This is a genomic window from Caulobacter sp. GW821-FHT12D05, assembly GCF_058807295.1.
Genome location: NZ_JBXAQO010000001.1, coordinates 1005441 through 1061482 on the forward strand (window position 1 = coordinate 1005441; position 56042 = coordinate 1061482).

53 protein-coding genes and 2 pseudogenes (2 of these 55 cut by a window edge) are annotated in these 56042 nt (G+C 67.9%); 17 read left to right on the top strand and 38 right to left on the bottom strand.

Features of this window, described 5'->3' with window-relative positions; genetic code table 11:
* Together AC1RRR_RS04335 and AC1RRR_RS04340 are read right to left on the bottom strand one after the other, a co-directional pair.
* On the bottom strand, window position 1 holds a 1-nt sliver of the coding sequence (locus AC1RRR_RS04335) for a DUF2155 domain-containing protein (protein WP_492810838.1). The gene continues 659 nt to the left of window position 1, outside the view; only 1 of the gene's 660 nt is visible here; its start codon straddles the left edge of the window (only 1 of its three bases is visible, at window position 1); its stop codon lies off the left edge, out of view.
* Between the two features lie 5 nt (window positions 2–6).
* The gene (locus tag AC1RRR_RS04340) at window positions 7–402 is read right to left on the bottom strand and encodes an NADH:ubiquinone oxidoreductase subunit NDUFA12 (RefSeq protein WP_492810840.1); all 396 of its coding nucleotides are present in this window, start codon (window positions 400–402) and stop codon (window positions 7–9) included.
* A 278-nt stretch (window positions 403–680) separates the two neighbouring features.
* Here AC1RRR_RS04340 and AC1RRR_RS04345 point away from each other — a divergent pair, with 278 nt between their 5' ends.
* From AC1RRR_RS04345 to AC1RRR_RS04355, 3 genes are all read left to right on the top strand, one after another.
* Entirely contained in the window at window positions 681–3407 is a 2727-nt protein-coding gene (locus AC1RRR_RS04345; protein ID WP_492810842.1) for a TSCPD domain-containing protein, read from the top strand.
* A gap of 70 nt (window positions 3408–3477) precedes the next feature.
* Entirely contained in the window at window positions 3478–3969 is a 492-nt protein-coding gene (locus AC1RRR_RS04350; RefSeq protein WP_492810844.1) for a pentapeptide repeat-containing protein, read from the top strand.
* A 99-nt stretch (window positions 3970–4068) separates the two neighbouring features.
* On the top strand, window positions 4069–4938 hold the full coding sequence (locus AC1RRR_RS04355; RefSeq protein ID WP_492810845.1) for a pentapeptide repeat-containing protein: 870 nt from the start codon (window positions 4069–4071) through the stop codon (window positions 4936–4938).
* Window positions 4939–5018: 80 nt separating this feature from the next.
* On the opposite strand, the gene aspS is transcribed toward AC1RRR_RS04355, so the two are convergent.
* Window positions 5019–6857 (bottom strand): aspartate--tRNA ligase, encoded by a 1839-nt coding sequence (gene aspS, locus AC1RRR_RS04360; RefSeq protein ID WP_492810847.1) that lies wholly within the window; start codon window positions 6855–6857, stop codon window positions 5019–5021.
* An 89-nt stretch (window positions 6858–6946) separates the two neighbouring features.
* Window positions 6947–7708 carry a triose-phosphate isomerase gene (gene tpiA, locus AC1RRR_RS04365; protein WP_492810849.1) on the bottom strand — a complete coding sequence of 254 codons (762 nt, stop codon included), beginning with the start codon at window positions 7706–7708 and terminating at the stop codon, window positions 6947–6949.
* A 139-nt stretch (window positions 7709–7847) separates the two neighbouring features.
* Here tpiA and AC1RRR_RS04370 point away from each other — a divergent pair, with 139 nt between their 5' ends.
* Both AC1RRR_RS04370 and trpE read left to right on the top strand, forming a co-directional pair.
* Window positions 7848–9809 carry a peptidyl-prolyl cis-trans isomerase gene (locus AC1RRR_RS04370; protein WP_492810850.1) on the top strand — a complete coding sequence of 654 codons (1962 nt, stop codon included), beginning with the start codon at window positions 7848–7850 and terminating at the stop codon, window positions 9807–9809.
* Entirely contained in the window at window positions 9809–11344 is a 1536-nt protein-coding gene (gene trpE / locus AC1RRR_RS04375; RefSeq protein WP_492810852.1) for an anthranilate synthase component I, read from the top strand. Before AC1RRR_RS04370 ends, trpE begins: the two co-directional genes overlap by 1 nt.
* A 28-nt stretch (window positions 11345–11372) precedes the next feature.
* On the opposite strand, the gene AC1RRR_RS04380 is transcribed toward trpE, so the two are convergent.
* On the bottom strand, window positions 11373–11579 hold the full coding sequence (locus AC1RRR_RS04380) for a hypothetical protein (RefSeq protein WP_492810854.1): 207 nt from the start codon (window positions 11577–11579) through the stop codon (window positions 11373–11375).
* 115 nt (window positions 11580–11694) lie between these two features.
* Here AC1RRR_RS04380 and AC1RRR_RS04385 point away from each other — a divergent pair, with 115 nt between their 5' ends.
* The 7 genes from AC1RRR_RS04385 (at window position 11695) to lexA (ending at window position 17326) form a co-directional block, all read left to right on the top strand.
* Window positions 11695–12291, top strand: a complete 597-nt coding sequence (locus AC1RRR_RS04385; RefSeq protein WP_454760095.1) for an anthranilate synthase component II — start codon at window positions 11695–11697, stop codon at window positions 12289–12291.
* Between the two features lie 2 nt (window positions 12292–12293).
* The gene (gene trpD / locus AC1RRR_RS04390) at window positions 12294–13319 is read left to right on the top strand and encodes an anthranilate phosphoribosyltransferase (RefSeq protein WP_492810856.1); all 1026 of its coding nucleotides are present in this window, start codon (window positions 12294–12296) and stop codon (window positions 13317–13319) included.
* Window positions 13316–14104 carry an indole-3-glycerol phosphate synthase TrpC gene (trpC, locus tag AC1RRR_RS04395; protein WP_492810858.1) on the top strand — a complete coding sequence of 263 codons (789 nt, stop codon included), beginning with the start codon at window positions 13316–13318 and terminating at the stop codon, window positions 14102–14104. The genes trpD and trpC overlap by 4 nt, the downstream gene beginning before the upstream one ends.
* Before the next feature lie 86 nt (window positions 14105–14190).
* Entirely contained in the window at window positions 14191–14757 is a 567-nt protein-coding gene (locus AC1RRR_RS04400; protein ID WP_492810860.1) for a lysophospholipid acyltransferase family protein, read from the top strand.
* 62 nt (window positions 14758–14819) lie between these two features.
* The gene (gene lepB / locus AC1RRR_RS04405) at window positions 14820–15611 is read left to right on the top strand and encodes a signal peptidase I (protein ID WP_492810861.1); all 792 of its coding nucleotides are present in this window, start codon (window positions 14820–14822) and stop codon (window positions 15609–15611) included.
* Between the two features lie 50 nt (window positions 15612–15661).
* Window positions 15662–16447: a class I SAM-dependent methyltransferase gene (locus AC1RRR_RS04410; protein ID WP_492810863.1), complete on the top strand. Its 786-nt coding sequence runs from the start codon at window positions 15662–15664 to the stop codon at window positions 16445–16447.
* A gap of 171 nt (window positions 16448–16618) precedes the next feature.
* Entirely contained in the window at window positions 16619–17326 is a 708-nt protein-coding gene (gene lexA / locus AC1RRR_RS04415) for a transcriptional repressor LexA (RefSeq protein ID WP_492810865.1), read from the top strand.
* Window positions 17327–17395: 69 nt separating this feature from the next.
* Here lexA and AC1RRR_RS04420 read toward each other — a convergent pair whose 3' ends face one another.
* Complete coding sequence (locus tag AC1RRR_RS04420; RefSeq protein WP_492810867.1) at window positions 17396–18151, bottom strand: isocitrate lyase/PEP mutase family protein; 756 nt, start codon at window positions 18149–18151, stop codon at window positions 17396–17398.
* Window positions 18152–18181: 30 nt separating this feature from the next.
* On the bottom strand, window positions 18182–20317 hold the full coding sequence (locus tag AC1RRR_RS04425; protein ID WP_492810869.1) for a ComEC/Rec2 family competence protein: 2136 nt from the start codon (window positions 20315–20317) through the stop codon (window positions 18182–18184).
* 207 nt (window positions 20318–20524) lie between these two features.
* Between AC1RRR_RS04425 and gltX the strand changes: the two genes are divergently transcribed.
* Both gltX and gltA read left to right on the top strand, forming a co-directional pair.
* The gene (gene gltX / locus AC1RRR_RS04430) at window positions 20525–21928 is read left to right on the top strand and encodes a glutamate--tRNA ligase (protein WP_492810871.1); all 1404 of its coding nucleotides are present in this window, start codon (window positions 20525–20527) and stop codon (window positions 21926–21928) included.
* A 76-nt stretch (window positions 21929–22004) separates the two neighbouring features.
* The gene (gene gltA, locus AC1RRR_RS04435; protein ID WP_492811763.1) at window positions 22005–23285 is read left to right on the top strand and encodes a citrate synthase; all 1281 of its coding nucleotides are present in this window, start codon (window positions 22005–22007) and stop codon (window positions 23283–23285) included.
* Between the two features lie 54 nt (window positions 23286–23339).
* Here the strand turns inward: gltA and AC1RRR_RS04440 are convergent, their stop codons facing one another.
* The 17 genes from AC1RRR_RS04440 to rpsB all read right to left on the bottom strand — a co-directional run bounded on the left by AC1RRR_RS04440 (window position 23340) and on the right by rpsB (window position 40342).
* A complete protein-coding gene (locus AC1RRR_RS04440; RefSeq protein ID WP_492810873.1) occupies window positions 23340–23603 on the bottom strand; it encodes an EscU/YscU/HrcU family type III secretion system export apparatus switch protein in 264 nt (87 codons plus the stop codon).
* Complete coding sequence (fliK, locus tag AC1RRR_RS04445; RefSeq protein WP_492810875.1) at window positions 23600–25378, bottom strand: flagellar hook-length control protein FliK; 1779 nt, start codon at window positions 25376–25378, stop codon at window positions 23600–23602. Before fliK ends, AC1RRR_RS04440 begins: the two co-directional genes overlap by 4 nt.
* Before the next feature lie 57 nt (window positions 25379–25435).
* Window positions 25436–26605: a lipid-A-disaccharide synthase gene (gene lpxB / locus AC1RRR_RS04450; RefSeq protein WP_492810877.1), complete on the bottom strand. Its 1170-nt coding sequence runs from the start codon at window positions 26603–26605 to the stop codon at window positions 25436–25438.
* Complete coding sequence (gene lpxI, locus AC1RRR_RS04455) at window positions 26605–27447, bottom strand: UDP-2,3-diacylglucosamine diphosphatase (RefSeq protein WP_492811765.1); 843 nt, start codon at window positions 27445–27447, stop codon at window positions 26605–26607. Before lpxI ends, lpxB begins: the two co-directional genes overlap by 1 nt.
* Window positions 27448–27456: 9 nt before the next feature.
* The gene (gene lpxA / locus AC1RRR_RS04460; RefSeq protein WP_492810879.1) at window positions 27457–28248 is read right to left on the bottom strand and encodes an acyl-ACP--UDP-N-acetylglucosamine O-acyltransferase; all 792 of its coding nucleotides are present in this window, start codon (window positions 28246–28248) and stop codon (window positions 27457–27459) included.
* On the bottom strand, window positions 28245–28724 hold the full coding sequence (gene fabZ, locus AC1RRR_RS04465; protein ID WP_291878197.1) for a 3-hydroxyacyl-ACP dehydratase FabZ: 480 nt from the start codon (window positions 28722–28724) through the stop codon (window positions 28245–28247). The genes lpxA and fabZ overlap by 4 nt, the downstream gene beginning before the upstream one ends.
* A gap of 2 nt (window positions 28725–28726) precedes the next feature.
* Window positions 28727–29746 carry a UDP-3-O-(3-hydroxymyristoyl)glucosamine N-acyltransferase gene (gene lpxD, locus AC1RRR_RS04470; RefSeq protein ID WP_492810882.1) on the bottom strand — a complete coding sequence of 340 codons (1020 nt, stop codon included), beginning with the start codon at window positions 29744–29746 and terminating at the stop codon, window positions 28727–28729.
* A 53-nt stretch (window positions 29747–29799) separates the two neighbouring features.
* On the bottom strand, window positions 29800–30438 hold the full coding sequence (locus AC1RRR_RS04475; RefSeq protein WP_492810884.1) for an OmpH family outer membrane protein: 639 nt from the start codon (window positions 30436–30438) through the stop codon (window positions 29800–29802).
* 2 nt (window positions 30439–30440) lie between these two features.
* On the bottom strand, window positions 30441–32804 hold the full coding sequence (bamA, locus tag AC1RRR_RS04480; protein ID WP_492810886.1) for an outer membrane protein assembly factor BamA: 2364 nt from the start codon (window positions 32802–32804) through the stop codon (window positions 30441–30443).
* A 20-nt stretch (window positions 32805–32824) separates the two neighbouring features.
* Window positions 32825–34021, bottom strand: a complete 1197-nt coding sequence (locus AC1RRR_RS04485; protein ID WP_492810888.1) for a M50 family metallopeptidase — start codon at window positions 34019–34021, stop codon at window positions 32825–32827.
* Window positions 34022–34042: 21 nt separating this feature from the next.
* A complete protein-coding gene (dxr, locus tag AC1RRR_RS04490) occupies window positions 34043–35245 on the bottom strand; it encodes a 1-deoxy-D-xylulose-5-phosphate reductoisomerase (RefSeq protein WP_492810889.1) in 1203 nt (400 codons plus the stop codon).
* A complete protein-coding gene (locus AC1RRR_RS04495) occupies window positions 35233–36060 on the bottom strand; it encodes a phosphatidate cytidylyltransferase (protein WP_492810891.1) in 828 nt (275 codons plus the stop codon). Before AC1RRR_RS04495 ends, dxr begins: the two co-directional genes overlap by 13 nt.
* Entirely contained in the window at window positions 36038–36814 is a 777-nt protein-coding gene (gene uppS, locus AC1RRR_RS04500) for a polyprenyl diphosphate synthase (RefSeq protein ID WP_492810892.1), read from the bottom strand. Before uppS ends, AC1RRR_RS04495 begins: the two co-directional genes overlap by 23 nt.
* A gap of 50 nt (window positions 36815–36864) precedes the next feature.
* Window positions 36865–37431: a ribosome recycling factor gene (frr, locus tag AC1RRR_RS04505; protein ID WP_492810893.1), complete on the bottom strand. Its 567-nt coding sequence runs from the start codon at window positions 37429–37431 to the stop codon at window positions 36865–36867.
* Between the two features lie 28 nt (window positions 37432–37459).
* A complete protein-coding gene (gene pyrH / locus AC1RRR_RS04510) occupies window positions 37460–38197 on the bottom strand; it encodes a UMP kinase (protein WP_492810895.1) in 738 nt (245 codons plus the stop codon).
* 179 nt (window positions 38198–38376) lie between these two features.
* Window positions 38377–39315, bottom strand: coding sequence for a translation elongation factor Ts (gene tsf / locus AC1RRR_RS04515; RefSeq protein ID WP_492810896.1), 939 nt, complete (start codon window positions 39313–39315; stop codon window positions 38377–38379).
* Window positions 39316–39469: 154 nt separating this feature from the next.
* Window positions 39470–40342: a 30S ribosomal protein S2 gene (gene rpsB / locus AC1RRR_RS04520; protein WP_492810898.1), complete on the bottom strand. Its 873-nt coding sequence runs from the start codon at window positions 40340–40342 to the stop codon at window positions 39470–39472.
* A gap of 366 nt (window positions 40343–40708) precedes the next feature.
* Between rpsB and AC1RRR_RS04525 the strand changes: the two genes are divergently transcribed.
* On the top strand, window positions 40709–41359 hold the full coding sequence (locus AC1RRR_RS04525) for a haloacid dehalogenase-like hydrolase (protein WP_492810900.1): 651 nt from the start codon (window positions 40709–40711) through the stop codon (window positions 41357–41359).
* A 15-nt stretch (window positions 41360–41374) separates the two neighbouring features.
* On the opposite strand, the gene AC1RRR_RS04530 is transcribed toward AC1RRR_RS04525, so the two are convergent.
* From AC1RRR_RS04530 to sidA, 4 genes are all read right to left on the bottom strand, one after another.
* The gene (locus AC1RRR_RS04530) at window positions 41375–42007 is read right to left on the bottom strand and encodes a class I SAM-dependent methyltransferase (RefSeq protein ID WP_492810902.1); all 633 of its coding nucleotides are present in this window, start codon (window positions 42005–42007) and stop codon (window positions 41375–41377) included.
* Window positions 42008–42104: 97 nt separating this feature from the next.
* Entirely contained in the window at window positions 42105–42455 is a 351-nt protein-coding gene (locus AC1RRR_RS04535) for a GFA family protein (protein ID WP_492810904.1), read from the bottom strand.
* A 118-nt stretch (window positions 42456–42573) separates the two neighbouring features.
* Entirely contained in the window at window positions 42574–46005 is a 3432-nt protein-coding gene (gene dnaE, locus AC1RRR_RS04540) for a DNA polymerase III subunit alpha (protein ID WP_492810906.1), read from the bottom strand.
* A 47-nt stretch (window positions 46006–46052) separates the two neighbouring features.
* Window positions 46053–46142 carry a cell division inhibitor SidA gene (gene sidA, locus AC1RRR_RS04545; RefSeq protein ID WP_156136740.1) on the bottom strand — a complete coding sequence of 30 codons (90 nt, stop codon included), beginning with the start codon at window positions 46140–46142 and terminating at the stop codon, window positions 46053–46055.
* Window positions 46143–46309: 167 nt separating this feature from the next.
* Here sidA and AC1RRR_RS04550 point away from each other — a divergent pair, with 167 nt between their 5' ends.
* Together AC1RRR_RS04550 and AC1RRR_RS04555 are read left to right on the top strand one after the other, a co-directional pair.
* Window positions 46310–47266 (top strand): nucleoside hydrolase, encoded by a 957-nt coding sequence (locus tag AC1RRR_RS04550; protein WP_492810908.1) that lies wholly within the window; start codon window positions 46310–46312, stop codon window positions 47264–47266.
* 44 nt (window positions 47267–47310) lie between these two features.
* On the top strand, window positions 47311–48540 hold the full coding sequence (locus AC1RRR_RS04555; protein WP_492810910.1) for a hypothetical protein: 1230 nt from the start codon (window positions 47311–47313) through the stop codon (window positions 48538–48540).
* On the opposite strand, the gene AC1RRR_RS04560 is transcribed toward AC1RRR_RS04555, so the two are convergent.
* The 10 genes and pseudogenes from AC1RRR_RS04560 to AC1RRR_RS04605 form a co-directional block, all read right to left on the bottom strand.
* On the bottom strand, window positions 48537–49226 hold the full coding sequence (locus AC1RRR_RS04560; RefSeq protein WP_492810912.1) for an ABC transporter ATP-binding protein: 690 nt from the start codon (window positions 49224–49226) through the stop codon (window positions 48537–48539). The two genes, AC1RRR_RS04555 and AC1RRR_RS04560, sit on opposite strands and share 4 nt — an antisense overlap.
* Complete coding sequence (locus tag AC1RRR_RS04565; protein ID WP_492810913.1) at window positions 49219–50499, bottom strand: lipoprotein-releasing ABC transporter permease subunit; 1281 nt, start codon at window positions 50497–50499, stop codon at window positions 49219–49221. Before AC1RRR_RS04565 ends, AC1RRR_RS04560 begins: the two co-directional genes overlap by 8 nt.
* Window positions 50499–51830 (bottom strand): proline--tRNA ligase, encoded by a 1332-nt coding sequence (proS, locus tag AC1RRR_RS04570; RefSeq protein ID WP_492810915.1) that lies wholly within the window; start codon window positions 51828–51830, stop codon window positions 50499–50501. Before proS ends, AC1RRR_RS04565 begins: the two co-directional genes overlap by 1 nt.
* Window positions 51797–51898, bottom strand: a pseudogene (locus tag AC1RRR_RS04575) (hypothetical protein); the annotation flags it as partial. The pseudogene AC1RRR_RS04575 and the gene proS, both read right to left, overlap by 34 nt.
* A gap of 29 nt (window positions 51899–51927) precedes the next feature.
* Window positions 51928–52135, bottom strand: a pseudogene (locus AC1RRR_RS04580) (hypothetical protein); the annotation flags it as partial.
* An 18-nt stretch (window positions 52136–52153) separates the two neighbouring features.
* The gene (locus tag AC1RRR_RS04585; RefSeq protein WP_492810917.1) at window positions 52154–52414 is read right to left on the bottom strand and encodes a DUF1467 family protein; all 261 of its coding nucleotides are present in this window, start codon (window positions 52412–52414) and stop codon (window positions 52154–52156) included.
* Window positions 52414–52830, bottom strand: a complete 417-nt coding sequence (mce, locus tag AC1RRR_RS04590; RefSeq protein WP_492810919.1) for a methylmalonyl-CoA epimerase — start codon at window positions 52828–52830, stop codon at window positions 52414–52416. Before mce ends, AC1RRR_RS04585 begins: the two co-directional genes overlap by 1 nt.
* A gap of 111 nt (window positions 52831–52941) precedes the next feature.
* Window positions 52942–54621, bottom strand: a complete 1680-nt coding sequence (locus tag AC1RRR_RS04595) for a ribonuclease J (protein WP_492810921.1) — start codon at window positions 54619–54621, stop codon at window positions 52942–52944.
* Window positions 54621–55406, bottom strand: a complete 786-nt coding sequence (locus AC1RRR_RS04600; protein WP_454718671.1) for a type III pantothenate kinase — start codon at window positions 55404–55406, stop codon at window positions 54621–54623. Before AC1RRR_RS04600 ends, AC1RRR_RS04595 begins: the two co-directional genes overlap by 1 nt.
* Window positions 55403–56042: the 3' portion of a biotin--[acetyl-CoA-carboxylase] ligase gene (locus AC1RRR_RS04605; protein WP_492810923.1), read on the bottom strand. The gene runs 116 nt beyond the window's last position; the window shows 640 of its 756 coding nt (coding positions 117–756); its start codon lies beyond the right edge, outside the window — the gene reads right to left on this strand; its stop codon occupies window positions 55403–55405. Before AC1RRR_RS04605 ends, AC1RRR_RS04600 begins: the two co-directional genes overlap by 4 nt.

Consider the following 56042-nt stretch of genomic DNA (forward strand, 5'->3'; position numbering starts at 1 on the left):
TGCGGCTTATTCCGGCTTCCAGGCTTCGTAGTCGCTGGTGGCGACCGCGCGTTCGCCGCCACGGGTCAGCGAGCCCTTCGGACGCCAGGCGTGCACGGTGCCGGTCAGGTTGGGCAGGTGATCCTTTTCCCACGCGCGGCGCGGCAGCGGTACCTGGGTCGGCGGCTCGTCAAAGGTGTAGTGCAGCCAGCCGCTCCAGTCCGGCGGCACCTTCGAGGCTTCGGCATAGCCGTTGTAGATCACCCAGCGGCGCTTGCGCTGATCGTAGCTGTCGCTGTTGTCGCGGGCTTCGAAGTAGCGGTTGCCCTGCTCGTCCTGACCGATGAACACGCCACGGCGGCCGATATGGAAGCGCTGACCCAGGGTCGCGCCATTCCACCACGTGAAGATCGCTTTCAGCACTACGTTCGCACCTGAAATTGCAAGGCTTTGGCTCACCACGAGACGCGTGGCGAAGCGGCCGGAACATAGCGCCCCGGGCTCGCAGCGTCCAGCGCCGCTAGGTCAGGGCCAACTTCAACATCTTGTGGATTAGAGGCCCGCGACCCACGACATCTATTGAGGGTCGGCGATCGAGGTTCTAGCTTGGGGTGCGACCTTACGCGCATCCCGACGGCACGGAATCAGTCGTTAGGGATTTGGTAAGATATCACGACCGCCGCCCGGACCGGAACTCGCCCATGCGCACGCCCGCCAAAGCCGCCGGACTTGTCCCCGCCATGGAATGGCGCGACCTCGAACGCGCCGACGAGATCGTGGTGGTCTCCGCCCCGCCTACCTGGAGCGACGCCCGTGTCGAGGCCTGGCTGGACTGGGCCGGCGAGATTGAGCCCAAGGCGCCGCTGGGCGGCGGACCGGCTCGTTACGCAGAGCGCATCGCCCAGGCGGGTCTCTCGCGCGGCCTGTTCGGCGACAAGGCCGACGCCAACGCTTTCCGTGAAGCTCTGCTGGCCACCATGCTGGCGGGCGTCGCCACGCCGGCCATCGGCCAGGCCGGCCTGGAGCTGCTGCCCGACATCGGCGAGTTCGAATTCCAGAGCGCGGTGAAGACCACCTTGGCTCAGCGCCGCGGTCGCCTGCTGGCCGCCCAGGCCGCCGCGCGCCTGGACGCCGCCCTGGCCCAGGTCGCCGACGCCGTCCGCCGCTGCTCGGGCGACGCCCGCGCCTGCAGCGACGTGCGCAAGAACCCCGCCCTGGCCCGCGCCGCCCGCAAGGCCCGCGAGCTGGGCGCCGACGACCGCACCATTCTCGACGCTATCGCCACCGCCGACATCCCGCGCCCGGCGCTGGGCGAGCAAGCCCCCGAGCGTGAGCTCTCGATGGTCGCCTCGGCCTCGCGCCAGGCCGTCGCCGCCGGCGACGAGGCCTCGGCCCTGGCCGCGCAGGTCGGCTGGGAGACCAGCGCCCTGACCCTGGCCCTGTCGCCGACCGACGCCGAGCTGGTCTCGCGCGGCGCGGGCGTCAGCGCCGCCATCGACGCCAGCGCCTTCCTCGATGACGACGGTTTCGACGTCGAGCGCTTCACCTATGTCTGCCACCTGTGGGGCACGGCCCTGGAGCTGGCGCGCGGCGACCGCCCTGCCCGCCTAGGCCTGGCCGGCGTCGGCGACTGCCTGCTGACGCAAGGGTGGGCCCAGACCAGCATCGAGGGCCGCGACGGCGCCGCCGCGCTGTGGGCCCTGGCCGTCGGCGCGGCCCTGTCGGCCAGCGCCGAGGCCGCCGCCGTCCTCGGCCCGGACGAAGCCTTCGCCCAGGACAAGCAGAGCATCCTCAAGGGCGTCGCCGAACGTCGTGTCCGCGCCGCCGCCCTGCGCTCGGCCCTGGCCACCGAGGCCGCCGCGTCGCTGGCCACGGCCCACGCCCTGGCCCGCAAGCACGGCCTGCGCTCGGCCGCCCTGGTCGGTCCGTTCGAGGACGCCGAGGCCTCCCTGCGCCTGGGCGGCGCCCCGGTCGGCCCGGCTGGCGCGGTGTCGCCGGTGTCGGTCACCCAGACCGCTGACGGCTGGCTGCTGCCCGCCTTCAGCCCCGCCGCCTTCGAGGCCCTGTCGACCGAAGGCGTCGACCTGGACGCCGCTCGCCGCCACGCCCTGGGCCACGGCTCACTGCTGGACAGCCCCGCCATCGACCACGTGATGCTGCAAGCGCGCGGCTTCACCGCCCACGAGATCGAGAAGGCCGAGAACGCCCTTCGCGAGCATCACGGCATCCGCGCGGCCTTTGCCCCGGCCGTGGTCGGCGCGGGCTTCCTGCGCGACGTGCTGGGGGCCTCGGCCGAGGACGTGGCGCGCCGCGACTTCGACACCCTGGCCTTCGCCGACTTCTCGGCCACCGAGATCGCCACCGCCGAACGCCACGCCCTGGGCGCGGGCACGCTGGGCGACTGCGAGGCGCTGAACCCGGACCTGCGCGAGGCCTTCCGCTCGATCGAGACCCCGGCCTTCGCCGAGCGCCTGGCCATGCTGGCCGCCGTCGAGAGCTTCGCCTGCCTGCCCTCGCCCGTCACCGTGCCGGTGGCCTTCGACAGCCGCCCGGCCGACGCCGTCCGCGCCCAGGCCGCCGCCGCTCGCGCCGGGATCCGCGCGCTACGCCTGCAACGCGCCACCGCGCCGGTCGACTTCAAGCTAGACCTGCCGGAGGAAGCCGCCCCTGAGCCGGCCCGCGCCGCTGCACCCGTCCGTGAGCCGGTCGTCACCGAACGCGTGGTCGAAAAGATCGTCGAGCGCGACCGCGCCCGTCGCCGCCTGCCCGACCGCCGCAAGGGCTATATCCAGAAGGCGGCCGTCGGCGGCCACAAGGTCTATCTGCACACCGGCGAGTACGAGGACGGCGAGCTGGGCGAGCTGTTCATCGACATGCACAAGGAAGGCGCGGCGTTCCGCAGCCTGATGAACAACTTCGCCATCGCCGTGTCGCTGGGCCTGCAGCACGGCGTGCCGCTGGAAGAGTTCGTCGACGCCTTCGTCTACACCAAGTTCGAGCCAGCGGGTCCGGTGTCGGGCAACGACTCGATCAAGTCGGCCACCTCGATCCTGGACTACATCTTCCGCGAGCTGGGCGTGTCGTATCTGGGTCGCGACGACCTGGCCAATGGCGACAGCGGCCAGTTCAACGCCGACGGCCTGGGCTGGGGCAAGCCGCTGGAGGACGACGAGATCGACGATGTCGGCCTGGACCCCGTCCTGGCCAGCAAGTTCATCTCCAAGGGCTTCTCGCGCGGCGCCACGCCCGACAACCTGGTCTTCGCCTCGTTCGGCCGCAAAAGGCTCGAGGGCGCGGATCGCCCCGGCGCCGAGGGCGAGATGTGCCCGGCCTGCGGCGACCTCTCGCTGATCCGTCGTGGCGGCCTGACCGTCTGTGACACCTGCGGGGCGCAGTCGGATCGCCCAGGTCCTGTCGCCTCGTCGTAGGCCGTTCGGCTGGCATTAAGGTTGCTGCGTCAGGGTGAATGCGATCCTTTCGCGTAGGACCTGCGCCAGAATGAAACCGTTTGCCCTTATCGCCGTGCTCGCGGCGCTGACCGCCGCGACGACCGCCAGCGCCCAGAACGCCGGCCAGATTTCGGCCGTGCGCAACGGCGCCAACTGCCCGCGCTGCAACCTGTTCCAGGCCGACCTGTCGAACCTGGAGCTGAAGAACAAGAACCTGGCGGGCGCCCGCCTGCGCCAGGCCGACTTCTCGACGGCAGTCATGAACCGCACCAGCTTCGCCGGCGGCGACCTGCGCGACGTCAACGCCTATGGCGCGGTGCTGACCGGCGCCAGCTTCGCCCGCGCCGACCTGACCAACGCCAGCTTCGTCGGCGCCTATCTGCAGGGCGCGAACTTCTCGGGCGCGCGACTGTCGGGCGTAAATTTCTCGGGCGCCGAGATGAACCGCGCCGTGGGTCTCAGCCAAGGCCAGTTGAACGGCGCCTGCGGCGACGACTCCACGTTGCTGCCACGTGGTCTTTCCATTCCGCGCTGCCGTTAAATCCCCGTCATTACCGCAATTTAAGTGGTGTCTGGCCCTCCGACGGTTCAAACCGTAACTCACACAGTCGCGTATCGTTGGACTGGCACGGAGAAGTCGATGTCCCGCTTGGGCGTTTCAATCGCCGCCTTGACGCTGAGCCTGCTGGCCCTGACCGGCCAGGCTCACGCCTCGATCGAAGACAAGGACGTCGCCAAGCTGACCTCCTTCGGCGGGATGTGCGCCAACTGTGACCTCGCCGGCCGCAAGCTGATGAACGCCAAGTTCGCCGGCGCCAACTTCGCCAAGGCCGTCCTGATCGGCGCCGACCTGCGCGGCGCCATGTTCTACGGCAGCAACTTCGCCGCCGCCGACCTGACCCGCGCCGACCTGCGCGGCGCCGAGATGCGGGGCGCCAATTTCGTGGCCGCCAACTTCACCGACGCCAAGATGTCGGGCGTCGAGAGCAGCGGCGTGAACCTGCAATCGGCCACCATGGTCCGCGTCGACCTGTCGTCGTCCGAGCTGCACGGCTCGCAGCTGGTCGGCGCCAACCTGCAGCGCGCCCGCCTGTCGAACGCCGAGCTGACCGGCTCCAGCCTGCAGGGCGTCAACGCCCGCGACGCCGACTTCTCGAACGCCGACCTGACCCATGCCAACCTGACCGGCGGCAAGTTCGACGGCGCCAACTTCCGTAACGCCGACCTCACCGCCGCCAACCTGCGCGGCGCGGTCTTCACCGGCGTCGACTTCCGCAACGCCGACTTCAGCGCCGCCGTGCTGACCGGTGCGGATTTCTCGGGCGCCAGAGGCCTGGACCAGGACCAGTTGGACGAGGCTTGCGCCGACGGCATGCGCCTGCCCTCGGGCTTCACCATCCGCCCCTGCAACGGCGTGAGGAACGCGCGCTTCATGCTGCTGCGCGAGATGCCCAAGGCGCCGACCCCGCCTCCGGCCCCGCCAAAACCGCCCAAGCCTCCGAAGTACTGATTTCGGACAGCGGCCAAGAAAAAGCCCTCCGATCGGTGAGATCGGAGGGCTTCTTTGTTTCTGGGCTCTCGCCCCGCGCCTTAGACCTTGATCGGGGGCGCGGTGCGGATGTGCAGCTCCTTGAGCTGCTTGTCGAGCACGTTGGCCGGCGCGTTCATCAGCAGGTCCTGGCCCTGCTGGTTCAGCGGGAAGGCGATGACTTCACGGATGGCGACCTGGTCGGCCAGCAGCATGACGATGCGGTCGATGCCGGGGGCCAGACCGCCGTGCGGCGGCGCGCCATAGCGGAAGGCGTTCAGCATGCCGCCGAACTGCTCCTCAACCACTTCCGGGCCGTAGCCGGCGGTGGCGAAGGCCTTGAGCATGATCTCGGGCTTGTGGTTCCGGATCGCGCCCGAGCACAGCTCATAGCCGTTGCAGACGATGTCGTACTGATAGGCGCGGATGGTCAGCGGGTCCTGGGTCTCCAGGGCCTCCAGACCGCCTTGCGGCATCGAGAACGGGTTGTGCGAGAAATCGACCTTCTTCTCGTCCTCGTTCCACTCGAACATCGGGAAGTCGACGATCCAGCAGAACTTGAACTGGTTCTCTTCGACCAACTTCAGCTCGGTGCCGACGCGCGTGCGAGCCAGGCCGGCGAACTTGGCGAACACGGCGGGGTCGCCGGCCACGAAGAAGGCGGCGTCGCCCGAGCCGAGGCCCAGCGATTCCATCAGCGCCTGGGTGGGTTCGCCCAAGTTCTTGGCGATCGGGCCGCCCCAGCCGCCCTGGTCTTCCGACCAGAAGACGTAGCCCAAGCCGGGCTGGCCTTCGCCTTGCGCCCAGCTGTTCATGCGGTCGCAGAAGGCGCGCGAGCCGCCGGTCGGGGCCGGGATCGCCCAGATCTGGTTCTTGGCGTCGGCGCCCAGGATCTTGGCGAAGAGGCCAAAGCCCCCGTCACGGAAGTGCTCCGAGACGTTCTGCATCTTGATCGGGTTGCGCAGGTCCGGCTTGTCGCTGCCGTACCAGGCCATCGACTGCATGTAGGTCAGGCGCTCGAAGCCCTGGTGCTCGAACGAGTCACCCAGGTCATTCGTGAAGGTGTGCGTGCCCGAGATCGGCGAGACCGGCTTGCCGCTCGAGAACTCTTCGAAGACGCCGTGCATCACCGGCTCGATGGCCGCGAACACGTCTTCCTGGGTGACGAAGCTCATCTCGACGTCCAGCTGGTAGAATTCCAGCGAACGATCGGCGCGCAGGTCTTCGTCGCGGAAGCACGGGGCGATCTGGAAGTAGCGGTCGAAGCCCGAGACCATCAGCAGCTGCTTGAACTGCTGGGGCGCCTGCGGCAGCGCGTAGAACTTCTCGGGGTGCAGACGCGACGGCACCAGGAAGTCGCGCGCGCCTTCCGGCGAGCTGGCCGTCAGGATCGGCGTCTGGAACTCGTTGAAGCCCTGGGCGAACATGCGGTTGCGGATCGACTGGATCACGCGCGAGCGCAGGACGATGTTCTTGTGCAGGGTCTCGCGACGCAGGTCGAGATAGCGGTGCTTGAGGCGGATCTCTTCCGGATAGTCCGGCTCGCCGAAGACCGGCAGCGGCAGCTCGGCGGCTTCCGACAGCACCTCGACGGCCGAGACGCGGATCTCGATCTCGCCGGTGGGCAGGTTGGCGTTCACCACGCTGGCGTCACGGGCGACGACTTCACCGTCGATCTTGATCACGCTTTCGGCGCGCAGGCGCTCGACGATCGCGAAGCCCGGAGTCTCCGGGTGCAGGACCAGCTGCGTCAGGCCGTGGTGGTCGCGCAGGTCGATGAAGACCAGACCGCCGTGGTCGCGCTTGCGGTGGATCCAGCCCGACAGGCGCACCGAAGAACCGGTGTCGGAAGCGCGCAGGGCGCCGCAGTTGTGGGTGCGATAGGCGTGCATGGAGGTCATGAAAGTCTTGAATACGCGGTGATTTGCAAGGCGCGGTAAGGCGCACGTGGGCGCCCCGATGTCAAGGATTCTGGCCCACTTCCGACGGTTCAGGCAGCTTCGATGATGGCCAGGAAATCCTTGGCCTTCAACGAGGCGCCGCCGACCAGAGCCCCGCCGACATTCGGCGCGGCCAGGATCTCGCGGGCGTTCTCGGGCTTCACCGAGCCGCCGTACAGGATCTGGATGGTCTCGCCCTGCTCGCCGAACAGGCTGATCAGCTCGGCGCGGATGGCCGCGTGCATCTCGACGATGTTGTCCACCGAGGCCACGTGGCCGGTGCCGATGGCCCACAACGGCTCATAGGCGACGTTGAACGCCTGGCCCTTCAGGCTGAGCGGCAGCGAGTTGTGCAGCTGGTTGATCACGAAGCTGACCGCCTCGCCCGCCTCGCGCTGCGCCAGGCTCTCGCCGACGCAGACGATCGGCTCCAGCCCCGCGGCGATCGCCGCTTCGGCTTTCCCGGCCACCAGCTGGCAGGTCTCGCCATGATCGGTGCGGCGTTCGGAGTGGCCGACGATCACCAGCGTCCCGCCGGCGTCGGCGATCATTTCGGCCGAGGTGTCGCCCGTGTGGGCGCCGCTGGCCTTGCCGTGGCAGTCCTGGCCGCCGGTCAGGACAAACGAGCCCTCCACCACCTGGGCCAGGCGATGCAGCAGGGTGGCGGGTGGGAAGATGGCGACGCGGGCGCCGGCCGGACGGCCGTCCAGGCCCGCCGCGACGGCGCGGGCCTCGTCGAGAGCGGCCGACAGGCCGTTCATCTTCCAGTTTCCGGCGATCAGCGGCCGGGGAGTCGTGCTCGAAAGGGTCATGGACGCCTTCTTGGCGTCACCCTCGCTTGGGAAGTCAAGCCCAGGCCGCTTGCCCGGTCCCCTGCGGCTCTACTATACCCGCTGCTCTCGACCTCCTTGCCTATTCGCTTGGCGGTCCGCCTAGAAGGTTTTCGATCGCATGCTCGCCGGTTTCCGCTCCTTCGCCAAATCGCCGTTCGCGGTGCTGCTGTTTGGCCTGCTGATCGTCAGCTTCGCCATCTTCGGCATCAGCGACGTGTTCAAGGGCCCGCAAGGCTCGGGCGTCATCAGCGCCGGTTCGCGCACGATGTCCGCCCAGGACTTCAAGGCGCGCTTCGACAACTATCGCAAGGCGATGGAACAGCGCGGCGGTGAAGCCATCACCCCGGACATCGCCGTTGAGCGCGGCATCGACCGCCAGATCGTCCAGGAGCTGACGCTGCAGGAATCGATCGCCGCCGCGATCCAGAAGATGGGCGTCAAACCGTCGGACAAGCTGGTCGGCGACATCGTCCACCAGCAGATGAGCGCCCTGCCGCCCGGCCAGCGTCCGTTCAGCCCGATCACCGGCAAGTTCGACCAGCAGGCCTATGCCGCGCTGCTGGCCCAGAACGGCCTGACGCCGCCGGTCTACGAGGCCTCGCTGCGCGACGAGATCGCCAACGCCCACTTCTTCTCGGCCGTGGCCGACGGCCTGAAGGCTCCGCGCATCTATGCCGCCCTGCAAGGCGCCTATCTGCTGGAAGCCCGCGACGTCGCCGCCTTCGCCGTGAACCCGGCCTCGGTGGAGCGCCCCGCCCCGCCGACCGACGCCCAGCTGACCGCCTTCATGAAAGAAAACGCCGAGCGCCTGACGCGTCCGGAAACCCGCGTGCTGTCGATCATGCGCGTCAGCGCCAAGGCCCTGGAGCCGACCGTCACCGTCGATCAGGCCGCCGTGCAGAAGGCCTTCGACTTCCGCAAGGACAGCCTGGCCAAGCCGGAAACCCGCTCGCTGATCCAGATCGCCGCTCCGGACGCCAAGGCGGCCGCCACGATCTCCGACCGCCTGAAGAAGGGCGAGGATCCGGTCGCCGTGGCCAAGGCCTACGGCAAGACCCCGCTGGTCCTGGTCGACAAGCCCAAGACCGCCGTGCCCGACCGCAAGGTCGCCGACGCCGCCTTCACCCTGGCCGCCGGCCAGGTCAGCGCGCCGATCGCCGGTGAGCTGGGCGTCTCGGTGATCAAGATCACCAAGGTCACCCCGGGCGTCGTGGCCACGCTGGAAAGCGTCCGCCCGCAGATCGAGGCCGAGGTTCGCGCCCAGGCCGCCCAGAGCAAGGCCTATGACCAGACCCAGGCCTACCAGGACGCCCACGACGCCGGCGCTGATCTGATCGCCGCCGCCACCAAGGCCGGCGCCATGGTCGCCACGACCGCGCCGCTGACCGCCCAGGGTACGGACCCTGTCGGCCAACCGGCCCCCGGCCTGACCCCGGACATCATCAAGACCGCCTTCGGCCTGTCGCAAGGCGGCGAGAGCGAACTGGTCGAGCTGGGCAAGGGCGAATACTACGCCGTGAAGGTCGAGAAGATTAATCCGGCCGCCATGCCGCCGCTGGCCGAGGTCAAGCCGCAGCTGACCGCCATCTGGCTGAACCAGGAGATGGGCAAGCGTCTGAAGGTCAAGGCCGACGCCCTGGCCGCCCGCGTCAAGAAGGGCGAGAGCCTGGACGCCGTCGCCGCCTCGGCCCAGTCGAACGTCCAGAAGGTCGCCGGCCTGTCGCGCCAGAACGCTCGCCAGCACATGGGCCTGGGCCAGGAATTCCTGGGCGCGGCCTTCTCGGCCAAGTCGGGCGAAACCTTCGTGGCCCGCGCCGGCCAGCAGGGCGAGGCCTATGTCGTCGCCAAGCTGGAAGGCGTGAAGGCCGCCCCGTCGGCTCAAGTGGCGCAGATCGCGGCCATGACCCAGCAGCAGACGGCCGGCGGCCTGATGCGCGACCTGGGCGAGGCTTCGCGCAACGCCGCCAAGGTCCAACTGAAGACCAAGAGCAACCTGACCCTGGCGCGCCAGGCCATCGGCGTCGACACCGACGCCCTGGCCAAGGCCGACGCCGCCAAGGCCGGAAAGAAAGCCGAGTAATGAGTCTGGAACCCGCGTTCGACGCCTTTTCGGAAGCCTATGATTCCGGACGGCAGCAGGTCGTCTGGACCCGTCTGATCGACGATCTCGAGACCCCGGTCTCGGCCTATCTGAAGATCGCCCAGACGCGTCCCTACAGCTTCCTGTTCGAGAGCGTCGAAGGCGGGACCTGGCGCGGTCGCTACTCGATCGTGACCATGAACCCGGACCTGGTGTGGCGCTGCCGCGGCGACCAGGCCGAGATCGCGGAAGGCGACGACATCGCCGCTGGCCGCTACACGCCCCAGCCGGGCGGCGCGCTGGACAGCCTTCGTGACCTGGTCGCGCGTTCGCGCATGGACCTGCCCAAGGGCCTGCCGCCCATGGCCGCCGGCGTGTTCGGCGCCCTGGGCTATGACCTAGTGCGCCTGGTCGAGCGCCTGCCCGACATCAACGAGGACACGCTGGGCCTGCCGGACGGGATCATGACCCGCCCGCAGATCGTGGCCATCTTCGACGCCATCGCCCAGGAAATCATCCTGACGACGGCCGTGCGGCCCCAGGCCGGCGTCTCGGCGCAAGACGCTTACGCCGCCGCCCGGACGCGGATCGAGACCGTCATGGCCGACCTGCATCGTCCGCTCGGTCACGACGCGCCGCGTCCCGCCCGCGATCCGATGGAGTTCACGACCCCGGTCAGCCGCGCCGACTACGCCGACGTGGTCGCCAAGGCCAAGGACTACATCGCCGCCGGCGACATCTTCCAGGTCGTGGCCAGTCACCGCTTCCGTGCGCCCTTCGACCTGCCGCCGTTCGCCCTGTACCGCTCGCTGCGCCGGACCAACCCGTCGCCGTTCCTGTTCTTCCTGAACCTGGACGGCTTCAACCTGGTGGGCTCCAGCCCTGAGATCTTGGTCCGCCTGCGCGACAACAAGATCACCATCCGGCCGATCGCCGGCACCCGTCCGCGCGGCGCCACGCCCGAGCAGGACGCGGCGCTGGAAGCCGAGCTGCTGGCCGATCCCAAGGAACGCGCCGAGCACCTGATGCTACTGGATCTGGGCCGCAACGACGTCGGCCGCGTGGCCATGCTCAACCACCAGGGCCGCAACGCGCCTGCTGAGCGCCCGAAAGGCCCGAACGTCCGCGTGACTGAGAGCTTCAAGATCGAGCGCTACAGCCACGTCATGCACATCGTCTCGAACGTCGAGGGCACGGCGCCCGACGGCGTCGATCCGGTCGACGTGCTGATGGCCGCCCTGCCCGCAGGTACCCTCTCGGGCGCGCCCAAGGTGCGGGCCATGGAGATCATCGACGAGCTGGAAGTCGAAAAGCGCGGCATCGGCTATGCCGGCGCGGTCGGCTACTTCGGCGCCGACGGCTCGGTCGACACCTGCATCGTGCTGCGCACGGCGCTGGTCAAGGACGGCATGATGTACGTCCAGGCCGGCGGCGGCATCGTCGCCGACAGCGATCCGGACGCCGAGTACGACGAGACCCTGCACAAGTCCCGCGCCCTCAAGCGCGCGGCCGAGGAAGCCTGGCGATTCAGCTGAGCCTTAGGGCTGCTCTACCGCTTAAGGACTAGTCGCCCAGGCGATCGTCCGGGAGGTGCTGAGTGACCGCCGGCGGCGCCAGCACCATCACCGTGGCGAAGGCCAGCGCACAGATCGCGGCGAAGGCCGCGGCGGCCAGCACCGGCGCCATCTTCTGGATGCGCGTCTTCGGCCGCAGCAGAGCGCGGACATAGGCGACGGCGACAGGGTCCAGGGCGGAATCACGCGGGTCCATGCCCATATGATGCTTGAGACCGCGTCCGCTGTAACCGTAACTGAAAGCCGCGCGCGAAAATGCCGCTACACAAAGGGCTCGCGCAGGCTAGAACCGACCTCCGAAAGGCGGCGTCATGATCCTCGTCATCGATAACTACGACAGCTTCACCTACAACCTCGTGCACTATCTGAACGAGCTGGGGGCCGAGACGGTCGTCTACCGCAACGACGCGCTGACCGTGCAGGAGGCCCTGGGCCTGGCGCCGGCCGCCGTCCTGCTGTCGCCTGGCCCCAAGGCCCCGGACCAGGCCGGCATCTGCCTGCCGCTGCTGCAGGCCGCGCCCGAGGGCCTGCCGATCCTGGGCGTCTGCCTGGGCCACCAGGCCATTGGACAGGCCTATGGCGGCGAGGTGATCCGCGCCAAGGCCGTGATGCACGGCAAGGTCAGCAAGGTCCGCCACGACGACAAGGGCATCTTCAAGGGCCTGCCCAACCCGTTCACCGCCACGCGCTACCACTCGCTGGCCGTCCGCCGCGAAGACTTGCCGCCCGAGCTGGAGGTCACCGCCTGGACCGACGACGGCGAGATCATGGGCGTGCAGCACAAGACCCGTCCGGTGTTCGGCGTCCAGTTCCACCCGGAATCGATCGCCACCGAGGGCGGCCACCAGATGCTGGCCAACTTCATGGACCTGGCGAACGTCAAGCGCGACGCGCAGATCTGGGTCTAGCCATGTCCGACGCTTTCAAGCCGCTGCTGGCCAAGCTGGCCGACGGCCAGACCCTGGGCGACGATGACGCCGAGGTGTTCTTCGCCGCCTGCCTGCGCGGCGAGCCCACCCCGGCCCAAGTGGCCGCCGCCGTCACCGCCATGCGCCTGCGTGGCGAGACGGTGGGCGAGATCGCCGCCTGCGCCCGCGCCATGCGCCGCGCCGCCGTGCAGCTGGAGCATCCGTACGACGTCATCGACGTCTGCGGCACCGGCGGTGATGGCCTGCACACGCTGAACATCTCCACGGCCGTCGGTTTCGTGGCCGCCGGCGGGGGCCTGAAGGTCGCCAAGCACGGCAACCGCGCCATCACGTCCAAGTCCGGCACCGCCGACGTCCTGACCGCCCTGGGCGTCAATATCGACGCCACGCGCGAGCAGCAGCGCCAAGCGCTGGACGAAGCCGGCATCTGCTTCCTGTTCGCCCAGGCTCATCACGGGGCGATGAAACACGTGTCGCCGATCCGCCAGCAGCTGGGCTTCCGCACCATCTTCAACCTGCTGGGCCCGCTGACCAATCCGGCTGGCGCCAAGCGGCAGGTGGTCGGGGTCTCGGCCCCGCGCTTCGTCGAGCCGATCGCCAAGGCCCTGGGCGCGCTGGGCGCCGAGCGCGCCTGGTCGGTGCACGGCTCGGGCATGGACGAGCTGACCACCACCGGCGAGACCGAGGTCGCCGAGTGGCGCGACGGCCGCATCCACCTGTTCACGATCACGCCCGAGGCCGTCGGTCTGCCGCGCGCTTCGCTGGCCGACATCACCGGCGGTGATCCCGACTTCAACGCCGCTGCCCTCACCCGTCTGTTCGACGGTGAAAAGGGCGCCTATCGCGACATCGTGCTGCTGAACGCCGCCGCCGCCTTCCTGGTCGCCGACAAGGTCGAGACCCTGGTCGAAGGCATCGAACTGGCCGCCGACGTCATCGACGAAGGCCGCGCCAAGGCCGCCCTCGCCGGCCTGGTGGCCGCCACCAATTCGGAAGTACCCGCGTGACCGACATCCTCGCCAAGATCGCCGCCTACAAGCTTGAGGAGGTCGTCGACCGCAAGCGTCGCCGCACCCTGGGCGCGCTCGAGAACGCCGCCCGCAACGCCTCGTCGCCGCGCGGCTTCAAGCAGGCCCTGATCGCCGGCCACGCGCCCGGCAAGCTGTCCCTGATCGCCGAGATCAAAAAGGCCTCGCCGTCCAAGGGCCTGATTCGCGCCGACTTCGACCCGCCGGCCCTGGCCCGCAACTACGAGGCCGGCGGCGCGTCGTGTCTCTCCGTGCTCACGGATGGCCCCAGCTTCCAGGGCGCCGACGCCTATCTGATCGACGCCCGCGCGGCCGTCAGCCTGCCCTGCATCCGCAAGGACTTTCTGGTGGATCCCTGGCAGGTGGCCGAGAGCCGCGCCCTGGGCGCTGACGCTATCCTGGTCATCCTGGCCATGATCGACGACGTCCTGGCCGCCGAGCTGATGAGCGAAGCCAAGCGCCTGGGTATGGACGCCCTGGTGGAAGTCCACGATGAGGCCGAGATGGAGCGCGCCGGCGCCCTGGGCTCTGACCTGGTGGGCATCAACAACCGCGACCTGAAGAGCTTCGTCGTCGACCTGGCCGTCACCGAACGCCTCCAGGCCCTCGCACCGAAGGACGCCCTGCTGGTCACCGAAAGCGGCATCTTCACCCACGACGACGTCGTGCGGATGGAAGCTACCGGCGCCAAGGCCATGCTCGTGGGCGAAAGCCTGATGCGCCAAGCCGACGTCACGGCGGCCACGCGCGCTCTGCTCGGCTGACGGATCGGGTACGCGCCGTCTGGCGTTTTCTGCCTCGCCCGCCCACAGTCACCTCAACAAGAACACTGCCGCGCGAGGAAACGCGAATGCATTGGCTCGCCCGCGTGGTGAATTGGTCCCTCGTCGCCTTTTTCAAGCGGGAGGGCTGGACGATCGAGGGCTCGGCCCCGACGACCACCCGCAAGTTCGTGATCATCGCCGCGCCGCACACCAGCAACTGGGACTTCGTCTATTTCCTGGGCGCGGCCGACGCGCTGAACCTGAAGCTCAGCTTCATGGGCAAGGCCTCGCTGTTCCGCTGGCCGTTCGAGCGGCTGATGAAGGACCTGGGCGGCGTGCCGATCGACCGCTCCCAGTCGCGCGACACGGTCCAGGCCATGGCCGACGAGTTCGCCCGCCGCGACGAGTTCATGCTGACGATCGCGCCCGAGGGCACGCGCGGCAAGGCCAGCGGCTGGAAGACCGGCTTCTACAACATCGCCCTGAAGGCCGGCGTGCCGATGGTGCCCGGCTTCATGGACTACAAGCGCAAGGTGGTGGGCCTGGGCCCGGCGATGATGCCCAGCGGCGACTACGAGACGGACTTGGCGGCGCTGGCGGCGTTCTATGCGCCGGTCACGCCCAGGCATCCGGAGCTGAAGACCGTTCTCTAGGGCGCCACGATTTAGCCAAGCTCGCCGCCCTAACCTTAGCTTGAGCAAGCAAAGGAACGGCGATGCGCAAGTGGACTGAAGGCCTGATCGAAGCCGCCAAGACGGCCGCCATCGTGCTGGTGGTGTTCCTGATCCCGCGCACGGTCTTCTGCCAGCCGTTCACGATCCCGTCGGAGTCGATGCAGCCGACGCTGATGGTCGGCGACTACATCCTGGTCTCCAAATATCCGTACGGGGTCAGCCGCCACTCGATCCCGCTGAGCCCGCCCGTGGGCCACGGACGCCTGCTGGGCCAGGCGCCCGAGCGCGGCGACATCGTGGTGTTCAAGAAGCCCAGCGACGGCCGCACCGACGTGATCAAGCGTGTCATCGGCTTGCCCGGCGACCGCATCCAGATGAGCGGCGGCGTGGTGCGCATCAACGGCGCACCGGTGACCCAGACCCTGACCGGAATTGACGCCGACGGCTCGCCCGGCGCCTGGCCGATCCCGGTACGTCACCTGCGCGAGACCCTGCCCAACGGCCGCACCTACGCCACCAACAGCTTCGGGGCCGAGACCCAGGCCGCCAACACCGGCGTCTACACCGTCCCGGCTGGCTGTTACTTCGTGATGGGCGACAATCGCGACAACTCGCTGGACAGCCGCTTCAACCCCGGTTCGACGCCCAAGGGCTATGCCTCGTGCGCCTGGGACGTGGCCCGCGACGCCGACCTGCCGCCGGAGCTGGGCATGGGCTTCATCCCCGCCGAGAACCTGGTCGGCCGCGCCGAGCGGATCCTGTTCTCGTGGACCGGCCACGGCCTGCGCCTGGACCGCACCTTCAAGGCTCTGCCCGCCCCCAAGGTTGGCTGAGCCCGCAACCGTCGTTAGGGTCCGCGCCAGTTCGAGTTTGAGGGAATCGGATGCGGGCCTTTCTGTCCAAGCTGCGTCGCGTCTTTTCGCCCGCCCTGCCCGCTGCCGACGCCGTGGCCGCCCCGCAAGAGCTCTGGCATCTGGTCGGCGCCGCTGACGCCGACTACGTGCGTGTCGGCCAACAGTTCAAGCAGCTGTTCATCGACGCGGGCCTGCAGCCGCACCACGCCATCCTCGACGTCGGCTGCGGCATCGGCCGCGCGGCGGCGCCGCTGGTCGACTATCTGGACGAGACCGGTCGTTATGCCGGCTTCGACGTCATGGCCCAGGCCATCGACTGGTGCCGGGCCAATATCGCCGTCGGCGACCCGCGCTTCCAATTCACCCACGCCGACATGCACAGCGACCGGTACAATCCGGAAGGCTCGCAGCCGGCCAGCCGTTTCGTCTTCCCCTATCCGGACGCCAGTTTCGACTTCGTCTGGTTGGGCTCGGTGTTCACCCACCTGCTGGCCGCCGACCAGGCCCAGTTCGCCCGCGAGATCGCCCGGGTCCTGAAGCCCGGCGGGACCAGCGTCATCTCCTGGTACCTGATCGACGACGAGGCCCGCGCCAACACCGGCGATGGCCAGATCGCCTTCGACTTCGTCCACGCCCTGGACGGCTGCTGGACGGCCAACCCGGACATGCCCGAGGACACGATCGCCTACGACCTGGCCTCCATCCTGGCGCAATACGAGGCCTTGGGCCTGGACGTGCTCAACGTCGCCCTCGGCGAATGGCGTCGCCAGCCGATGCAGGACCAGGACATCATCGTAGCCCGCAAGCGCGCCTGAAAGCTTTCGTTAAGCTTTTGATTCTGGTCGACATTTACCCTATCGGCCAAGCTAGCCCTTGATTTTCCTCGCCTTTCTCCGGCGAACGACGCTCGACTTGACTTTAACGCGGAACGCCTAGAGAACATTCGAAAGGTTTGCGGTTTGTTCCGCGCTCCAATCGAGGTCGTCATGCTCACCCGCAAGCAGCACGAACTGCTGATGTTCATCCACGAACGGATCAAGGAGACCGGCGTCTCCCCGTCCTTCGACGAGATGAAGGAGGCCCTCGATCTGGCGTCCAAGTCGGGCATCCACCGGCTGATCACGGCCCTGGAAGAGCGCGGCTTCATCCGTCGCCTGGCCCACCGGGCCCGGGCGCTGGAGGTGGTGAAGCTGCCGCAGCAGGCCACGACGGCCGCCCCGCCCAAGGGCCGTGGCGCGTTCCGCCCGCAGGTGTTTGAAGGCGGCGGTTCGCCCTCGCCCGCGCCGGCTGCATCCTCGGCGCCCGCCAATGACAGCCGCGAACTGCCGATCCTGGGCAAGATCGCCGCCGGCACGCCGATCGACGCCATCCAGCACGAGCGCGAGCGCCTGCCGGTGCCCGAGGCCATGCTGGGCAATGGCGAGCACTATGTCCTTGAGGTGCAGGGCGACTCGATGATCGAGGCCGGCATCCTCGACGGCGACTACGTCATCATCAAGAAGGGCGACACCGCCACCTCGGGCGAGATCGTCGTCGCCCTGGTCGGCGAGGAAGCCACGCTGAAGCGCCTGCGCAAGAAGGGCGGCTCGATCGCCCTGGAAGCCGCCAACCCCAAGTACGAGACCCGCATCTTCGGCCCCGACCAGGTCGAGGTGCAGGGCAAGCTGGTGGGCCTGATCCGCCGGTATCACTAGGCCCCGCCCTAGCGATTAGAGATTTGGCCCCGACCTCAGCGAGGATCGGGGCCTTTTCGTATCTGGGGCCTAGAGACGCCCCTCCTCCGCCAGGCGCTTTGCCGCCTTGTCAAAGCCAGCCCAAGCCGCGGCGGCGAGCGAAGCGCCCGTGCTGACCCGGCGTACGCCCAGCGCGCCCAGGCTCTCGACCGACATGTCCGAGCCCCAGAACAGGACATTGACCGGTTTGGGGGCCACGGCCTGGACGATGGCGCGAATTTCGTCGGGATCGGTCACCGCCGGAGCGTACAGGCAGTCCGCGCCGGCCTCGGCATAGGCCTTCAGCCGCTCGATCGTCGGGGCCAGGTCACGATTGCCGCGCAGATAACCCTCGGTGCGGCCGACCAGGATCACGTCCTGGCCCGAGGCGTCGATGGCGGCGCGGGCGGCCTTCAGGCGTTCGAGGGCCACCGGCAGGTCGTAGAGCGCCGAGCCCGACCAGTCTTCGATCGACAGGCCCGCGACGCCGGCCTCGATGGCCAGGGTGACGCTCTCGCCCACGCCTTCGGCTGTGTCGGAGAAGCCCGCCTCGAAGTCGGCGTTCACCGGCAGGTCGGTGGCGGCGCACAGCTGGCGCAGGTGCTCGATCACCTCGTCGCGCGTGATCTGGCCGTCGTCCTTGCCCAGAGCCCAGGCCGCGCCGGCGCTGGTCGAGGCCAGGGCCTTGAAGCCCAGCTTCTGCAACCGCTTGGCGCTGCCGGCGTCCCAGGGGTTGGGCAAGGCGAAGCAGCCCTCGGCATGCAGGGCGCGGAAAGCAGCGCGGCGGGCGGCGAACGGGTTGGACATCACGGATCCTCCAGAAGGTCGGCGCGAGGCTTAGCCGTCCCTCGTGACATCAGGTGTCAGCAGGCGAGACCAAGGCCGATCGCCGCGCAACGGCTGAGCCCAGACGATGCGCCAGCCGTCGGGGCGACGATAGAGCTCGGCGGCCCCGCCCCGCGCGAAATCCTCGGCTGTCAGCAGCACCGCGTCGGCGCACAAAGGCGGTATCCGCGTGGGTGCGGGACCTCGGATCACCACCACCTCGCTGGCCACGCACATGCCCGATAACGTCTCGGCGTCGGGTGTCCTGCGGCTCCAGGCCAGGGACAGCCGCACCGGCGCGCCCAGGGCCGGCGCGCAGACCCGCTTGTCGCAGGCATAGAGGCTCCAGGTCGCCGGTTCGAGGCCGCGCCGCCGCGCCCACAGCTCGGCCCCGAACCGCTTGGCGTCGGTGCGCAGCAGCACCGCCGCGTCTCCCGAGCGCACGGCGGCCGTCGCGCCGTCAGCAGCGATCCAGGCGTCCGGCGGCGTAGGCCGAGGCCACAGGGCGACCGCCAGGGCCAAGGGCGCGCCGATCCAGCGCAGGCGGCCCTTCCACAGGCATAGGATCATCAGGCCCAGGAAGGCGACCACCAGCACCTGCGGCGGCGCGCTGGCCACGATCCTCTGCGCCCCGTGGGCGTCGGCGAAGCCGTTGGCGATCCCGACCATGGCGTCGATGCCCCACCCGGCCACGGCCAGGAATGGCGCGCCCAGGCCGAACGGCTCGAGCAAGGTGCCGATGGCCAGGAACGGCATGATCACGAACGACGACAGCGGCGCGACCGCCAAGTTGGCCGGCAAACCCCAGACGGCGACGCGGTTGAAATGCTGCATGGCGAACGGCGCGGTGGCCAGGCCCGCCACCAGGCTGGCCGCGACCGAGGCGGCCACCCAGACGATTCCCGCCTGTGGCCAGCGGATCCACCACGGGGTCGAGATCTCCTTCACCGGACGGGGCCAGGCCTCGGCCAAGGCCACCAGGGCGGCGGTGGCGGCGAACGACATCTGGAAGCCCGGCTCGCCGGCCGTTTCGGGCTTCATCGCCAGGATCACCAGCGCCGCCACCGCCAGCCCGTGCAGGGTGATGGCTCGGCGGTCGAACAGGATGGCCAGGAACGCCACGCTGGCCGTGATCGCCGCCCGCTCGGCCGGCGGCGGCGCGCCGGAGATCACCAGATAGCCCAGCACGGCGACGAGCCCCGCGATGGCCGCGATCTTCTTGCCCGGCGCTCGCAGAGCCAGCCACGGCCAGGCGGCGACGCCCAGCCGCACCACGCCGAACATGAAGCCCCCGACGATGGCCATGTGCAGCCCAGAGATCGAGATGATGTGCGCCAGGCCCGAGGCGCGCATGGCGTCCGTCTGGTCCTGGGTGATCCAGGCCTCGTGACCGGTGACCATGGCCGCGCCGAGGCCGCCGCTGGTCGGTCCCATCCGCGCCAGGATCCGTTGGGCCAGGCTCCAGCGGAAGGCGTTGACCGCCATGGACAACCGCAGCCGCCAGGGCGGCGGATCGAGCCGCGCGGCGTCCCAGTCGCCGATGATGAAGCCCACGCCGCCGATCGAGTCGAACCAGGCGTCGCGGGCGAAGTCGTAGGATCCCGGCGCGGCCGGCGGCGGCGGCGGTCCCAACATGGCCCGCAAGCGGATCGGCTGGCCCGGCGCCGGGGTTTCGTTCTCGCCGATCGTCACCCGGATCCGGCGCGGCGTGCGGTCAGGCGGCAGACCCGACACCCAGGCCGGCGCAATCAACAGGCGTGGCCCGCCCGCGCCGGGACTAACGACATCGACGACGAAGCCCTCTACCCGCCGCACAACCCGCTCCCCGGCCATGACCGGCGCGGCCACGCGGTCGCTGCGGACCTTGGCGGCGAGGCCTCCAGCCGCCCCGCAGGCCGCCAGACTGGCTAGCGCCACCAGCAGCGCCGCCGCGTTCCGCTGGCGAAGCGTCCACCAGACGGCTGCCAGGACCAGCGTCACGCCACCCAGCAGCCAGATTGACGGCTCACGCCCCGCTTCCAGATAGCCCGCCGCGCCGAGGCCGAACGCCACCGGCGTCCACAAGAAGGCGCGCGCCGTGTTGACGCGCAGTTCGGCGGCCGTCAGCGCCACGGCGTCTCGCCAAGAGACCCGCGTTGCCGCTGTCACCGGCGCGGTATCGGCAAGTTCCGCGCCTAACACCCGGAAACCACTGTATTTTTGACGGTTAAGCCAAGTTCGCCGCGATGCGGAATATGGCTGGTCCCGGAACGAAGCGGCATGCTAAGACGCCCCGCCCCAAGGCGCTCAGCAGTCGCCTTGCGGTCCGCGTTCCTAGACGCCATCTCGGCGTGCAGCCCCACAGTCTTGAAGCTCATGTCGAACCCCATCCCTACCGGCGTCGTCACGCGCTTTGCGCCCTCGCCCACCGGTTTCCTGCATATCGGCGGCGCCCGTACGGCGCTGTTCAACTGGTTATATGCACGCCACACGGGAGGAAAGTTCCTTATTCGCGTCGAGGACACCGATCGCGAGCGTTCGACCGAAGCGGCCGTCGCGGCCATCTTCGAGGGCCTGAACTGGCTGGGCCTGGAATCGGACGCCGAGGTCGTGTTCCAGCACACCCGCGCGCCGCGCCACGTCGAGGCCGTGCAGGAAATGCTGGCCGCCGGCCGCGCCTATCGCTGCTGGATGACCGTCGAAGAACTGGAAGTCGCCCGCGAGAAGGCCCGCGCCGAAGGCCGCGCCATCCGCTCGCCCTGGCGCGACGCCCCGGAAGGCGACCTGTCGGTCCCGCACGTGATCCGCTTCAAGGGTCCGCTGGACGGCGAGACCGTCGTGGACGACATGGTCAAGGGTCCGGTGACCTTCCGTAACATCGAGCTCGACGACCTGGTCCTGCTCCGCGCCGACGGCGCGCCGACCTACAATCTGGCCGTGGTCGTCGACGACCACGACATGGGCGTCACCCACGTGATCCGGGGCGACGACCACCTGAACAACGCCGCCCGCCAGAGCCTGATCTACAAGGCCCTGGGCTGGGACGTGCCGGCCTTCGCCCACATCCCGCTGATCCACGGCCCGGACGGCGCCAAGCTGTCCAAGCGCCACGGCGCCCAAGCCGTCGGCGAGTTCGCCGACCTGGGCTACATCCCCGAGGGCATGCGCAACTACCTGGCGCGCCTGGGCTGGGGCCATGGTGACGACGAGGTCTTCAACGACGAGCAGGCGATCAGCTGGTTCGACGTGGCCGACGTGGTCAAGGCGCCCGCGCGCCTGGACTGGGCCAAGCTGAACCACATCAACGCCCAGCACCTGCGCAAGGCCGACGACGCGCGCCTGACCGACCTGGCCCTCGACGCGGCTCAGAAGCGTGGCGAGGCCCTGCCGGCCGACGCCCGCGAGCGCATCGCCCGCACCGTTCCGGAAGTGAAAGAAGGCGCCAAGACCATCCTGGAGTTGGTCGACCACTGCGCCTTCGCGCTGAAGACGCGGCCGCTGGCGCTGGAAGAGAAAACCCAAAAGCAGCTGACCGAGGAAACCGTCGAGCGCCTGAAGCGCCTGCGGGACCAACTGGCCTCGGTCGCCAGCTTCGACGCCGCCTCGCTGGAAACCGCGTTGAAAACGTTCGCGGAATCCGAGGGCGTCGGCTTCGGCAAGTTCGGCCCTGCCCTGCGCGGGATCCTGACCGGCGGTTCGCCGGCTCCGGACCTGAACAAGACCATGGCCGCGCTCGCCCGCGAAGAGAGTTTGGGGCGCCTTGACGACGCCCTGGCGTAGCGCGCATGAGGCGCTATAACGCACCTGCGAAAACGAAAGTTGGACTGCTCGTTCCAATTTATGAAGGGGTCTAATGATGACCGATAAAGCCACGCTGACGATCGGCGACAAGAGCTACGAACTGCCGATCCTCAAGGGCAGCACGGGTCCGGACGTTCTGGACATCCGAAAGGTCTACGCTGAAAGCGACCACTTCACGTTCGATCCGGGCTTCACGTCCACGGCGTCGTGCGAAAGCAAGATCACCTATATCGACGGCGACGCCGGGATTCTGCTGCACCGCGGCTATCCCATCGACCAGTTGGCCGAGAAGTCCTCGTTCCTCGAGGTCTGCCACCTGCTGCTGAACGGCGAACTGCCGTCGGCCGACGAGTTCGCCAAGTTCGAAAAGAACATCACCTACCACACGATGCTGCACGCGCAGTTCGACGCCTTCTTCCAAGGCTTCCGCCGCGACGCGCACCCGATGGCCGTGATGACCGGCGCGGTCGGCGCCCTGTCGGCCTTCTACGCCGACAGCATCAATGTCGACGACGCCCGTGAGCGCGAGATCAGCGCCCATCGCCTGATCGCCAAGATGCCGACGATCGCCGCCCGCGCCTACAAGTACACGGTCGGCCAACCGTTCGTGTCGCCGCGCAACGACCTGTCGTACTCGGAAAACTTCCTGCGCATGTGCTTCGCCGTGCCGGCCGAGGACTGGAAGCCGAACCCGGTGCTGACCCGCGCCATGGACCGGATCTTCATCCTGCACGCCGACCACGAGCAGAACGCCTCGACCTCGACCGTCCGTCTGGCCGGTTCGTCGGGCGCGCACCCGTTCGCCTGCATCGCCGCCGGCATCGCCTGCCTGTGGGGCCCGTCGCACGGCGGCGCCAACCAGGAAGCCCTGGAGATGCTGGAAACCATCGGCTCGGTCGAGAACATCCCGGACTACGTCCAGGGCGTGAAGGACCGCAAGTACAAGCTGATGGGCTTCGGCCACCGCGTGTACAAGAACTTCGACCCGCGCGCGAAGGTCATGCAGAAGACCGCCCACGAAGTGCTGGCGGAACTGGGCCACAACAACGACCCGCTGCTGCAAGTGGCTCAAGAACTGGAAAAGGTCGCCCTGAGCGATCCGTACTTCATCGACCGCAAGCTGTACCCGAACATCGACTTCTATTCGGGCATCACCCTGCGCGCGATGGGCTTCCCGACCAACATGTTCACCGTGCTGTTCGCCCTGGCCCGCACCGTCGGCTGGATCAGCCAGTGGAAGGAAATGTTCGAAGACCCCACCCGCAAGATCGGTCGTCCGCGTCAGCTCTACACGGGCGCCACGCAACGCGACTACGTGCCGGTCGAGAAGCGCTAAGCTTCGTCTTCAGGACAACGGATCAGGCCCCGCTTCGGCGGGGCCTTTTTCGTTTCAGCGCTTGAGCAGGAAGCTCATGACCTCGGCGACGGCGCGGTAGAGGGCCTCGGGGATCTCCTCGTCGATCTCGATGGTCGACAGGGCCTGGGCCAGCACCGGGTCTTCCTCGATCGGCACGCCGTGCTCGCGGGCTGTCTCGATGATCTTCTCGCCCACCCAGCCCTGGCCCGAGGCCACGACCTTGGGGGCGTTGGGCTCTTCGTAGAGCAAGGCCACGGCGATGCGGCCGCGCGCGGAGGGTCCGCTGATCCCGCTCATGAGGCCTGGTCCACGAAATGGCCCAGCGGGCTGACGCCGCCGGGGCTGGGCGGCGCGCCGGAATGGACCGCGACCTCGGGGGTCAGCTCGGCTTCACGCAGGGCGGCGGCTAGGCTCTCTTCGCCAGCGCGGAAGCGGGCGATGGTCTCGGCGCGCTCGGCCCACAGGGAGACGCGCGTGCGAGCGCCGGTCAGGGTCACCATGGCGTGGACGGGACCCAGCGGCTCGATGTCGATCGAGAACCGGGCCTTGTAGGTCCGTTCGGCTGGGCCAACCGCCCCACCGCCGGAACCGCCGCCGTCGTGGCTGATCTCGAACTGGGCGACGGCCACGCCCTGGGGCGTGACGAACGGCAGGTCCAGGTTCAGGCGCGCGCCAGGCTGGCGGGCTTCCTGGGTCTCGAGCTCGTGGTGCTGCCCCTCAGGCAGAGAGGCGATCTGCATCAGGTCCTGGCGGGCCAAGGCGCCGCTCGCGCCTTTCAGCAGGCCGCGCACGACGTCGATGGTCGGCTGGCCCAGCGACAGCGCCGGCGGCGTCGGCTTCTGGCCGGCCATCGGACCGCCGGCATAGGGCGGCGGCGGGACCTTGGAGCGAGCGATGTCAGCGGCCGGGGCGCCATAGCCGCGAGTGACGATGGTCTTGGCTTCGGCCTGCGGATTGAGCGGCGGTTCTTCGGCGACGGCTTCCTCGGCCAGCAGGCCGGCCTGGATCAGCGGCGACAGCGCCTGCCGGGCCGTCGTCACGGGATGCGGCGAGGCCTTGGGCGGCGCGACGAAGGAGCCAAAGCGCGCGGCGAGCTGCTCTTCCTCGGGCGGCTGCGGCGCGGGCGCATCCGGCTTGGGCGCCGGGACGGTTTCTTCAGTCTGCGCGGCCTGCGGCGAAGGCGTGGAAGCCGCCTGCGTCGTGACCGCCGGCGCGTCCTTCGGGACCTCGGCCAGGCTCGGCTGGGCCAGCGCTGGGGTCGAGGAAAGCGGGGTCGTCTGGGTCGGGACCTGTGGAGCGCTGGCGCTCTGCGGCGTGGCGCGGACCGCAGGCTCGCCAGGTTCGGCCGGAGTCGAGGACGTCTCGGCAGCGGGCTCTGCTAGAGGCTCGGCGACCGTCTGCGGTATGGCGCGGGCCAACCACGCCGAAAGCGCGCCCCGGAACACCAGCAACGCGGCCTTCATGTCGTTGGCTTGCGGGAGCGCGGGCGCGGCCTCACCGGCCGGCAGCGGCGTCGCGGCGGCGCGGGCCATGCGGGCTTCCAGGAACACGCCGGAACGCTCCACGGCCTGCTTCAGGCCCTGAGGCGTGGCGAGTTCGGCGGCCTGCGGCGTGTGGGCCAGCAGCGCCCTGCCCGCCTCGCGGACCTCGGGCGGCATGTCGGGACGGTCGATGACGGCGCGGACATTGGCCATCAGCGGCGCGACCCCGACCTGGCGCGGCACGGCCTCGGCGGCGGCGGTGCGCACGGCGCGGGCCATGCGAGTCTCGGGCGTCGCCTTGGTCGCCAGGGCTTGCTGTTGCGCCAGCGGCGCGCCCTTGGCGGCGCCGGCGGCGTCAGCGGTATGGCCCGCGTCCTGCGTGGAGGTTTGGCCCACCTGCTCGACCGGCGCGCCGGGCTTGACGGTCTGGGGCATGGCGACTGGACGCCCCACGATCTGGCCCAGCTCGGCGCTCATGTTCGTCAGCGCCTGACGCGCCATGGCCTGCAGCACCGCCACCGAATCCGGAGGGGTTCCAGCCGGATGGGATGGAAGCATCGGGGTCAGGGGCGTGGTCGGGTCGATGGCCACGACAACGGCTCCGGGTGACAGGTATCCTGAATCTATGAGTCGAGCGTAAAGCTCTGGTTAACCACCTTGACCGTGGACCTTCAGGAAGCCCAGCAGGGCGTCGGCGGCGGCCTCTGACGGGTCGGGCATGCCGCGCCCCATCTTGTCCAGCGCGGCGCTCTGCTCGGCCGCCTGGCGGGCGCGCAGGGCCGGGTCGTCGAGCAGCTTGCCGACCTCGCGCGCCAGCCCTTCGCCGTCGCAGGCGTCCTGCAGCAGCTCAGGGGCCACGGCCTTACCGGCGGCGATGTTGAACAGCGTCACCCACTTGGGTTTCATCAGACGCTTGAGGATGGCGTAGGTGATCGCGCCGGTCTTGTAGCCGACCACCATCGGCGCGCCGGCCAGGGCCAGTTCGGTCGTCACCGTGCCGCTGCACGCCAAAGCGACATCGCCGGCGACGAAGGCGTCATCCTTCAGGGCCTCATCCTCGATCACGTGAGCACGGAACGGCCAGCCGGCGACGCGCGCCTTCACGGCCTCGACCACGGTGTAGGCGGCGGGGATCACCACAACCAACTCGGGCCGGTCGGCCTTCAGCCGGCGCACCGCGTCCTCGAACGCCGGCATGACACGCTCGATCTCGGATGGGCGGCTGCCGGGCAGCACCAGCAGGATCGGATCCGTCGCCGATGCGCCCACGGCGGCCCGCAGGCGCGCGCCGTCGGCGTGGTCGAAGCGCTTGGCCAAAGCGGAGTTGCCGACGAAGACGTTTTCCAGCCCGGCGGCGTCGAAATACGGCTTGTCCATCGGCTGGATCGACAACAGCAGGTCGACGGCCTTGGCCAGCCCTCGGGCGCGGCCTTCGCGATAGGCCCAGACCTGCGGCGCGACGTATTTCACCAGCGGCAGTTTCGGATCGAGCTTCCGCAGAGCCTTGGCCAGGCGGATGTTGAAGCCCCAACTGTCGATCAGGATCGCCACATCGGGCTTTTCCCGGGCCGCCAGGGCCACGGAGTCGTCCAGGCGGGCCTTGACCGTCGGATAGGCCTTCAGGCCCTCCCAGATGCCCAGGATCGACAGCTGGGCGATGTCGAAGGGGCTGGTCACCCCCTGCTCGGCCATCTTAGCCCCGCCAACGCCGACAAAGGTCACCTGGTCGCCCAGCCGCGCCCGCAGCGCCTTAGCCAGGCCGGCGCCCAGGGCGTCGCCCGAAGCCTCGGCGGCGACCAGCATGACTTTCAGAACCATCAGGGCCGCCCCTGCGGATCGACCCCCAGCACGAAGAGGCCCAGGTCGTCGGCGCAGGCGATCACCGCCTCGCGGTCGACCACCAGCAGGCGGCCGGTCTCGCCGACCACGCCGACCAGTCCCGCGCGGGCGGCGCGTTGGATGGTGGCGACGCCGATGGTCGGCAGATCGACCTTGGTCTCTTGGATCGGCTTGGGCGCCTTGGCCAGCACGCCACGTGGACGCTCGGCTGAGCCCCGGACGGCCTGAGGCAGCTGCTCCACGCGGCGCAACATGGCGTCGGTGCCCTCCTGGGCCTCGACGGCCAAAACGAGGCCATCGCAAACCACGGCGCCCTGCCCCACGTCCAGGCGGCCGATCTCGCGGGCCACGTGCAGGGCCTTGTCGATGTCGGCCATCTGCTCGGGCTTGGGCGTGTGCTTGCCCAGGCGGCCGCGCGGCAGGGTCATCTCGCCCATCACCTCGTGGGCGCCCTCGATCTCGAAGCCTTCCTTCTCGAACTCGTCCAGCACCCGGCGCAGCAGGGCGTCGTCGCCCTTGCGCGCGGCGACGATCAGGCTGGGCAGCACCTTGACGCCCCGAGCATCGGGCAGCAGCTTCGAGAAATCGGGACGGCTGACATTGCCGGCGAAGCAGACGACCTCGCAGCCCTCGGCCTTCAGCGCCTTGAACGCCTTGCCAAACTCGCCGATGCCGACCTCGACGCCGGGATAGCGGGCCAGGGTCGGTTCGGCGAACCCGCGCAGGCGCATGACGGAAAACGCCCGTCCGGCGGCCTCGCAATGGGCCGCCAGTTCGACGGGAAGCGACCCGCCGCCGGCGATCAGACCCAGCTTGCGCATCATCAGACTCTAGACTTCCCGCTCGGGCAGGCAGAGCGGGCGGTTGGCGTCGGCGCGGATGAAGTCGACGATCTCCATGACTTCCGAATTACCGGCATGGATCTCAGCCACGTCGTCCAGGCGCTCCTGGAAGGTGCCTTCGTCGGCGAACATCAGGCGATAGGCGGCGCGCAGGGCGTTGATCGTCTCGCGCGAGAAGCCCCGGCGTTTCAGGCCGACCAGGTTCAGGCCCTCGAGGTGGGCGTGGTTGCCCCACACCGAGCCGTACGGGATGACGTCCTTGGTCACGGCGGCCAGGCCGCCGATGAAGCTGTAGCGGCCGATGCGCGAGAACTGATGCGCGGCGGCCAGGCCGCCCATGAACACGTAATCGCCGATCGAGACGTGGCCGCCCAGGGTCGCGCCCTTGGCCAGCACCACGAAGTCGCCGACGATGCAGTCGTGGGCGACGTGCGAGCCGACCATGTAGAGGCCGTCCGAACCGATCGTGGTCACGCCGCGGCCCGAGGCCGTGCCCGTGTGCATGGTGACGTGTTCGCGGATGATGTTGCGCGGACCGATCAGGAGCTCGGTCTTCTCGCCCTTGTGGCCCAGGTGCTGCGGCGGTCCGCCCAGATTGGCGAACGGATGCACGGTGCAGCCTTCGCCCAGGGTCGTCGCACCTTCCACCACCACGTGCGACAGCAGGCGCACGCCGGCTTCCAGGGTCACGTCGGGGCCGACGATGCTGTAGGGCCCGATCTGGACGTCCGAGGCGATCTTGGCCTCGGGAGCGACGATGGCGGTGGGATGGATCGTCATGCCTTGGGCCCTGTCTCGACGACCATGGCGGCGAACTCGACCTCGGCGGCGACCTTGTCGCCGACCTTGGCCACGCCCTTGAACTTGAAGATCGACGAGCGGGCGCGCAGCACCTCGACTTCCATGCGGATCACGTCGCCGGGACGCACGGGCGTGCGGAAACGGGCGTTGTCGACCGACATGAAGAAGATGGTCTTGCCCTCGGTGTCGACCTCCAGGCTCTTGCTCATCAGCACCGCGCCCGTCTGGGCCAGGGCTTCGATGATCAGCACGCCCGGCATCACCGGATTGCCCGGGAAGTGGCCTTGGAAGAAAGGCTCGTTGACCGTCACGCACTTGATGCCGACGATCGACTTGTGGGCCTGGTAGTCCTCGGCGCGATCGACCAGCAGGAACGGATAGCGGTGCGGGATGCGCGCCAGGATCTCGGCGATGTCGATGTCGGTGCGCACCGTTTGCTCGGTGTTCTCGGTCATTGTCAGCCCTTCGTCCCTCGGCCGCCCGCCATGCGCGACAGCCATGCGGTCTCCCGAAGCCACCGCTTGAGCGGTCGCGCCGGGAATCCCGTCCAAGTTTCACCCTCCGGCACGTCCTTGAACACCGAGGCGGCCGCCCCGATGCTCGCGCCCGAGCCGATGTTCAAGTGGTCGGCGACGCCGGCCTTCCCGCCGAACGCGACGCCGTCGCCGACGACCGTACTGCCCGACAGCCCCGTATAGGCCGCCAGCACGCAATTGCGTCCTACACGGACGTTGTGCGCGACATGCACCAGGTTGTCGATCTTGGTGTTCTCACCAACCGTCGTGTCGGCGAAAGCCCCGCGGTCGACACAGCTGTTGGCGCCGATGGTGACGTTGTCCTGGATCACCACCCGCCCCAGCTGAGGCATGTCGACCATGCCGCGCGGCCCGGCGGCGGCGCCAAAGCCCGCCTCGCCCAGCACCGCGCCGGCCGAGATCGACACCCGGTCGCCCAGTAAGGCAAAGCCGATCACGGCGTTGGCGCCGATCACGCCGTCGCGGCCGATCAGAACGCCCGGACCGATCACGGCCCCGGGTCCGATCCGTGTGCCGCGCCCGATGCGAGCGCCCTGCCCGATCGTCACGTTCGGCGACAGCAGGACGCCATCCTCGAGTTCGGCTTCGGGATGGATCGCGGCGGCGCCCGCTTCATGGCGGCGCGGCGCGTGCAACAGGTTGGCGGCAGCGGCCCAGGCGGCCTGCGGATGCTTGGTGACCAAGGCGGCGCAGGACGCGGGCAGGAAATCCTTGTGCTCCGGACGCACGAAACAGGCGCCGGCCTGGGTGGCCCCGGCGGCGTCCTTGCGCTTGGCGTCGGAGAAGAACGTGACGCCCTGCGCGTCGGCCGTATCAAGCGGCGCGGCATGGGCGATCAAGCGGTCGCCCGCACCGGCGTCCGCCAGTTCGGCGGCGCCGGCCCGGGCCAACTCGGAAAGCGACGCCGGACCCGGGCTATCGAAGAAACGCGGGTCCGGCATGGCTCCTCACGGCAAAAACGTTCCCCTAGGTAATCCTAAGGGAGACGATTCGCTTACTTATTGGACGGCTGCAGCGCGCCAGCGCCCGGGACCTGCTGGTCCAGACGTTCGCGGTCGAAGGTCAGCGTCTTGATACGGGCGTCCAGAGCGGTCACCACGGCGCCGGTGATGTCCATGGCCGGGTTGGCCAGCATCACGGACTCACGGTCGAACAGGACGCTGCACTTGGCGGCCTGGTAGGCCTGCTTGATCGGCGTGTCCATCTCTTGATAGACGCGCGACAGGGCCTTCTGCTCGGTGGCTTCCACTTCGCGCTGGCGCAGCTGGCCCTTGCGCTGCCAGGCGTTGGCCTTGACCTGCAGGGCGGCGGCTTGCTGCTCCAGGGCGTCCTGAGCCGTGGTCGCCTTCTTGGCGTCCAGGGCCTTGCCTTCATTTTCCAGAGCCGTGCGCTCGCCGTTCAGTTCGGCGGTCACTTGCTGGGTGATGGTTTGCAGGCGAGCCGAGACCGCCTTGCCGACTTGCGAGCCGCCAACGACGCTCTGGGTCGACAGGATGCAGATGCCCGGCAGGGCCGGACCGTGCGAGATGGCCGCAGCGGCCGGCGCGGCGGCAGGAGCCGTCTGGGCCGAAGCGCTGGTCGCGATAGCGAGGGCGACAACGCTGGACGCGGCCGCGGACAGGAACTTGGACATGTTTATTGGAACCTTGTGGAGGTGGAGAACCGGAACGTTTCGGTTCGGTCGTAGCTTTCCTTGGCCAAAATACGGCTGATATCGAATCGGATGGGACCCATGGGGGACTTCCAGTCGATCGAGATACCGGCCGTGGCACGCAGGCCAAGGTTATCCTTGATGTTGGGATCGAAGATGCCGGGCGACCTCTGGCGATCCACGTCATCCAGCAGACCGGCCGTACCCACGTCGCTGAACAGCGCGGCCTTGATGCCGTACTGCTCGGGCAGGAAGGTCGGAACGGTCAGCTCGAAGGTGCTGATGGCGTAAAGCTTGGCGCCCATCGAGTTGTTGTTGCTCGAGATGTCGCGCGGGCCGATACCGGCGATCTCGAAGCCGCGGAACGAGGTGCCGCCGCGATAGAAGCGGTCGTTGATGCGGACGTTGTCGCCGCCCCAGCCCTCGATATAGCCGAACGAGCCAGTGGCGCTGAAGATCAGGTCCTTGGTGAAGCCCCAGTACCAGCCGGCGTCGGCTTCGGTCTTGAGGTACTTCACGTCGCCGCCGATGCCGGCCAGGTCCTGGTTCAGGTCGGCGAACCAGCCGCGGGTCGGGTTGATCGGGTCGTTGCGCTTGTCGATGCGCAGGCCGTAGCCGATCAGCGAGGTGATGTAGGCGCCGCGCTGCAGGCAGAGGATCTGCGAGACCGAGCCGCTGGTGCAGAGGTTGTCGGCCACGTCCACGTTATCCTGGCGGATCGTGTAGCGCAGGTTCATCGACGAGTCGTTGGTCAGCGGGAAGCCGAAGCGGACGTCGCCGCCGACCGACTTGGTGTCATAGGCCGCGTAGTCCGACAGGTCGTAGCGGAAGGTGTACAGGTTCACACCGGCGACCAGGTTGCGGCCCAGGAAGCGCGGCTCGGAGAAGCCGAAGTCGATCTGCTGGCGCAGCGAACCGACCGAGGCGCGGGCGCGCAGGTTCTGGCCGCGACCGCGGAAGTTCCGCTCGGTGATGCCGACGTCCAGCACCAGCTTGTCGATCGAGCTGTAGCCGGCGCTGAACGACAGTTCGCCCGTCGGCTGCTCCTCGACCTTGACCCGCAGCGCGGTGCGGTCCGGGGCCGAGCCCGGCGCGTCCTCGATCTCGACTTCCTTGAAGAAGCCCAGGCGGCGGATGTTGTTCTTCGAGCGGTCGACCAGCACGCGGTTGTAGGCGTCGCCCTCGGCCACTTCCAGCTCGCGGCGCAGGACGTAGTCCAGCGTGCGGGTGTTGCCGACGATGTCGATGCGGTCGACATAGACGCGCGGGCCTTCGCGGACCTGGAAGACCACGTCCACGGTCTTGGTCTCGCGGTTGGGCACGTACTTGGGACGCACGTCCACGAAGGCGAAGCCGGCGGCGCCCGCCGCGAAGGTCAGGGCGTCGGTGGCCTGCTCGATCTTCTCGTCTTCGTACAGCTGACCGGCGCGGATCGGCAGGATCTGGGCCAGCAGGTTGCCGTCCAGCTTCTTCAGCTCCGTTTCGACGGTCACCTTGCCGAACTTGTATTTCGGACCCTCGTCCAGGGTGTAGGTGACGGCGAAGCCGTTCTTGTCCGGCGCCAGTTCGGCCACCGACGAGACGACGCGGAAGTCGAAGAAGCCGCGGTTGCGGTAGTGCTTGCGCAGCTGCTCGCGGTCGTACTCGATCCGGTCGGGGTCGTAGTTGTCGTTGCTGGTCAGGATCTTGTACCAGCGGCTTTCCTTGGTCACGACCACGTCACGCAGGTCGTTGTCCGAGTACTCGCTGTTGCCCAGGAAGTTGATCCCGAGGACGCCGCTCTTGGGGCCTTCGGCGATTTCGAACACCAGGTCGACGCGCTTCTGCGGCAGCTCGACCACCTTGGGCGTCACGGTCGCCGAGATACGGCCCGAACGGCGATACAGTTCGATGATGCGCTGGACGTCGGCCTGCACCTTGGCGCGGGTGAAGATGCCGCGCGGGCGGATCTGCACTTCGTCCTTCAGCTTGTCTTCCTTCAGGGACGAATTCCCCTCGAAGACCACCTGGTTGATGATCGGGTTTTCGACGACCTTCACGACCAGGTCGCCGCCCTGCATCTCGATCTTCACGTCGGCGAACAGATCGGTGCGGGCCAGGGTCTTCAGCGCCAGGTCAAGGCGCTGGGAGTCGACCGTGTCGCCCGGCTGGATCGGCAGATACGACAGAACCGTGCCCTGCTCGATACGCTCGTTGCCTTGCACGACGATGCGCTGGACCACCCCGGTCTGGGCGGACTGCGCGAAGGCCTGCTGCGGAGCCACCAGGGCCGTCGAGCCGAGGAGCAGCGCCATACCCGTGGCGAACGCGGCGCTGTGGGCGCGAAGTTTGTTCATGTGACCAATCATGGACGGAGGGCGAGCGCTGTTCACGTGAACAGGCCGCCGATGAATTTGAACACGTCGTAGCGGTTGAGGTCGTTCCATGCCGCGAACAGCATGAAACCCAGGATCAAGGCAAGCCCCGCGCGGAAACCGGCTGCCTGGAAATCCGCCCGCAGGGGACGTTTAGCGATGGCTTCGTAGGCGTACATCAGCAGATGGCCGCCATCGAGGACCGGGATCGGCAGCAGATTCATGAAGCCGATGCTGACCGACAGGCTGGCGATCAGCAGCATCGACGAGATGAAGACGCGCAGCGCCATGGTGGCGACATCGGGCGCGCCAGCCGCGCTGGCCTTGGTGACGGCGCCGGCCGTGTGGCCGATGCCGATCAGGCCGCTGATCTGGTCGGCGGGGAGCTGACCGGTGACGAGACGACCCAGATAGAAGCCGATCGTCTTGATCATGCCCCACACCTCGACCGCGGCGTCGGGAATAGCCGACAGCACGCTGGAGCGCTTGAACTGGGTGATCCCGGCATTCTCGATGCCCAGTTGGCCCGTCTTCATGCGGCCGGTGATCTTGTCGTTGATCTCGACGAGGCGCGGCGTGGCGGTCAGCTGGACCTGCTGCGGGCCCCGGGTGACCGTGAACTTGATCGGCAGGTTGGCGCGCAGCGAGACATAGCCCTGCAGATCCTGGAAGGTGCCGATCTTGCGGCCGTCGGCGGCGACGATCACGTCGCCCTTCCGGAAGCCGGCCGCCTCGGCCGCGCCGCCGGGCACGACGCCGTTGACCGTGGCGGCACGCTGCGGCGTGCCGACCATCACCAGGAAGACGGCCATGATCAGGATGGCCAGGACGAAGTTCGAGATCGGTCCCGCCGCGGCGATGATCGCCCGCTGCCAGACCGGCTTGAAATGGAAGTACTTGGCGACGCCCTCTTCGCCTTCGCGCCGCACGATCGACTCGCGCATGGCGGCCAGATTGTCCTGGTCGGGCACGCTGGCGGCGTTCTCGTCGCCCGAGAAGCGGACATAGCCGCCCAGGGGGATCGAAGCGATGCGCCACTCGACGCCCTGCTTGTCGCGCCACGAGACCAGCGGCGGGCCAAAGCCCAGCGAGAAACAGTCGATCGCCACGCCACAGGCGCGCGCGGCCCAATAGTGCCCCAGCTCGTGGATGGTCACCACGACGGACAGCACGAAGACCGTGGACAGGATAAAGATCAAAACGTCGGTCATGAGATGGCCGGGTCCCCCGGGTCAGCGCCCGCGATGCTTTTGAGCGACAACCTCGGCCGCAATGCGGCGAGCGCTGGCGTCAATCATCATCGCGTTCTCGACCGCATCGTCGTTATTCGTGGCGGAGAGACTGCCAAGACTGTTCATACGCTCGAGGGTCCCCGCCACCGAGGCGGCAATATCGAGAAACCCGATACGCCGGTCAAGGAAGGCGGCTACGGCGACCTCGTTGGCGGCATTCATAGCCGCCGGAGCCGCGCCCGCCAGCCTTAGCGCCTCACGGGCGATCGCGATCGACGGGAAGCGGTCCAGATCGGGCGATTCGAAGGTCAGCTGGCCGTAGGCGGCCAGATCCAGGCGCTTGGCGGGCCAAGGCAGGCGGTCAGGCCAGGCGAAGGCGCAGGCGATCGGCGGACGCATGTCCGGCACGCCCAGCTGGGCCAGGGTCGAGCCGTCGGCATATTCCACCAGGCTATGGATCACGGACTGGGGGTGGATCACGACGTCGACACGGTCTTCCGGGGTTCCGAACAGGTACGAGGCTTCGATCATCTCGAGCCCCTTGTTCATCATCGTCGCGGAATCGACCGAAATCTTGGCGCCCATAGACCAATTGGGGTGGGCGATGGCCTGTTCCGGGGTCGCCACGGCCATGGCGGCCTTGTCCCAGGTGCGGAACGGGCCGCCCGAAGCGGTCAGGATCAGGCGCGCCACGCGGTGGGCGCAGTCGGGCTGCAGCACCTGGAATATTGCGGAATGTTCGGAGTCGACCGGAATCACCGAGCCGCCGGCCGCCTTGGCGATAGCCAGCAGGGCCGGACCGGCGCAGACGAGGCTTTCCTTGTTAGCCAGGGCGATCACCGCGCCGGTGCGGGCGGCGGCCAGGGTGGGCGCCAGGCCCGCCGCGCCGACGATGGCCGACATCACCCAGTCCGCGCCCATGGCGGCGGCCTCATTGATCGCCGTCGCGCCGGCGGCGGCGCGCACGCCGGTTCCGGCCAGGCCGTCCTTCAGCTGCTGGAGCTTGGCCTCGTCCTCGATGACCGCGACCTGCGGCTTCCAGCGCACCGCCTGCTGGATCAGGCGCTCGACATTGCGCCCCGCCGTCAGGGCCAGGATCTCGACCTCGACGCCGGATTCTTCGAAGAGGCTGAGGGTGGAAAGGCCGATCGACCCGGTCGAACCCAGCACCACCACCTTACGGGGAAGGGTCAATGGGACCATCCCACATGGTCGACCAGGCGGACGGCGGCGACCACGATCGCCGCGAACATCAACCCGTCGACGCGATCCAGCAAGCCGCCATGGCCCGGAATGATGTCGCCGCTGTCCTTCACGCCGAACCGGCGCTTGAGCATCGATTCCCAAAGGTCGCCGGCCATGGTGGCCAAGCCGCCCAGCAGGCCGACCAGGGCCGCGGCGGGCCAGACCAGCCGCAAATGAGCGAAATGGGCCACCAGCACGGCGCCGATCGTCGCCGCCACCAGGCCGCCGATGAAGCCCGACCAAGTCTTGTTGGGCGAGATCTGGGGCCACAGCTTGGGCCCCTTCAGCAGGCTGCCGGCCACATAGGCGAAGATGTCGGCGAACCAGGTCACCACGAACAGCAGCAGCGTCCACCACAGGCCGTCCGGCAGCGAACGGACCCACACCAGGGCGATAACCGCCGGGGCGATATAGACGACGCCATAGGCCGCGTCCGCGCGGCGCTCGACCGCGCCGCGCGCGATCAGCCCAGCCAGGAACGCGCCGACCAGCACGACCGACCAGGCGATGAAGAACTGATGCAGATAGGCGGCGATAACCGCGATGGCGCAAAACAGGCCGACCACGGCGCCGACGGCGTTGGGGGCCTTGGGCGCGCTGATCTTGCCCCACTCCCGCGCCAACAGCGCGGTGCAGACCAGGGCCAGGGCCAGGAACCAGAAATTCCCCAGCCAGACGGCGGCCACGACCGTAGGCACGAGCACGGTGGCCGAAACCACACGCGTCTTCAGATTGCCCCAGTTGAAGCGCTTAGCCGGCGACGGCGACGTCATCGGCCGCGATCCCTCCGTAACGTCGATCGCGACGGCGATAGTCGGCGATGGCCGCGGCCAGGGCCTCGGGGCCGTAGTCGGGCCACAGCACGTCCTGGAACACCAGTTCGGCGTAGGCGCACTCCCACAGCAGGAAGTTCGAGATGCGGCGCTCGCCGCTGGTGCGCACGATCAGGTCCGGAGCCGGCGACGAGGCGGTCGACAGGAACCGCTCGAACGTTTCTTCGGTCAGGTCGGAAGCCTTGGCCTCGCCCCGCTCGACCTTCTCGGCGAAGGCCCGCGCGGCGTCGGTGATGTCGGCCTGGCCGCCATAGTTGAAGGCCACTTGCAGGGTGAACTCGGTATTGCCGGCGGTGCGCTTCTCGGCCCGGTCGATGACCTCGGCGATGTCGGCCGACAGACCCGTGCGACGGCCGATGATGCGGACGCGGACGCCCGCCTTGGCCAGGCGCTCGAGGTCCGATTCGACATAGGCCTTGAGCAGGCTCATCAGCTCGGAGACCTCGTGCGCCGGTCGGCGCCAGTTTTCGGTCGAGAAGCCGAAGACCGTCAGCACGCCGACGTTTTGACTCTGAGCGCCCTCGACGGTGCGCTTCAGGGCGTTGACCCCGGCCCGGTGGCCGAGGACGCGCGGCATCCCCCGCTGCTTTGCCCAGCGGCCGTTGCCATCCATGATAATGGCCACGTGCAGACGTTGGCCGGAAGCGCCGTCGGCGCGTTCCGAAACGTTCTGCAGACCGGTGGTCGCCGGCATTGTCTTCAACCTTCCCTCGTCGTCTCCCCACTAACTCTCAAGGGAGGCGCTTAGACCTGCATGATCTCTTGTTCTTTGATTTTCAAGGCCTCGTCGACCCGCTTGATGGCCTCGTCCGTGATCTTCTGGACCTCGGTTTCCATCTTCTTGCGTTCGTCCTCGGCGATAGCGCCGTCCTTCTCGGCCTTCTTCAGGTCGTCATTGGCGTCGCGGCGGACGTTACGGACGGCGATCTTCTGCTGCTCGGCGTACTTGCCGGCGATCTTCGAGAGATCCTTGCGGCGCTCTTCGGTCAGCGGCGGGATCGGAATGCGCAGATTCTGACCTTCGACGACCGGGTTCAGGCCCAGGCCCGACGCGCGGATGGCCTTCTCGACCGAGACGACGACGCCGCGATCCCAGACGCTGACATTGATCTGACGCGGCTCGGGCACGCTGACCGAGGCCACCGCGTTCAGCGGCGTGGTCGAGCCGTAGGCCTCGACCATCACCTGGTCCAGCAGGCTGGCCGACGCACGGCCGGTGCGCAGGCTGGCGAATTCGTCCTTCAGGGCGGCGATCGTCTTGTCCATGCGGTCGCGGTAGCGCTGCAGAACGGGTTTCTCGGCGGCGGCCATGGCGGGCTCTCCTCGCTATTCTCTATCTTCAGGCGGCGCGGTCGGAGACCACGGTGTGCGTCCCCTCGCCTCGCAGGACGTTCAGCAGGTTGCCGCGTCCCTTGATCGAGAAGACCACGATCGGAATGTTGCTGTCGCGCATCAGCGCCACGGCCGAGGCGTCCATGACCCGCAGGTCCTTGGCCAGGACGTCCATATAGGTCAGGAGGTCGTAGCGCTCGGCCGTCGGATCCTTCTTAGGATCGGCGGTATAGACGCCGTCGACGCTGGTGCCCTTGAACAGGGCGTCGCACTCCATCTCGGCCGCGCGCAGGGCCGCGGCGGTGTCGGTGGTGAAGTACGGGTTGCCGGTGCCGGCGGCGAAGATCACGACGCGGCCCTTTTCCAGGTGACGCTGGGCGCGACGGCGGATGTAGGGCTCGCAGACGGTGGCCATCGGGATGGCCGACTGCACGCGGGTCTGGACGCCGATGCGCTCCAGGGCGTCCTGCATGGCCAGGGCGTTCATGACGGTGGCCAGCATGCCCATGTAGTCGGCGCTGGAGCGCTCCATGCCCTTGGCCGCGCCGGCCATGCCGCGGAAGATGTTGCCGCCGCCGATCACCAGGCACAGTTCGACGCCCGACTTGACGATCTCGGCCACGTCCTGGGCGACGGATCCGACGGTGTTGGTGTCGATACCGTAGGGCGTGTCGCCCATCAGGACCTCGCCGGACACCTTCAGCAGGATGCGGCGGTATTTCTGAGGTGCGTTGGTATCGGACATGGGACCGCTATTCCTGAGTCGTCGGCACGCACATTACGGTGCGTTCTACAGAAGTGGGATGTGTTTTGCCAACCAGGCTTCGCAGCCATACGGCAGGCGCAAAAAGGGCGCGGCGCGCGTCTAGACGCGCCGCGCCCTAATTGTTTGCCAGGAGCCCTAAAAGCTCCCGACGGCAAGCCTTAGGCTTGGCCGGTCATCGAAGCGACTTCGGCGGCGAAGTCGTCTTGCTTCTTTTCCACGCCTTCGCCCAGGGCCAGACGGGTGAAGCCCTTGATGGTGATCGGCGCGCCCAGGGTCTTGCCGGTCTCGGCGACCAGCTGCTCGACGGTCTGGTCCGGGTTCATGACGAAGGCTTGCTTCAGCAGCACGACTTCTTCCAGGAACTTGCGGATACGGCCGTCGATCATCTTTTCGACGACCGCCGGCGGCTTGCCCGACTCCAGAGCCTGTTCGGTGAACACGGCCTTTTCACGCTCGATGGCGGCCGGGTCCAGATCGTCCGGCGACAGCGACAGCGGGGCGGTCGCGGCGACGTGCATGGCGATCTTGCGGCCCAGTTCGCGCAGGGCGGCCTTGTCGCCGGTCGACTCGACGGCCACCAGCACGCCGATGCGGCCGAGGTCCGGCGCGGTGGCGTTGTGGATGTACGAGGCGACGACGCCGTTCTCGACGGTGTGCTTGGCGGCGCGACGGACCATCATGTTCTCGCCGATCGTGGCGATCAGGTTGGTCAGGTGGTCCTGCACGCTCTCGCCGCCGGCCAGCTTGGCGGCGGTGATGGCGTCGACCGAACCGTCGGTGGCCAGGGCGGCGCCGGCGATCTGACGGGCAGCGCCCTGGAACAGGTCGTTGCGCGACACGAAGTCGGTTTCGGCGTTCACTTCGACGGCCGTGGCGGTTTCACCAGCGCCTTGGTCGGCGGTGGCGACGGCCACCAGGCCTTCGGCGGCGGCGCGGTCAGCCTTCTTGGCGGCCTTGGACAGGCCCTTGGCGCGCAGCCAGTCGATGGACGCTTCGATGTCGCCGTTGTTTTCCGACAGCGCCTTCTTGCAGTCCATCATGCCGACGCCGGACTTTTCGCGCAGTTCTTTGACGAGGGCGGCGGTGATCTCAGCCATCGAAAATCTCCAGATTCAAACGGTTAGCGACTGGGCTTGGATAGCCCGCCATAGTCTCTAATGCGTATGCGACCGGGCTTGATAGCCCGGTCGCATGTCAGGGTCGCGACGGCTCCCGCGAGCGGCCCAAGGCCGCGCGGGAGCCCGTAGGAAATCAGCCTTCGGCCGATTCCGGAGCCGCTTCGGCGGCGGCTTCAACCGGGGCTTCCGGAGCAGCTTCAGCAGCCGGGGCGGCCTCAACGGCGGCCGGAGCGGCTTCCGGTTCCGGAGCCAGAGCGCGAGCCAGGACCGGCTCGGTCGGGTTCACGGCGGCGCCCAGGTCGACACCGGCGCCGGCTTGGCCAGCGGCCAGGCCGTCGAGGACGGCGTCAGCGATCAGGTCGCAGTACAGTTGCAGAGCGCGGGCGGCGTCATCGTTACCCGGGATCGGATAGGTGATGCCGTCCGGATCGCAGTTGGTGTCGAGGATGGCGACGACCGGGATGTTCAGCTTGCGGGCTTCCAGGATCGCGATCGCTTCCTTGTTGGTGTCGATCACGAACATGATGTCGGGGATGCCGCCCATGTCCTTGATGCCGCCCAGCGACAGTTCCAGCTTGTCGCGCTCGCGCGTCAGCTGCAGCAGTTCCTTCTTGGAACGGCCCAGGGCTTCACCGCCCAGGACGCCTTCCAGCTCGCGCAGACGAGCGATCGAGCCCGAGACGGTGCGCCAGTTGGTCAGGGTGCCGCCGAGCCAGCGGTGGTTCACATAGTACTGGGCGCAGCGCTTGGCGGCCGTAGCGACCGGGTCGCTGGCTTGGCGCTTGGTGCCGACGAACAGCACGCGGCCACCGGCGGCGGCGACTTCACGGACCTTCACCAGGGCTTGGTGCAGCAGCGGGATCGACTGCGACAGGTCGATGATGTGGATGTTCGAGCGCGAGCCGAAGATGTAGCGGTCCATCTTCGGGTTCCAGCGGTGCGTCTGGTGGCCGAAGTGGGCGCCGGCTTCCAGGAGCTGACGCATGGAGAATTCGGGAAGAGCCATCGGGCCTTAATCCTTTTTCCGGTTGAACCTCCGCGGACACCCCCGTTCCAGACCATTCTGGAAGCGGGACCGGAACGGCGACGCCGGGATGTCTCCCCGGTGCAACCGAACGTCCACGTGTGGAATGGCGGCGCAATTAGTCTCTTAGGGACCAAAAGGCAAGCCCTGACCGCATTATCCGTCCGTCTTCGGCCCTTTTCTCGCACCTTGAACGCCCGCTCCGGCGGCTCGAGCGCACGATCATCCCCGAAAAGCCGCGCCCATCCACCGACGCTCCACAGTCCCTCCGCGAAATCGTCGTCGTTCCGACACAGAACCGTGGCGCAATAAATGCGTCTTCACCCTGAAGACGCCGGAGGATGTCTGATGCTGGCGGTCTTCGACCTGGACGGAACCTTGCTGGACGGCGATTCCACGGCCTTGTGGCTCTGGGACCGGGTCAAGCGATCGCCGCTTCGCGCGCTTGCGATCCTGGCGGTCCTGCCGTTGGCCGGGCCGATGGTCGCCCTGCCCCGCACGCGCCGCGCCGGCGCTTCGATCCTGCTGTGGATCGCCACGGTCGGGCTCTGCGAAAACAGCCTGCGGCGGTCCTGTGACAAGTTCGGCGAGTCGTTCCGGTCCGGACACAGCGCCCTGTCCTGGCGCGCCGGCGGCATGGCGGCCTTGCGCCAGCATCTCAAGGCCGGCGATCGCGTCGTGGTGGTCACGGCCGCCCCGGCGCTTCTGGCCCGGGCGCTGATCGGGCCGCTGGGCCATCCGATCGAGGTGCTGGGCACCTCGTTGAAGCCCCGCGCCGGCGGCTGGGTCGCCGACATCCACTGCCGCCACCAACGCAAATGCCAAGCCCTGGCCGAGGCCGGCCATGGCGAGCACTGGGCCTATGCCTATACCGACAGCCTCGATGACCTGCCGCTGCTGCGCGGCGCGGACCGGCCGGTGATCGTCAAGGGCGGCAAGGCGGCCGAGCGACGGCTGTTCCGGGCGGGCCTGGCGAACGGCCGGGCGGCGGCTTGGTAGGCTCGCCCGACGATCTCAAGCTGGCCGGCGTGCGGTGATGGCCAACCAGGGCCTCTGTCCGCCCTCGTAGTCGCCGCCAGCATAGCCCTCGACCGACAACCTCTCCCACGCCGCCGCGCCGCGATAGGCGGCTTCCGCCTCCTCCGCCGAGAGGTAGTTGAAGTAGCGCCCCAAGCCATCTCGCCCCTCGGCGCCGCCGGCCTTGAACGTAGCGACATGCAGCCCACCGGGCTTCAGCGCCCTGAAGATGCGCGACAGGATACAGGGCAAAGCGGGCCGAGGCGCATGCAGCAGACAGGCCTGGGCCCAGACGCCGTCATAGGCCGATGTCGCGTCCAGCTCATCGAACCGCATCACGCGGACGGGGCGGCCCAGCCGCGCCTCGGCCTCCCGCGCCATGGCTTCGCTCCCGTCCGTGGGATCGACCTCGAAGCCCCGGGCCAGCATCGCCGCGCTGTCGCGGCCATCCCCGCAGCCTAGTTCCAAGACGCGAGCGCCTGGTGCGAGGTGCTCGAGAAACGCCTCCAGACGTCGGCTCGCGCCATCACGCCCGCGCGCCGCGTAGGTCCGCGCCTCGTCGGCATAGAACCGCAGCGTCGCGGCGTCATGCGCGACCGGCGCCGGCGCATCGGCGGCGGACGGTCTCATCGACGCCCTCTCGCCGCGGCAGAAAGGGCGACGCCATGATCGCTCGGCGCTTTGGAAGTACCCACGACGAGCATCCTGGTCCGGCGCCCACGCATCGTCAGAACGCCTTGCCGTCCACCTGCTGCGGCTTCAGCGCGAAGACGTCGACGCCGTCCAGAGTGCGGACATTGACCGCCACCATCGCCTGGCCATTCGGCGCGGTTCCGCGACCGAACGACTGGATGCCGCAGGTCTCGCAGAAGAAGTGCGCGATGTTGTGGGTGTTGAACTTGTACTCAGTCAGGGCGTCTTCGCCGCTCTGCAGCTCGAAGGCGTCGGTCCCGGCAAAGCCCAGGATCGAGCCCAGCTTGCCGCAACGCGAACAATTGCAGCTGATCAGGTCCTCCAGACCCATCTCGACCGTGAAGCGCACGCGCCCGCACTGACATCCGCCTTCATGCCTGGCCATCGATCTTCTCCCTGTTCGTGGCCCGCTTCGGGCTCATCCCTGTAAGTTCAATCGGCATCGAAAGTATCGAGGGTTCGAATCCCTCCGTCTCTCTCAATGCAGAAATAGGAAAATATTCCTACACATCTTCCAGCAACGCCACGCCTGGCGCGGTCTTCAGCGCGCCGCGGAGAGCCGCGTCCAGCGAGTACCGCCCCGGCAAGCGGAGCTCGATCTCGCGCCCGCCACCAATCGCGGCGACAAAGGTCACCTCGCCGCCCTTCTGGCCTTGGGCGGGTTCGAGACGCCGCTTGAGCGCCTCGATCTCGGTCGCCGACGGTGACAGGTGCACGCGCAGACCGGCCACGACGTTCTCGATGGCCTTTTCGATCGGCTCGGCGTCGTCGCCGAAGAAACGGACCTCGCCGTCACGGGCCTTGGCGCGGACCTTGATGACCACGGCCTTGCCCGGCTCCAGCACGTCGCGGCACTTGCGCAGGCTCTCGGGCGGGAACAGCACCTCATACTCGCCGGACGGGTCCGACAACGACACGAAGGCGAACTTCTCACCGCTTTGCGAGGCGCGCTCCTGGCGGCGACGAACCACGCCGCACATGCGCAGGGCCTCCATGCCGGCCTCGGCTTGCAGCATGGCCTCGGTGACCAGAGCCACGCGCTTGCGGCGCAGCATGCCGACCACATCCTCCAGCGGGTGACCGGTCAGGTAGAAGCCGACAGCCGACAGCTCCTCGTCCAGCAGGTCGACCTGGTTCCAGTTCTCGGTCTTGGCCAGGCGCGGACGCCCTGCCCCCGGATCCGAGCCGAACAGACCGCCCTGCCCGCCCTGACGGTCGGCATGGCAGCTCTGGGCGTGGGCAATCAGCACGTCGGCCGAGCCGACGATTTGGGCGCGGTTCTTGTGGATCTGGTCGAAGGCCCCGGCCCGCGCCAGGTTTTCGATCGCGCGCTTGTTGACCTGCTTGGGATCGATGCGCTCGACGAAGTCGAAGATGTCGCGGAACGGCCCGCCTTCCTCGCGGATCGCCACCAGGTGCTTCATGGCCTCAAGGCCGACGTTGCGGATGGCGCCCAGGGCGTACAGCACCTCGCCGTTCTCGACCTCGAAGTCGGCGCCAGACACGTTGACGTCAGGCGCGCGCACCGTGATCTCGAACTTGCGAGCGTCCTGGTGGAAGACCGCCAGCTTGTCGGTGTTCGACAAGTCCAGACTCATCGAGGCGGCGAAGAACTCGACCGGCGTGTTCGCCTTCAGCCAGGCCGTCTGGTACGAGATGAAGGCATAGGCGGCGGCGTGCGACTTGTTGAAGCCGTAGCCGGCGAACTTGGCCACCAGTTCGAAGATCGAGCCCGACTGTTCCTCGGGGACGTTCTTTTCCTTGGCGCCGGAGACGAAACGGATCTTCTGGAGATCCATCTCCTCCTTCTTCTTCTTACCCATGGCGCGACGCAGCAGGTCGGCCTCGCCCAGGCTGTAGCCCGCCAGGATCTGGGCGATCTGCATCACCTGTTCCTGGTAGACGATGACGCCGTAAGTCTCTTTCAGCACCGTCTCCAGCGACGGGTGCAGCGTGTCGACGGGTTTGCGGCCGAACTTACAGTCGACGAAGGTGTCGATGTTATCCATCGGGCCCGGACGATAGAGCGAGATCAGCGCGGTGATCTCCTCGATCGAGCCGCAGCGCATCTTGCGCAGCGTGTCCCGCATGCCCTGGCTTTCCAGCTGGAACACGCCGACCGTCTGGCCGGAGGCGAGCAATTCGTAGGTCGTGGTGTCGTCGAAGGGCAGCTTGCCCAGGTCGATCTCGAAACCGCGTTTCTTCAGGTGCTTCACCGCGCGATCCAGCACGGTCAGGGTCTTCAGGCCCAGGAAGTCGAACTTCACCAGGCCGGCGCTTTCGACCCACTTCATGTTGAACTGGGTGGCCGGCAGGTCCGAACGCGGATCCTTGTACAGCGGGGTCAGCTGGGTCAGCGGCCGGTCGCCGATGACCACGCCAGCGGCGTGGGTCGAGGCGTTGCGGAACAGGCCTTCCAGCTGTAGCGCCACGTCCAGACAGGCCGAGACGTTGGCGTCCTCCTTCTTGGCCTGCTTTAGGCGCGGCTCCAGGTCGATGGCCTGGGCCAGAGTCACCGGCGCGGCCGGGTTGTTGGGCACCATCTTGCAGAGGCGGTCGACCAGACCCAGCGGCAGCTGCATCACGCGACCGACGTCGCGCAGCACGGCGCGGGCCTGAAGGGAACCGAAGGTGATGATCTGGGCCACGCGGTCGCGGCCGTACTTCTCCTGCACGTAGGAGATCACCTCTTCGCGTCGCTCCTGGCAGAAGTCGACGTCGAAGTCGGGCATCGAAACCCGTTCGGGATTGAGGAAGCGCTCGAACAGCAGGCCGAACCGCAGCGGATCCAGGTCGGTGATAGTCAGCACCCAGGCGACCAGCGAGCCGGCGCCCGAACCCCGCCCCGGACCGACCGGGATGCCGTGGTTCTTCCCCCACTTGATGAAGTCCGACACGATCAGGAAGTAGCCGGGGAACCCCATCTTCTCGATGATGTTCAGCTCGAACTCGAGCCGGTCCCAGTAGTCCTGTTCGGGCGCCGACATGGTCAGGCCCACGAAGCGCGCCTTCAGGCCCTCGCGCGCCTGGTGGCGCAGTTCCTCGGCTTCGTTGCGGCCGTCGCCTGTCGGGAAGCTGGGCAGAATGGGGTCGCGCTTGTGCACCATGAAGGCGCAGCGACGGGCGATATCCAGGGTGTTGTCGCAGGCTTCCGGCAGATCGGAGAACAGCTTGCGCATGTCCGCCGCCGGCTTGAACCAGTGCTCGGGCGTGACACGGCGACGCTCGTCCTGGCCGACGAACGAGCCGTCGGAAATGCACAGCAGCGCATCGTGCGCGTCGTAGAAGTTTTCCTTGGCGAAATAGACGTCGTTGGTGGCGACGAGCGGGACGTCGTTGTCATAGGCCCAGTTGACCAGACCCGGCTCGGCCGCCGCCTGCTTGGGCAGGCCATGACGTTGCAGCTCGACATAGAAGCGGTCGCCGAACACCCGGTGCATCTCGGCCAAGGCCGCCGAGGCCTCGGCGTTCTTGCCGGCGGCGAACAGGGCGTCGACCGGCCCGTCCGTACCGCCCGACAGCATGATCAGGCCTTCGCTGTATTCGATGACCTTGGCCCAGGGCACGATCGGCTCGGGCAGCTCGGCGCTGTCGAGATAGGCGATCGACGACAGTTCCGAGAGGTTCAGATAGCCCCGCTCGTTCTGGGCCAGCAGCATAATCGTCGGCGCGCGCGCCCAGCGCTCGGTCGGGCCGCCGCCAATGCCGGCGATCGGAATGGCGCAGCCGATGATCGGCTGGACCCCCGCGTCCTTGGCGTAGGACGAATATTCCAGCGCCCCGAACAGATTGGCCCGGTCGGCGATCGCCGCCGCCGGCATGCCGATCGCGGCGGCCAGCTTGCCGATCTGGTCGGCCTTGATGGCCCCCTCGAGCAGCGAATAGGCCGAGCGGACCCGCAGGTGGACGAAACCCTGTCCTTCCGCATCCGCCATGACCGATCTCCGCTACGCGACTCTCACCAGAGCCTCATCTACACGATTCAGGCCACCAGCTGGGCGACCGTGCACATCATCCAGACGAAGCTGGCGACCGACACAAGGGCCAAAGACTCACGCGCGATACGGATCATAAGAGCCTCCACAGATTTCTTGTTTTGTTCCATATTCCGGTTTTGTTCTGTTCACAAGATGTTCCGCGACGTTCCACCGCATTTTCTTTGCCCGAGTCACTGGCTAGCCCGTCCGACGCAGCGATAATCGATATGGCCAAGCCCGCCGGATCGGTTCAGATCGACGCATGCGCCTGATCATCGATACCGACACCGCCGGCGACGACGTCTTCTCGCTGATGCTGGCCCTGACCCGCCCCGGCGTGACCGTCGAAGCCATCACCATCGCCCACGGCAATGTCGGCTTCGTCCAGCATGCCGAGAACGCGCTGGTCACGCTGGAGCAATGCGGCCAGGCCGGGATCCCGGTCTATCTGGGCGCCCAGGCGCCGTTCACCCGCGCGCCGCTGGATGCGGCCTATGTCTTCGGCCACGACGGCATGAGCGACAGCGGTTTCGCCCAGGCCGCCCAGCGCCCCGCCGACGGCCACGCGGTCGATGAGCTGGTACGGCGGATCATGGACGCGCCCGGCGAGATCACCCTGATCGCCCAGGCCCCGCTGACCAACATCGCCCTCGCCTATCTGCGCGAGCCGCGCATCACCAAGGCGCTGAAACACCTGTGGGTCATGGGTGGCACCGACAACGGCATCGGCAACGTCACCCCGGCGGCCGAGTACAATTTCTATGTCGATCCCGAGGCGGCCAAGATCGTCGTCAACGCCGGCTTCAACCTGTCGATCGCCACCTGGACCCTGACGCTGAACGACGGCCTGTGGAGCACCGCCCAGTTGGCCGAGTTGGAAGCCCTGGGCACCGAGAAGGCCCGCTTCTTCACCGACGTGAACCGCGCCTCACTGGCCTTCGCCCGTGAGACCGAGGGGCTGGACGGCAGCCTGCACCCGGACGCCCTCACCTGCGCCATCGCCCTGAACGAAAGCCTGATCCTGGAGGCCGAGGACTGCGTGGTCGACGTCGAGACCCTGGGCGAGCTGACCCGTGGTTATCTCAGCGTCTCGCACTCGATCCTGCCGGATATCGAGATCGCCGACCCGGCCCTCAAGCGCCGGCCGCCCAATGCGCGGGTGATCAAGAAGATTGACCAGGCTGGTTTCTTCGCGGCCATGAAGACGGCCCTGCTTTAACTCAATCGCAGCGGTCTTCCCTCAGACTTCGGATCATGGGGAGAGTGGCTTCGACCGTTGTGGGGACGGCCCTGGTCTTGGCGAGCGCCGGTTCGGCGTGGGCGCAGGCGGACCTGTTCTCGCGCGACACCCTCTCAGGCCTGGTCGATCTGCGCCTGGCGGCGGCCGATGGCGAGACATCCTGGATCGACGGCGGCCTGGGCAAGGCCCGGTTCGGCGACGACCACCAGGGCCTGCGCCTGGGCGAGGCCGCCGTGGTCTGGAACCCGCGCTTTACCGACACCCTGTCGGCCGTGGTCGTGGCCGAGAGCCAGGACGGTCAGCGGCATCTGGTCGATCTGGGCGAAGGCTATCTGGCCTACCGCTCGCGGCCGGGCTCGGCCCTGCGCCTGTCGGCCCGGGCCGGCGTGTTCTATCCGACCATCTCGCTGGAGCATAACGGCCTGGACTGGTCCGTGCCCGACACCATCACGCCATCAGCGATCAACACCTGGGTGGCCGAGGAGACCAAGGTCGTCGGCGTCGAGGCCACGATCCGACGCAGCCTGGCCGGTCAGACCTTCGGCTTCACGGTCGGGGCGTTCAAGAACGGCGACACCTCCGGCACCGAGCTGACCTTCCGCGGCTGGGCGCTGCACGACATCAAGTCGCCGGTCTTTGGCCGCTTCCCGCTGCCGCCGCTGGCCGGGCGCATGGCCTCGCGCCAGGCGCCGTCGACCACGCCGCTGGCCGAGATCGATGGCCGCTTCGGCTATTACGGCCGGATCGAGTGGCGACCGTCGTCGCAGCTGGCCTTCGACGTCTTCCGCTATGACAACGAAGGTGACCGCACCAGCGTCAACGCCGACCGCGAATGGTCGTGGGAGACGCGGTTCTGGAACTTGGGGATGCGCCTCGACTTGGACGCCGTCGCGGTGAAGGCCCAGGTCATGACCGGCGAGACGCTGATGGGCTATTCGAACGCCTTTGGTATCTGGGCCGATGTCGGTTTCGAGGCGGCCTATGTCTCGGCCAGCAAGGCGCTGGGACCGGGCTCGGCGACCGCACGCCTGGACCACTTCTCGACGACCGACCGCACCAATAAGGCCTTCGACAACAATGCCGAGCACGGCTGGTCGGGGCTGGCGGCCTATCGCTGGGACGTCAAGCCGAACGCCCAGATCGTGTTCGAGGCGCTGTATATCGACAGCTTCCGCCGCGACCGCACGCGCTTCGCCCTGGATGCGCGCCAGCGTCAGACGGTCGTGCAGACCGCCTTCCGCCACCAGTTCTAGCTAAACTGCTGCGCTTCCAGGTGGCCGTCTCTCAGGGCGAGCACCCGGTCCATGTAGCGAGCCAGCTCCATGTTGTGCGTGGCGATCACGGCCGCGACGCCTTGCTGGCGGCAGACCTGATACAGCGCCTGGAACACCGCCGCCGAGGTCGCCGGGTCGAGGTTGCCCGTCGGCTCGTCAGCCAGCAGCAGTTTCGGATGATTGGCCAGGGCGCGGGCGATGGCCACGCGTTGCTGCTCGCCGCCCGACATCTGGGCCGGCTGGTGGGTCAGGCGATGGCCCAGCCCTAAGCTTTCCAGCAGCTCCTTGGCGCGCGCCTCGGCGTCCTTGCGGCTCTTGCCGGCGATCGTCAGCGGCATGGCCACGTTCTCGATGGCCGAGAACTCGGGCAGCAGATGGTGGAACTGGTAGACGAAGCCGACCGTGCCCAGGCGGATGCGGGTGCGCACGCGCTCGGACAGCTTGGAGCAGTCGCGGCCTTCCAGGGCCACCAGACCGGCGTCAGGGCGCTCTAGCAGGCCGGCCGAGTGCAGCAGAGACGACTTACCCGAGCCCGACGGCCCGATCAGGCCAACGACTTCGCCTGGATAGACGTCGATATCGACGCCGCGCAGCACGGGCAGCGGGCCGGCCTCGGTCTTGTAGACGCGTTCGACCCCGCGCAGGGCCAGGATGGGATCACTCATAACGAAGCGCCTCCACCGGATCGAGACGCGAGGCGCGCCAGGCCGGCGGCAAGGTCGCCAGGATGCTGAACAGGGCCGACAGGCTCACGATGCCCGCGACCTCGGTCCAGTCGATCTTCGCCGGGATGTGCGAGAGCATGTAGACGTCGGCGCTGAACACGGCCGTGCCGGTGACCCATTCCACGAAGTTCTGGATCGGGGTGATGTAGGCGCAGAACACCACGCCCAGGGCCAGGCCGCACACGGTGCCGGCCACGCCGATCGAGGCGCCGGCCATCACGAAGATCCGCAGGATCGCGCCCTGCCCCGCGCCCATGGTGCGCAGGATGGCGATGTCCTTGCCCTTGTTCTTCACCAGCATGACCAGGCTGGAGATGATGTTCAGGGTGGCGATGGCGACGATGCAGCCCAGGATTAGGCGCATGACCTTCCGTTCGACCTGCAGGGCGGTGAAATAGCTGTGGTTCTTGTCCTGCCAGTCGCTGACCAGGGCGCCGGGGCCGCTGGCGACCTCGACATCGTGCTTTAGTTCCTTGGCCTTGTCGGGGTCATCGAGCTTGATCTCGACATAGTCCACCGAGGTGTCGCGACCGAAGAACAGCTGGGCTTGCTCCAGGGGCATGTAGACGAAGGCCTCGTCGAACTGGCTCATGCCGACGCTGAAGACGCCGCCAACGATGTAGTTCTTTTCCTGGGTCGAGCTGCCGAACGCGGTGGACGGACCCGAGGGCGAGATCAGGGTGATGGGGTCGCCGGGCTGCACACCCAGGCTCTGGGCCATGCGATCGCCGATCAGCACGATCTCGCCGCCGTACTCGCCGACGCCGAAGCCGTCCATCGAGCCCTTCTTGATGTTGCTGGCGATCAGCGACATGTGCCGCAGGTCCGAAGTGGTGACCCCGCGCACGATGGCGCCGGTCACCTGGGTCGGGCCCAGCACCATGGCCTGAGCCTCGACCATCGGCGCGGCCTGGATGACGCCCGGCGCGGCCCGGATCCGGCGGATCACGGTGTCGCGGTCCGGGCCGTTGATCATCGGCGACTGGGCGTAGAGGTGACCATTGAAGCCCAAGATCCGGCCCAGCAGCTCGGCGCGGAAGCCGTTCATGACGCTCATCACGGTGATGAGGGCGAAGACCGCCAACATCACCGCGCTGAACGAGATGACCGAGATCAACGCCACGCCGCCGTTCTTGCGCTTGGCGAACAGATACCGGCGAGCGACGGAGCGCTCCCAGCGACTGAAGGGACCGGCGGCGCGGGCGTCTGGCATCAGGCGGTCTTGCTCTTGGTCAGGCCGTCGAGGACGGAGTCCAGCGAGGCGGTGTGGCGCTCGCCGGTCTTGCGGTTCTTGATCTCGACCACGCCCTCGGCGATGCCCTTGGGGCCGACGATCAGCTGCCAGGGCAGGCCGATCAGGTCCATGGTGGCGAACTTGGCGCCGCCACGGGCGTCGGTGTCGTCGTACAGGACGTCCTTACCGGCCGCCTTCAGCGCGTTGTAGGCGGTCTCGCAAGCCGCGTCGCAGGCTTCGTCGCCCTGGCGCATGTTGACGATGCCGACGTCGAACGGCGCGACGCTTTCCGGCCAGATGATGCCGCCCTCGTCGTGGCTGGCCTCGATGATCGCGCCCAGCAGGCGCGAGACGCCGACGCCGTAGCTGCCCATCTGGACCGGGGTTTGCTGGCCGTCCGGCCCTTGGACCGTGGCCTTCATCGGCTCGGAATACTTGGTGCCGAACGAGAAGATGTGGCCGACCTCGATGCCGCGCGCCGACAGGCGGTCGCCTTCCGGCAGCGCGTTGAAGGCGGCTTCGTCGTGCATTTCCTCGGTCGCGGCGTACAGCGCCGTGCGCTGGTTCACCAGCGGCTGCAGGTCGCCGTTGATCCAGTCCAGATCCGGCCCCGGAGCCGGCATCTCGACCAGGTCCTTATGGCAGAAGACGGCGCTTTCGCCGGTCTCGGCCAGGACGATGAACTCGTGGCTGAGGTCGCCGCCGATCGGGCCGGTGTCGGCGCGCATCGGCACGGCCTTCAGGCCCATCCGCGCGAACAGGTTCAGATAGGCCACGAACATGCGGTTGTAGGACTTGCGCGCGCCCTCGGCGTCGAGGTCGAAGCTGTAGGCGTCCTTCATCAGGAACTCACGGCCGCGCATCACGCCAAAGCGCGGACGGCGCTCGTCGCGGAACTTCCACTGGATGTTGTAGAGGTTCTTGGGCAGGTCCTTGTAGCTCTTGACCGAGGCGCGGAAGATGTCGGTGACGACCTCTTCGGCCGTCGGGCCAAACAGCAGCTCGCGCTTGTGGCGGTCGGTGATGCGCAGCATCTCGTCGCCATAGTCGTCGTAACGACCGCTTTCGCGCCACAGCTCGGCCAGCTGGATGGTCGGCATCAGCAGCTCGATGGCGCCGGCGCGATCCATTTCCTCGCGGACGATCTGCTCGATCTTGTTCAGCACACGCAGACCCAGTGGCAGCCAGGCATAGATGCCCGCCGCTTCCTGGCGGATCATGCCGGCGCGAAGCATCAGCTGGTGCGAAACGATCTGGGCGTCGGACGGTGCTTCCTTCAGCACCGGCAGGAAATAGCGCGACAAGCGCATGCGCGTGGAAACTCCGGGAATTCGAGAAGGGCCTGAGATAGCCCCTCCCCCGACAGCTTGGCAACGCGCGAGGCTAAACTAAGGCTCCACCGTGGAAAAAAGAGAGGCCGCGCGGATCGCCGCGCGGCCTTTCAAGTCATCGTCGGGGAAGACGCCACAGAGCGAGACCGGCTAGGCCGATCTCCTGAAGTCACCTTACCGACCGAACGGGTGTTGGGGCACGACCATCCATGGGAAGCGCTAACAATGAGGCGGTTCGCCCAAGGCTTGGGCGAATGCAGGCAAATCGACCGCATCGCGCCCAAGGCTTGTGCATTCGCACGTCAGATGGCGGCCGGAAGATCCGGCAGAGTCACCAGGTGAAAGTGCACGATCACGAAGAACACCACGAACACGATGGCCGAGACCCAGGTCGTGGTGATGAACTTGCGCTTCAGGTTCGGATTGACCGGCGCGCCGGGATCCGCGCCCGGCGGCGGCGTGATCCCCGCCTCGTGGAAGCTGCGCGAGCCCAGCGGCAGCACGGCGAACAGCACCGTCCACCAGATGGTCAGGTAGATGGCGAACCAGGTGATCGGGCTCATCAGTGAGCGTCCTTAGGGGTTTCCATGAGCTCGACCAGCAGGCCGCCCATGTCCTTGGGGTGAACGAAGATGATCATCGTGCCGTGGGCGCCGATGCGGGGCTCGCCCAGCACGGTCGCTCCCTTGGCCACCAGGTCATCGCGGGCTTCGTAGATGTTCTCGACCTCGAAGCAGATGTGGTGCTGGCCGCCCTTGGGGTTCTTGGCCAGGAAGCCATGGATCGGCGAGGTCTCGCCATAGGGCTCGATCAACTCGATCTGGCTGTTGGGCAGGTTGACGAAGCAGACCCAGACCCCCTGCTCGGGCATCGCCCACTTCTCGGTGACCGAGGTGGCGCCCAAGAGGTCGCGGTACATCTTCACCGAGTCGTCGATCGATGGCGTGGCGACGCCGACGTGGTTGAGCTTGCCGATCATCCTAGAGAGCTCCCGCTGCGCTTTTCTGGTCTTTGCCGATTGGCCTAGCACCAGGTCCGCGACGCGGAAAGATAGGGCGACCACGGCGTTTCCGTGGCCGCCCTACCCTCATCAGATCCGCAGGACCGTCGTCTCGACGACCGGCTTGCGTTCCCAGATGCGGAACGCGGCCTTCTTCACGGCGCGGGAGATGGCGCTTTCGATCGCTTCGTCCAGCTCGCGGGTGTCGCCCTGCAGCTTCTTGTAGGCGCCCTCGGCTTCCTCGGCGAGGTCATCGAGCGCGTCGTCCAGGCTGTATTCCTCGTCGCCGGTCAGGCCGATGCCGCGCACCTGCGGGCCCGAGACGATCTTGTTGCGACCGTCCAGGACGATCGACACGGCCAGCATGCCGTTGAACGCCGCGTGACGCCGCTCGCGCAGAGCGTCGCCGTTCTCGGGCGTGACCACGCCGCCGTCCACGTACAGACGACCGGCCGGCACCTCGTCGATGATCCCCGGCTGGCCGGGCGCCAGCCGCACCATGTCGCCGTTGCGAGGCGAGACAGCGTGCGGGACCTGCAGGTCCTTGGCGAAGGCGGCGTGCTCGATCAGGTGGCGGCGCTCGCCGTGGGTCGGCACGGCGATGTGCGGACGCACCCACGCATACATCTGGCGCAGCTCTTCACGGCACGGGTGACCCGAGACGTGGATGCCGGGCGTGTCGCGTTCGGTGTGCAGGCGCACGCCGCGGTCGGCCAGCTTGTTCTGCAGGTTGCGGATCGGGATCTCGTTGCCCGGGATGACCCGCGAGGAGAAGACGACGTGGTCTCCCTGCCCCAGCTTCACATGCGGGTGGCTGCCGTCGGCGATGCGCGACAGGGCCGCGCGGGCCTCGCCCTGGCTGCCGGTGCACAGGAAGAGAATCTCGTTCTCAGGCATGTGCTTGGCCTGGTCGTCGGTGATGAAGGGCTCCAGGCCCTGCAGCAGTCCGACCGAGCGGGCGGCGGCGGCCATGCGGTGCATCGACCGGCCGGCCAGGCAGACCTTGCGGCCGCTGGCCTGAGCCGCGCGGATCACGGTGTCCATGCGCGCCACGTTCGAGGCAAAGCACGCCACGGCGATCTTGCCCGACAGGCTCTGGATCAGATTGCCCAGCGCCACGCGGACGTCGGCTTCCGAACCGGCCTCGCCTTCGACGAACACGTTGGTGCTGTCGCAGACCATGGCCAGCACGCCCTCGTCGCCCAGGCGGCGGAGCGCGGCGTCGTCGGTCGGGGCGCCCAGTTGGGGCTCGGGATCGATCTTCCAGTCGCCGGTGTGCAGGATCGTCCCCAGCGGCGTCTTGATCGCCAGGCCGTTCGGCTCGGGGATCGAGTGGGTCAGGGTGATCAGTTCCAGATCGAACGGACCCAGCGAGAACTTGCCGCCCAGCGGCACTTCGGTGATCGACACCTCGTCCAGCAGGTCGGCGTCACGCAGCTTTTCGCGCAGCAGGAAGGCGGTGAACGGCGTGGCGTACACCGGCGCCTTCAGGCGCGGCCACAGCCAGTGCACCGCGCCCAGGTGGTCTTCGTGGGCGTGGGTCAGGACGATGCCGACGATGTCCTTGGCGTAGGGCTCGATGTACGACGGATCGGGCAGGATGATCTCGACGCCGGGCGTCGTCTGGTCGCCGAAGGTCACGCCCAGGTCGACGACGATCCACTTGCGATCGTGCGCCGGGCCAAAGCCATACAGGTTGAAATTCATGCCGATCTCGTTCGACCCGCCTAGCGGCAGGAAGACGAGCTCGTCGTTCTTGGATTTTTTCATCAGGTCTCGGAAACGGTGTTTCGACGATAGATTTCGAGAAGACCCCGTATCGTCAGGTCGGAGTCGAAGTGGTCGATGCTGTCGGTGGCGCCCTCGAACAACGAGGCGACGCCGCCGGTGGCGATGACGGTCATGGGCTCGCCGCGCTCAGCCTTGATGCGCGAGACGAGACCCTCGATCAGAGAGATATACCCCCAGAATACGCCGGACTGCATGGCGGAGACGGTGTCCGTCCCCACGATCCTGTTACCGGCCGGCTTCTGGATGGCGATGCGAGGCAGCTTGGCCGCCGCTTCGTGCAGGGCCTGCATCGAAAGATTGATGCCGGGCGAGATGATGCCGCCCTCGAACGCGCCGTCGGCGGCCACGATGTCGAAGGTGGTGGCCGTGCCGCTGTCGATGACGATCAGCGGGCCCTTGTAGACCATGCCGGCGCCAATGGCGTTGACCAGGCGGTCGGCGCCGGCCTCGGACGGCTTTTCGATGCGCACATCGATGCCCAGCTTGGCGTTCTCGCCGATCACGATCGGCTCGACGTTGAAATAGCGGCGGCTGAGGTTGCGCAGGTTGAAGATCGACTGCGGCACGACGCTGGAGATGATCACCGCGTCGATGGCCCGGAAGCCCAGGCCCTGCATCGACAGCAGCTGCGACAGCCACACCACATATTCGTCGGCGGTGCGGGTGCTCTCGGTCGCCGAACGCCACTGGGCCACCCACGACGAGCCGTCGTGAATGGCGAACATGGTGTTGGTGTTGCCCTGTTCAATGGCCAGCAGCATCAGGCGGCTCCAAAGAAGACGTCGCCGGCGGTGATCCGGCGAACCTGACCGTCATCCAGACGAAGGCGCAGCGCACCGTCGCCGTCCAAGCCTTCGGCGATGCCCTCGACCGTCTCGGTCCCCAGGCGGGCGACGCAAGGCTCGCCCAGGCCGTGGGCGCGGGCCGTCCAGGCGTCGGCGATAGCTGGGAAGCCCAGGGCGCCCCAGGTCCGGAACCAGCGCTCGAACGCGCCGGCCAGGGCCTCGATGGCCTCGGTCGGGTGCGGCGGCGGGATCTCGCGATAGGTGGCGATCGAGGTGGCGGGACGCTCGGCGTCGATCGGCTTGCGGGCCAGGTTCACGCCGATGCCGGCAGCGATCCACAGCCCCCCTTGGGGCGAAGCGCCGGACTCGATCAGGATGCCGCTGACCTTCAGGCCGCCCAACAGCGGGTCGTTGGGCCACTTCAGGCTGACCAGCGAGGCCGGTACGTACTGGCCCAGCATGTCGGCCACGGCCAGGGCGGCGACGAACGAGACCTGGGCGGCCTCGGCCGGCGGCTTGTCGGTGCGGAAGAGCAGCGTGGCGGCGAGGTTGCCCTCGCCCGTTTCCCAGGCCCGACCGCGACGGCCGCGGCCCGACGTCTGGCGGAGGCCGACC

Bases quoted from the DNA above. Each gene is read 5' to 3' on its own strand.
- AC1RRR_RS04345 (WP_492810842.1), top strand. From the start codon at position 681: ATGCGCACGCCCGCCAAAGCCGCCGGACTTGTCCCCGCCATGGAATGG.
- AC1RRR_RS04350 (WP_492810844.1), top strand. From the start codon at position 3,478: ATGAAACCGTTTGCCCTTATCGCCGTGCTCGCGGCGCTGACCGCCGCG.
- AC1RRR_RS04355 (WP_492810845.1), top strand. From the start codon at position 4,069: ATGTCCCGCTTGGGCGTTTCAATCGCCGCCTTGACGCTGAGCCTGCTG.
- aspS (WP_492810847.1), bottom strand. From the start codon at position 6,857: ATGACCTCCATGCACGCCTATCGCACCCACAACTGCGGCGCCCTGCGC.
- tpiA (WP_492810849.1), bottom strand. From the start codon at position 7,708: ATGACCCTTTCGAGCACGACTCCCCGGCCGCTGATCGCCGGAAACTGG.
- AC1RRR_RS04370 (WP_492810850.1), top strand. From the start codon at position 7,848: ATGCTCGCCGGTTTCCGCTCCTTCGCCAAATCGCCGTTCGCGGTGCTG.
- trpE (WP_492810852.1), top strand. From the start codon at position 9,809: ATGAGTCTGGAACCCGCGTTCGACGCCTTTTCGGAAGCCTATGATTCC.
- AC1RRR_RS04380 (WP_492810854.1), bottom strand. From the start codon at position 11,579: ATGGACCCGCGTGATTCCGCCCTGGACCCTGTCGCCGTCGCCTATGTC.
- AC1RRR_RS04385 (WP_454760095.1), top strand. From the start codon at position 11,695: ATGATCCTCGTCATCGATAACTACGACAGCTTCACCTACAACCTCGTG.
- trpD (WP_492810856.1), top strand. From the start codon at position 12,294: ATGTCCGACGCTTTCAAGCCGCTGCTGGCCAAGCTGGCCGACGGCCAG.
- AC1RRR_RS04400 (WP_492810860.1), top strand. From the start codon at position 14,191: ATGCATTGGCTCGCCCGCGTGGTGAATTGGTCCCTCGTCGCCTTTTTC.
- lepB (WP_492810861.1), top strand. From the start codon at position 14,820: ATGCGCAAGTGGACTGAAGGCCTGATCGAAGCCGCCAAGACGGCCGCC.
- AC1RRR_RS04410 (WP_492810863.1), top strand. From the start codon at position 15,662: ATGCGGGCCTTTCTGTCCAAGCTGCGTCGCGTCTTTTCGCCCGCCCTG.
- lexA (WP_492810865.1), top strand. From the start codon at position 16,619: ATGCTCACCCGCAAGCAGCACGAACTGCTGATGTTCATCCACGAACGG.
- AC1RRR_RS04420 (WP_492810867.1), bottom strand. From the start codon at position 18,151: ATGTCCAACCCGTTCGCCGCCCGCCGCGCTGCTTTCCGCGCCCTGCAT.
- gltX (WP_492810871.1), top strand. From the start codon at position 20,525: ATGTCGAACCCCATCCCTACCGGCGTCGTCACGCGCTTTGCGCCCTCG.
- gltA (WP_492811763.1), top strand. From the start codon at position 22,005: ATGACCGATAAAGCCACGCTGACGATCGGCGACAAGAGCTACGAACTG.
- AC1RRR_RS04440 (WP_492810873.1), bottom strand. From the start codon at position 23,603: ATGAGCGGGATCAGCGGACCCTCCGCGCGCGGCCGCATCGCCGTGGCC.
- lpxB (WP_492810877.1), bottom strand. From the start codon at position 26,605: ATGGTTCTGAAAGTCATGCTGGTCGCCGCCGAGGCTTCGGGCGACGCC.
- lpxI (WP_492811765.1), bottom strand. From the start codon at position 27,447: ATGCGCAAGCTGGGTCTGATCGCCGGCGGCGGGTCGCTTCCCGTCGAA.
- lpxA (WP_492810879.1), bottom strand. From the start codon at position 28,248: ATGACGATCCATCCCACCGCCATCGTCGCTCCCGAGGCCAAGATCGCC.
- fabZ (WP_291878197.1), bottom strand. From the start codon at position 28,724: ATGACCGAGAACACCGAGCAAACGGTGCGCACCGACATCGACATCGCC.
- lpxD (WP_492810882.1), bottom strand. From the start codon at position 29,746: ATGCCGGACCCGCGTTTCTTCGATAGCCCGGGTCCGGCGTCGCTTTCC.
- AC1RRR_RS04475 (WP_492810884.1), bottom strand. From the start codon at position 30,438: ATGTCCAAGTTCCTGTCCGCGGCCGCGTCCAGCGTTGTCGCCCTCGCT.
- bamA (WP_492810886.1), bottom strand. From the start codon at position 32,804: ATGATTGGTCACATGAACAAACTTCGCGCCCACAGCGCCGCGTTCGCC.
- AC1RRR_RS04485 (WP_492810888.1), bottom strand. From the start codon at position 34,021: ATGACCGACGTTTTGATCTTTATCCTGTCCACGGTCTTCGTGCTGTCC.
- dxr (WP_492810889.1), bottom strand. From the start codon at position 35,245: ATGGTCCCATTGACCCTTCCCCGTAAGGTGGTGGTGCTGGGTTCGACC.
- AC1RRR_RS04495 (WP_492810891.1), bottom strand. From the start codon at position 36,060: ATGACGTCGCCGTCGCCGGCTAAGCGCTTCAACTGGGGCAATCTGAAG.
- uppS (WP_492810892.1), bottom strand. From the start codon at position 36,814: ATGCCGGCGACCACCGGTCTGCAGAACGTTTCGGAACGCGCCGACGGC.
- frr (WP_492810893.1), bottom strand. From the start codon at position 37,431: ATGGCCGCCGCCGAGAAACCCGTTCTGCAGCGCTACCGCGACCGCATG.
- pyrH (WP_492810895.1), bottom strand. From the start codon at position 38,197: ATGTCCGATACCAACGCACCTCAGAAATACCGCCGCATCCTGCTGAAG.
- tsf (WP_492810896.1), bottom strand. From the start codon at position 39,315: ATGGCTGAGATCACCGCCGCCCTCGTCAAAGAACTGCGCGAAAAGTCC.
- rpsB (WP_492810898.1), bottom strand. From the start codon at position 40,342: ATGGCTCTTCCCGAATTCTCCATGCGTCAGCTCCTGGAAGCCGGCGCC.
- AC1RRR_RS04525 (WP_492810900.1), top strand. From the start codon at position 40,709: ATGCTGGCGGTCTTCGACCTGGACGGAACCTTGCTGGACGGCGATTCC.
- AC1RRR_RS04530 (WP_492810902.1), bottom strand. From the start codon at position 42,007: ATGAGACCGTCCGCCGCCGATGCGCCGGCGCCGGTCGCGCATGACGCC.
- AC1RRR_RS04535 (WP_492810904.1), bottom strand. From the start codon at position 42,455: ATGGCCAGGCATGAAGGCGGATGTCAGTGCGGGCGCGTGCGCTTCACG.
- dnaE (WP_492810906.1), bottom strand. From the start codon at position 46,005: ATGGCGGATGCGGAAGGACAGGGTTTCGTCCACCTGCGGGTCCGCTCG.
- sidA (WP_156136740.1), bottom strand. From the start codon at position 46,142: ATGATCCGTATCGCGCGTGAGTCTTTGGCCCTTGTGTCGGTCGCCAGC.
- AC1RRR_RS04550 (WP_492810908.1), top strand. From the start codon at position 46,310: ATGCGCCTGATCATCGATACCGACACCGCCGGCGACGACGTCTTCTCG.
- AC1RRR_RS04560 (WP_492810912.1), bottom strand. From the start codon at position 49,226: ATGAGTGATCCCATCCTGGCCCTGCGCGGGGTCGAACGCGTCTACAAG.
- AC1RRR_RS04565 (WP_492810913.1), bottom strand. From the start codon at position 50,499: ATGCCAGACGCCCGCGCCGCCGGTCCCTTCAGTCGCTGGGAGCGCTCC.
- proS (WP_492810915.1), bottom strand. From the start codon at position 51,830: ATGCGCTTGTCGCGCTATTTCCTGCCGGTGCTGAAGGAAGCACCGTCC.
- AC1RRR_RS04585 (WP_492810917.1), bottom strand. From the start codon at position 52,414: ATGAGCCCGATCACCTGGTTCGCCATCTACCTGACCATCTGGTGGACG.
- mce (WP_492810919.1), bottom strand. From the start codon at position 52,830: ATGATCGGCAAGCTCAACCACGTCGGCGTCGCCACGCCATCGATCGAC.
- AC1RRR_RS04595 (WP_492810921.1), bottom strand. From the start codon at position 54,621: ATGAAAAAATCCAAGAACGACGAGCTCGTCTTCCTGCCGCTAGGCGGG.